This is a genomic window from Pseudomonas sp. L13, from assembly GCF_009935965.1.
GTDB classification, from domain to species: Bacteria; Pseudomonadota; Gammaproteobacteria; order Pseudomonadales; family Pseudomonadaceae; genus Aquipseudomonas; species Aquipseudomonas lactis.
In genome coordinates, this window is the sequence record NZ_QODJ01000056.1 from 1 (window position 1) to 40927 (window position 40927).

Genomic DNA, 40927 nt, shown 5'->3' on the forward strand with positions numbered 1-40927 from the left:
ACTTTTGGGGCTCTTTTCCAAAAGTGACCCGCTGTAAAAGCGGAACCCTAAGTGGCCGTTACCGCAGGAATGGATATACACCCCATCCAACTGTGTTGACTGCCAGGCCGCCTTCGCGAGCAAGCCCGCTCCCACACTTGGATAGCGGTGCGTTAGTTAGAACAGCGTCGGCTGTCAGGCCGTCACGGGAGCAAGCTCCCTCGCCACAGGTTCAGCGTCGCACCAAAATTGTGTAGATACCTATGGCTATCGCAGGCAAGCCAGCTCCCACATTCGGTCTTCGTTGCGTTGAGCATCGCGTTCGCTTAATAGACTTGCATTAGGCCCGACAGCCCTGCGGTAGATGCCGCCCAGGCATTTCACGGCTACAATGCGCGCCTCAACCGTGACAAGCCTGACTAAAAAAACTATGTCCTTGCCCAAGCATCACCTGGAATTGCTCAGCCCTGCCCGCGATGTCGCCATTGCGCGCGAGGCTATCCTGCACGGCGCCGACGCCGTTTATATCGGCGGGCCGAGCTTCGGCGCCCGCCATAATGCGTGTAACGAGGTGAGCGATATCGCTCAGCTGGTGGAGTTCGCCCGCCGTTACCACGCCCGCGTCTTCACCACCATCAACACCATTCTGCATGACAACGAGCTGGAGCCCGCGCGCAAGCTGATCCATCAGCTCTACGATGCCGGTGTCGATGCGTTGATCGTGCAAGACCTGGGCGTGATGGAGCTGGATATTCCGCCGATCGAGCTGCACGCCAGCACCCAGACCGACATCCGCACCCTGGGCCGGGCCAGGTTTCTCGACCAGGCCGGTTTCTCGCAGTTGGTACTGGCCCGCGAGTTGAACCTGCAAGAGATCCGCGCCATTGCCGACGAGACCGATGCCGCCATTGAGTTCTTTATCCACGGCGCCCTGTGCGTGGCATTCTCCGGGCAGTGCAATATCTCCCACGCCCAAAATGGCCGCAGCGCCAACCGTGGCGACTGCTCCCAGGCCTGCCGCCTGCCGTACACCTTGAAAGATGACCAAGGCCGCGTGGTTGCTTTTGAAAAGCACCTGTTGTCGATGAAAGACAACAACCAGAGCGCCAACCTGCGCGCCTTGGTCGAAGCGGGCGTGCGTTCGTTCAAGATCGAAGGCCGCTACAAGGACATGGGCTATGTGAAGAACATCACCGCCTACTACCGCCAGCGCCTCGACGAGATCCTCGAAGACCGCCCGGACCTGGCCCGCGCGTCCAGCGGCCGTACCGCGCACTTCTTCCTGCCCGACCCGGAAAAAACCTTCCACCGTGGCAGCACCGATTACTTTGTCAGCGACCGCAAGATCGACATCGGCGCCTTTGACACCCCGACCTTCACCGGCCTGCCCGTGGGCACCGTGGAAAAAGCCGGCAAGCGCGACTTGCAGGTGATCACCCATGAGCCACTGTCCAACGGCGACGGCCTGAATGTGCTGATCAAGCGTGAAGTGGTGGGCTTTCGCGCCAACATCGCTGAGCCCAAGGGTGAGTTCGAGGAAGACGGTGAGAAGCGCTACCGCTACCGCGTCGAGCCCAACGAAATGCCGGCCGGCCTGCATCAACTGCGCCCGCATCACCCGCTCAATCGCAACCTGGACCACAACTGGCAACAGGCCCTGCTCAAGACCTCGGCCGAGCGCCGCATCGGCTTGTCATGGGTCGCGCGCCTGCGTGAAGAGCAGCTGCAAATCACCGCGACCAGCGAAGAAGGCATCAGCGCCGGCGTCACCCTGCCCGGCCCGTTTGGCGTGGCCAACAAGCCGGAACAGGCGTTGGACACCCTGCGCGACCTGCTCGGCCAGCTGGGCACCACCGAATACCATGCCACCCGCATCGAGCTGGATGCGCCGCAGGCGTTCTTCATCCCCAACTCGCAGCTCAAGGCCTTGCGCCGTGAAGTGATCGAAGCGCTGACTGCCGCACGCGTCGCCGCGCACCCACGGGGCGGGCGCAAGGCTGAAACTTCGCCGCCGCCGGTTTACCCTGAGGCGCACCTGTCGTTCCTGGCCAACGTCTACAACCAGAAGGCCCGGGACTTCTACCACCGTCACGGTGTGAAGCTGATCGACGCGGCCTTCGAAGCCCACGAAGAAACCGGCGAAGTGCCGGTGATGATCACCAAGCACTGCCTGCGTTTCTCGTTCAACCTCTGCCCTAAACAAGCCAAGGGTGTGACCGGGGTGAAGACCAAGGTGGCGCCGATGCAGTTGATCCACGGCGACGAAGTGCTGACCCTGAAGTTCGACTGCAAACCCTGCGAGATGCACGTGGTGGGCAAGATCAAGGGGCATATCCTCGGCCTGCCGCAGCCTGGCAGCGCGGTGGAGCATTTCAACCCGGAAAACCTTATCTACCAAGGCACGCACTGACCGCCTTTGTAGGAGCGAGCTTGCTCGCGAAAAACCAGAGAACGCCGCGTTTTAACCCGATGCGCTGCGTCATCGTTAGCCTTCTTCGCGAGCAAGCTCGCTCCTACGCAGGTTGCGGGGCCACCACCAGCCCCGCTGCAACCCCGCCGCTGCCAGCAGAATCGCCGCCACACCCAGCCATTGCAGCCACCCCAGGCGATGCCCAAACGCAATCCAATCCACAAAGATCGCCGCAATCGGGTAGATGAACGACAGTGCGCCGGTAATGGCGGTCGGCAGTTTCTGGATCGCGCCATACAGCAGTACATACATCAAACCCGTGTGCACCATCCCCAAGGTGACCAAGGCAGCCCACGTCGTGGTGGAGGCCGGCAGGCCATTCCAAGGCACCAGCGGCGCCAGAAGTACCGCACCAGTGGCCACCTGGATCAACGCCATCAAATGCGGCGGTATTTCCTTGAGGCGCTTGATGATCAGCGCAGCGATCGCATACAAAAATGCCGCCCCCAGGGCCAGCGCGATGCCTACCAGATAATCACCGCCACCCGTTTGCTCGCCATGGGCGGTGACAATCGCCAACATGCCCAGGAACGCCACGCTCAACCACGCGAGTTTCTGCACGGTGATCTTTTCACCGAGAAACACCGCCGCCAGCATCACCAACATAAACGGCTGCACGTTGTACACCGCGGTGCTGATAGCGATGGATGCCCGGGAATAGGATTCAAACAGCAGCAGCCAGTTGCCGACAATGGCCACGCCGCTGAGCACGGCCAGCCCCAGTTTCGCCCGGCTGAGCAGGTCTACACGCAGGTAACCCAGCCAGGCGCACACCAGTACCAGTGTCAGCGCGCCGATCACACAGCGCCAGAACACCACCTCGATCACCGACACGCCAGACACCAGCACAAACCAGCCAATGCTGCCCGAGATCAGCATGGCGGCGACCATTTCCCACGACCCGCGACGGAGGGATGAATCCATGATTGAGGCTCCTCAAGTGAGGCTCCAGTATGGCAATCTGTCCGCGACGGCTACAGCGTCTAAAAAAGGCAAAACCCCGAAATTACCTTTTCTTATTAGGCACAGACCATGATCGACACCATCGACCAGCAATTGATCGCCGCCTTGATGGACGACTCGCGGCTGTCCCTCAAAGCCCTGGCAGGCATCACCGGGCTGTCCTCGCCCAGCGTCAGCGAACGCCTGCGGCGCCTGGAAGAACGCGGCGTGCTGACCCACTACACCGTCGACATCGACCCCAAGCATTTCGGCTACCTGCTGCAAGCCATCGTGCGCATCCGCCCTCTGCCCGGAAAATTGCAGGAAGTGGAGCGCCAGATCCAGGCGATCCCCGAGTTCACCGAGTGCGACAAGGTCACCGGCGAGGACTGCTTCATCGCCCGCCTGCATGTGCGCACCATGGATCAGTTGGACAGCCTGCTGGACCGGATCAATGGGTATGCCGAAACCAATACTGCGATTGTGAAGAAAACCCCGGTGAAACGGCGCTTGCCACCGCTGGGGGATCGCTAAGGTGCCATGCCAAGGGCGTGTCATGGCCAAACATAGTCCTATGTGGGAGCGGGCTTGCTCGCGAATACAGGGTGTCAGTCATCGACTATGTTGAAAGGTATACCGCATTCGCGAGCAAGCCCGCTCTCACAGATTGCCACTTCAAGCCGTTGATTGTTTGAACCCGCACTTGGCCACGGCCCTCCAACCTGAATGAACCACGGCCGAGTGCACGCACAATGACTTTCATTCTATGGTTGGCCGTATTGGGCGCCGTGCTGCTCACGCTCGCCCTCACCTCCTCCTACCTGCGCTGGATGCCAGTCACCACCTCGGCGGTGTGCCTGTTGCTGGGTATCGCCATCGGCCCCCTGGGTGTGGACCTCCTGCATCTGGACATCAAGGGTTCGGCGCGCTGGATGGAGCATCTGACCGAAGTGGCGGTGCTGTTTTCGCTGTTTGTCAGCGGTTTGAAACTGCGTCTGCCGCTCAAGCATCGCACCTGGCGCATCGCCTTCGGCCTGGCCGGCCCGGTCATGCTGCAGACCATCCTCGGTACCGGGCTGTTGCTGCATTACCTGCTGGATCTGTCGTGGGGCGTGTCATTGCTGGTGGGCGCGATTTTGGCGCCGACCGACCCGGTGCTGGCGGGCCTGGTTCAGGTCAACAATGCCCAGGACTACGACGCGCTGCGCTTCGGCCTGTCCGGCGAAGCGGGGCTGAACGATGGCAGCGCCTTTCCGTTTGTAATCTTCGGCCTGCTGTTCATGCAACACGGCGGCTTCGATGGCGACTGGGTCGGCGGTTGGGTGCTGAAAAACCTGGTGTGGGCGGTGCCGGTCGGGCTATTGATCGGCTACTGGATGGGACGAGGTATCGGCCGCGTGACGTTGCGCCTGAGGCTTATCAATGCCGACAGCACCCTGTCGCCCAATGATTACCTGACGCTGGCATTGATCGCCCTCGCCTATGTGAGCGCCGAAGCCGTGGGCGGTTATGGCTTCCTGTCGGTATTCGCGGCGGGCCTGGGGTTGCGTCAGGCCGAGGTGAAGTCCACCGGTAATGCCCAGACACCCGCCGAGCACCTGGCGCAACCGGTGGTGGGCCACCTTGAAATCGAACCTGAGCAAGCCTTGCATGGCGACGTCAGCCACCTGAAAGACACCCAGATCGCGGCAGGCGTGATGATGGGCGATATGCTGGCCTTCGGCAGCCTGGTGGAGAGGGCCATGGAAGTGTTCCTGGTGACGGTGTTGGGCATCGTGCTGATCAGCCACTGGGAGTGGGCCGCGTTGGCGGTAGCGCCGCTGCTGTTCTGTGTCATTCGCCCCGCCAGCGTATTCGCCATGCCGTGGGGCCGCCTGCTGGACCGGCGGCAACGCAGCCTGGTCAGTTGGTTCGGCATTCGTGGTATCGGCAGCATTTACTACCTGTTCTATGCGCTCAACCATGGGCTGGTGGGCACCAGCAGCGAGGTGGCGGTCAACCTGACGCTGTCGGTCATCGCGTTGAGCATCCTGGTGCATGGCCTGAGTACCCAGCCGATGCTGGCGTGGTATGAGCGTCAGGCTGCGCAAAAAAATTGAATCCTGCACCGCGCCGGGGTTTCAAACAGTCAGGCCCCACAGTACGAGTCAGCCAATGAAAAAGATCGCCCAACGATTGCTTGAGGAACGCCAACGCCTGGGATATTCGCAGCAATACCTGGCGCAGGCAGGCGGCGTGACCACACGCGAGCAACGTCAATATGAACTGGGCGAAGACCTGCCCCATGCCGACTACCTGGCAGCCTTGGCCGAGCATGGAGTGGATGTGGTGTATGTGATCACCGGCAAGCGCAGCACCGTGGTCAATATCAGCCGCGACCAGGCGCAGACGCTGATCGATAACCGCGTCGTGGGCCAGGAGCTGTCGCTGGACGGCGGGGCCGAGGAAGACGTCTACTTCAAGCTCAGTAACCCCTCGGGCCCGCCGCCGGATCAGTCCTGATTTTCAGTATTGCCGACGTCCGCCGCTTCATCCAGGTCGTTCAGCGGCACTTCGGCATCGTCCATCAGCGAACCCGGGTCCTCGTTGCCGGGATCGTTGAGTTCTTCGTCCAGTTCTTTTGACATGAGCTTCTCCTCTAACCGCCTTGGGTATCGATGTCGGCATCGGTTTCAGGCTTGTGCTCGCGCTCAGGCTTGAAGTCTGGACTGTAGTCGTTTTCCTTGGCCTTTGGGTCCTTCGCAGGCGTTGGATCCTTGGGCGCATCGGCGGCGGTGCCAGGGGCAGGCTCGCCGCCGTCGATCGCGGGGTCGTTGCGATTGTTAGTCTGTGGATCGTTAGGTTGGGTCATGAGGCACCTCTTTGCAGGCCGGTGAAAAATCTGTACCGCATAGAGGTAAGGCGTCATGGCCACGGCTGAAGTTCCGTTCGCTTGCTCAGCGCAGCGGGTTGTCCACTTGGATATAGAACGCATAGATGCCCAACACCAGCCAGAACACCATGAACAGCCATGGCGCACGCATGGAAAACAACAGCGACTTGCGATAGCCCTTGTGGCTCGACTCCACCTCGGAAAACAGCGGCGATTCATCGTAGGCCATGCCCATCACCGGCTCGCTGCGCAGCAATTCGCTTTGCTTGTAGTGCCAGTGGTCGATGATTTCATACGCCGCACGGATACCTGGCCAGGCATTCAGCGAACTGAGAATACCCAGCGCAACCAGGAAGATCGGCACCACCAGCGTGAACAGCTTGCCCCATTCCGGGTTGAGGTTGCCCATGCCGGAGACAAAGGCAATCACCAAGAAGGATTGCGCAGTCAGGTAGGCGTCGGTGCGGTTGGCCAGGATGCTGGTTTCGTACTGGATCTCGCGCCGGTAAAAGTCGAGGCGGTCCTTGGGCGAGCCGAAAATCTTTGCGTTGTGTTCGCTGTGGTCGTTCAGGGCCGCTTCCGGAGTGTGGGGTGAGATGATTCTGGACACGACGGTGCTCCACAAGGTGACGAAACTCCTTAGAAGAATCGGGGCCTTGTGAAGTTCAAGTAGGTTAGTGCACCAATTCAGGGCGACCGCCGCCCTCTGTAGGAGCGAGCTTGCTCGCGAAAAACGTCAACGCTAACGCGGGCTGCCTGATTAAACGCGCTGCCGGTGAGTTTTTCGCGAGCAAGCTCGCTCCTACAGGGGATTAAAGGCATTCCGGCACAGGCATTGCTTTATCCATTCACCACCCCGAAAACAGGAGCATGCGTTACCCCCCGACCCAGAGCCGCCCCCATAAGAAAGTAAGGACCAGGTCTGTTGGCACCTTCAGCCACGGGCTCATAAAAACATGCGTTTTTTAAGCGGCAGTGCCACCCCAAGCCACACTGGGCACTGACAAGGTACTGGAATGGCTCGATCTTTCTTTGATGAAATGAATGACGCAAACGGCGTATGCCGTGCGCACTATCAGGACTTCTCTCGCTGGCTGGCCAATACGCCGCCGGAACTGCTGGCCCAGCGTCGCCGTGAAGCGGACCTGCTGTTCCACCGCGCCGGGATCACCTTCACCCTGTATGGCGACGAGCAAGACACCGAACGCCTGATTCCCTTCGACATCATTCCCCGCAGCATCCCCGCCACTGAATGGAGCCTGATCGAGCGCGGCTGCATCCAGCGGGTCAATGCATTGAACATGTTCCTCGCCGACATCTACCACGACCAGCGCATCATCAAGGCCGGGATCATTCCCGCCGACCAGGTCCTGGGCAATGAGGGCTATCAGAAAGCCATGGTCGGTCTTGACCTGCACCGTGGCATCTACTCGCACATCTCCGGCGTCGACCTGGTGCGCGACGGCGACGGTACCTACTACGTGCTGGAAGACAACCTGCGCACTCCCAGCGGCGTGAGCTACATGCTCGAAGACCGCAAGATGATGATGCGCCTGTTCCCGGAAGTGTTCGCCAAGCAGCGCATTGCGCCGGTGGATCATTACCCTAACCTGCTGCTCAAGACCTTGAAGAGTTCCAGCCGCCTGGACAACCCCAACGCGGTCGTCCTGACCCCCGGACGCTTCAACAGCGCCTTCTTCGAACACGCGTTCCTTGCCCGGGAAATGGGCGTGGAACTGGTGGAAGGCGCCGATCTGTTCGTGCAGGACCTCAAGGTGTTCATGCGCACCACCGACGGCCCTAAGGCCGTGGACGTGATCTACCGGCGCATCGACGACGCTTTCCTCGACCCCCAGGCGTTCAACCCCGAGTCGATGCTCGGCGTGCCCGGGCTGGTGGCGGCTTACTGCGCCGGCAATGTGGTGCTGGCCAACGCCATCGGCACCGGGGTGGCTGACGACAAGTCGATCTACCCCTATGTTCCGGCGATGATCCGCTTCTACCTGGACGAGGAACCGATCCTGCAGAACGTGCCGACCTTCCAATGCCGCAAGCCCGATGAACTGTCCCATGTGCTGGCCAACCTTGAGCAATTGGTGGTCAAGGAAACCCAGGGCTCCGGCGGCTACGGCATGCTGGTGGGCCCGGCGTCGACGGCCGCCGAGATCGAGGACTTCCGCCTGCGCATCAAGGCCCGCCCCCATGCGTATATCGCCCAACCGACCCTGAGCCTGTCCACCTGCCCGACCTTTGTCGAAAACGGCATCGCGCCCCGGCACATCGACCTGCGGCCCTTCGTGCTCTCGGGCAAGGAAACCCGCCTGGTGCCCGGTGGCTTGACCCGCGTTGCGCTGAAGGAAGGCTCGCTGGTCGTCAACTCGTCGCAAGGCGGCGGAACCAAGGACACCTGGGTGGTGGAGGGCTGAGTATGCTGAGTAGAACGGCTGCAGATCTGTATTGGATGTCGCGCTACCTGGAACGCGCCGAGAACCTGGCACGCATGCTGGAAGTCAGCTATTCGCTGTCCTTGATGCCCCAGGCCGGGCGCAGTGATGGCCTGGATGAACTGGCGATGTCGTTGCTCAGCAGCGGCACCCTGGACAGCTACCTGGAACGGCACCAAACCCTGGATGCCGAGCGCATGCTGCACTTCTTCGCCCTCGACGAAGAAAACCCGGCCAGCATCTACAACTGCCTGCGCGCCGCCCGAGGCAATGCCCATGCGGTACGCGGGCGCATTACCGCCGACATGTGGGAAAACCTCAATGCCACCTGGCTGGAAATGCGCAGCATCGCCGCCGGTGGCCTGGCGCGACACGGCATCAGCCACTTCTGTGATTGGGTCAAGCAGCGCTCGCACCTGTTTCGTGGCGCAACCTCGGGCACCATCATGCGCAATGACGCCTACCGCTTCATTCGCCTGGGCACCTTTGTCGAACGTGCGGACAACACCTTGCGCCTGTTGGACGCGCGCTATGAGATGTTTGGCGAAGAGTCCGAAGAAGTCAGCGACCTGTCGGCACGCGGTTATTACCAGTGGAGCGCCCTGCTGCGTGCGTTGTCGTCGTTCGAGGCGTATACCGAGCTGTATCCGAATGCCTTGAATGCACGCTCGGTATCCGAGTTGCTGCTGTTGCGCAGCGATGTGCCACGTTCGCTGCATGCCTGCATCGAGGAGTTGAGCCACATCCTGGCCGACCTGCCCGGCAGTTATGGGCGCACAGCGCAACGCCTGGCGGCGGAGTTCGAGGCGCGGCTGCGGTACACCGGAATTGATGAGATTCTGGAAGATGGGCTGCACACTCGGCTGACAGAATTCATCGACACCGTGCGTGAGTTGGCGCGGGAGATACAAAGCTCCTACCTGGAAGTGGTGTAGGAGCGAGCTTGCTCGCGAAAAACGTCAACGATAACGCGGGCTTCCTGAATAAACGCGGTGCCGGTGAGTTCTTCGCGAGCAAGCTCGCTCCTACAGGGGGTTGATCGCCCACCAGCGCGGGAGCAACTGGCGTACCCGCGACTCGCCAAAGCGGTCGTCGATCAGCATTACCACCCCACGATCCTGCTGGCTGCGGATCACCCTCCCCGCTGCCTGCACCACTTTCTGAATACCGGGATACAGGTAGGTGTAGTCATACCCCGCGCCGAAGACCGCGCCCATACGTGCCTTGATCTGTTCATTCACCGGGTTGAGCTGCGGCAAACCCAGGGTGGCGATAAAGGCACCGATCAGGCGCGCTCCGGGCAGGTCGATACCTTCGCCAAACGCACCGCCCAGCACCGCAAAGCCAATGCCCTGGCTGTGGTGGGTGAACTGGTCCAAAAAGGCTTGGCGCTCGGCCTCGGCCATGCCCCGCGCCTGCAACCACAACTCAATCTGCGGGTGCCGTTCGGCCATTAACTGGGCCACCTGTTGCAGGTAATCGAAGCTTGAGAAAAACGCCAGGTAGTTACCCGGTTGCGCGGCGAATTGCCGAGCGAGCAGTTCCACAATGGGTTCCAGCGACGCCTGGCGATGCACAAACCGCGTAGAGATGCGGTCAACGATGCTGACCTGTAATTGCTCGGCCTTGAACGGTGACGCCACATCAACCCAGGCCGTATCCGCCGGCAGGCCCAGCAAATCCGCGTAATAATGGCGCGGGCTCAGGGTCGCAGAAAACAGCACGCAGCTGCGTGCGGCAGTCAGCCTGGGCCGGACGAACTCGGCCGGCACCACGTTGCGCAGGCACAGCGTCGAGCTGCTGCGCTTGCCGCTGAACGAGCGCTTGGTGATATCGAAGATAAAGTGCTCATTGAACAGCTCGGCCACTTTGGCCCATTGCAGCGCGTCGAAGTAGAAGGCTTGCAAGTCACCGTTGAGGGCTTCGGGGTGGTCGTTGAAGTAGTCGCCCATGGCGCTGGTGCACAGGCTCAGGGCCTGGAGCAGTTTCTCCGGTTTGGCCGCGTATGCCTGATACGGCGCGAGTTGGTCCTTGTGCAACGCATTCCACTCGCGGTTCAAGCGTTGCAAGGGTTTCTTCAGTGTCTCAGGCGCGCTATCGCGCAAGGTCTTGAGGCTGTACTGGTCCAGGCTGGCGCTGTACATCGAGCGTGCCCGTTCGACCAGGTTGTGCGCCTCGTCCACCAGCACCGCGACGCGCCATTGGTTGAGCTGGGCGAGGCCGAACAGCATGGCGCCAAAGTCGAAATAATAGTTGTAGTCGGCGACGATCAGGTCGCTCCAGCGCGCCATTTCCTGGCTCAGGTAGTACGGGCACACCTCATGGACCAGCGCCACATTGCGCAGGCTGCTCTGGTCGAGCAGGCGAACCTTGGACGCGGCCTCGCGGGCGGCAGGCAGGCGGTCGTAAAAACCCTTGGCCAATGGGCAGGAATCACCGTGGCAGGCTTTGTCCAGGTGTTCGCACGCCTTGTCCCGTGCCACCAGCTCAAGCACGCGCAGTGACAGCGCGGGGCTGCTGTCGTACAGCACCTGGGCGGCATCCAGCGCCAGCTTGCGCCCGGGCGTCTTGGCGGTGAGGAAGAACAACTTGTCCAGTTGCTGCGGCGCCAGGGCCTTGAGCAGCGGGAAAATGGTGCCGATGGTCTTGCCAATGCCAGTGGGCGCCTGGGCCATCAGGCACCGGCCCGTACTCACCGCTTTGTAGACCGACTCGGCCAGGTCGCGTTGCCCGGTACGGAAGTCGGCATGGGGGAATGCCAGGCTCTGCGCAGCGGCGTTGCGTGCGTCGCGATGCTGCATCTCCTGCCGGGCCCAGTCCAGGAACAGCGCGCATTGCTGATTGAAGAACTGCTCAAGGTCGGGTGCATCGAACCGCTGGTTCAGCACGGTTTCGCCTTCGCCGACGATGTCGAAGTACACCAGCGCAAGGTCAATGTGATCGAGCCCGAGTTTCTGGCACATCAGCCAGCCATACACCTTGACCTGGGCCCAGTGCAGTTGCCGATGGTTGGCGGGCTGGGCGCTGAGGTCGCCACGGTAGGTCTTGACTTCTTCCAGGCGGTTGGCGTCCGGGTCGTAGCCGTCCGCCCTGCCCCGCACCTTGAGCTCCTGGAAGTCGCCCTCAAGGGCAACCTCATGCTGATAATGCGCACTGCGCCGGGACGCCACCGTACGATGGCCGACGATGCCTTCCTGGGCGCTGGGCGACGGCGTAAAGCGCAGGTCGAGGTCGCCGACCTTAGCGGTGAACTCACACAGCGCCCGCACGGCCACGCTGTAACTCAAGCGGGTTGCTCTGCCCAGCGCACGTAGCAAACAGTGACCGGCATCTGGTATTCGCCGCAGAATGCCAGCCAACGCAACTGGTTGTCTTGCAGGCGGTCGCCGGGGCCCTTGACCTCGATCATGCGATAGGTATTTTGCGCCGGCCAGAACTGGATGAGGTCCGGCATCCCGGCCCGATTGGCACGGATATCCTGCAACAGGCGCGTGAACCAATGGCGCAAGTGCTCGGCGGGCAGGCAGGCCAGGGCTTGCTCCAGCAACTCTTCGCTGAGCAGGTTCCAGAACACGAACGGCGACTGAATGCCCCATTTGTCCACGTAGCGTTGGCGGATGCTGGCCTTGTAGCGACCGTCTTCCAGTTGCGCAAAACACGCGGCAAACAAGGCTTCACGGCGCTGATAAAAGTCCTCGCTGTGCAAGTCCGCCGGCCCGCGCTGGAACGGGTGGAAGAACGCCCCTGGCAGCGGTGCGAAAATAGCCTCCCAGCACAGCAAGCCAAACAGCGAATTGATCAGGCCATTCTCGACGTAATGCACCGGCGCATCCGGTTCACTCAGGTGCGCCAGCACACAGGATTCCACCGACAGCAGCGGTTCCTGCACCAGCGCCAGGTCCAGGCGCGCCACCGATTGGGGCTTGGCCCTGGGCAGCGCCGGCCCGCCAAGTTTGCGACGCAGGCGCGGCACGACGCGCAGCAGGTGTTGTTGTTCCGCTGCGCTGTGTGGGGCCTGTTGCGCCTCGCTCGCCAGGGCCATGGCTTGGGCGTAATCCTCCTGACGCTCCAGTACGCGAATCAGCCGCGCCCGCGCTCCGGGATGGGAGCAATTGCGGTAGATCTGTTCGGCCAGTGCCAGCTCGGCGCAACGTTCGCAATACTGGCCGATCTGGAACAGCAGCTTGGCGCGGCGCTTTTCCAGCCAGGGGTTATCGGTACACAGCGTGGCGACCTGCGCCAGCACCGTATCCAATGCCTCACCGGCTTCAAAGGCTTGCTGGCACTGGTGCAGGAACAGAAACCCGTGCACATCGTCACGGCTGCGTAAGCCGCGAGACTCGGCGCAGAACTCGACTTTTTCATAGGTGTAGATGCCGAGGTCTGCCAACACGAACTCCGACCAGTCCTGGTGCAGGTTGCCGAAGAACATCAGGCGCAGGCGATCACACAACTCCATCACGGTCAGGCTATAGAGCACATCGTCCACGTCGGGGCACCACTGGGCAAAGCTGCGCGGTTCGGTAAATTGCGCGGCCAAGGGTTCAAGCCAATCGGCCTTGTTGCCCTTGGGTTGATCGATCCAGGGTTTGAAGGCGCCGAGCAGTTCACTTTTTTGCAGCAGCGCAAACAGGGTCGCAAACGGCAGCGGGCTTCGATCCTCCACCCATCCCAACTCACGCAAAGGCCCCGCCGCCGCATGAGGGCAACCGATTTCCAGGTAATGGAGCTTGGCGGCGCGAAAATGCACGCCCTTGCGCATCACCATCCGCACCAACAACGCCTGGGACGCCTGGGGCAACCTGTCAAAGTGCTGAATGAAATGCTGTTCGTGCGCATCGAGCAAATCGGCATAGCGTTGCCCCAACCACACCAGCACTTGGCGGAAGTTATGCAGGTAATACAAGGGGTCTTCGAGGGGGTTGGCCATGGCGCAAAGCAATCAAATACTGGTTATGCATACAGAGTGCCGGGGCAAAACGGTTGTTGCAATCAGTAATAGATAAATGGCGCCTGCAACTTTTTGCAAAAAAACAATCTGATGAGGGGGTTGATCAAGTAATATTTATGGCCACGCAGCCAGACGCTGCGGGACTTTTCAGGGTTAAAGGTAAGGGTTATGAACATGAAGAATTTGGGTCTGCCACTGGTTGCACTCACTTTTCTGGTATTGGCCGGTTGCTCCACGCAAACCGTAGTGACCTTGCAGAACGGCACGCAATATTTGACCAAGGACACGCCCAACGCCAAGACGGCCGATGGCTTCTACGAGTTCACCGATATTGCCGGCAAGCGTATTCGTATCAAGGCCGATGATGTGGCCACGGTGCGTAAGGAAAAGTGATCCTCTAGCAACACCCCATCAAATGTGGGAGCTGGCTTGCCTGCTCCCACATCGAATATATCAGCTGATCACTATCCCCTCCCCCGACAGACTGCTCACACCCACCAGCGTCACCGAATCCGTACCAAAGCTAATGACGGTATCCCCGCCCACCACCTTGGCGTGATCGCGGTAATCGGTGCTGCCCGCCACGTCGTTGAACACCAGCTTGTCCGTCGCCTGATAGCCAATCACCCGGTCATTGCCAAACTGCCCGCTGAACAAAAACGTGTTATGCCCGCTGCTGTCGCGGATGGTGTCATTGCCCTTGCCGCCTTCGATAAAGTCCGCGCCCCTGCCGCCTTTAATCAGGTCGTCGCCGTCGCTGCCGATGATGAAGGTATTGCCCTTGTGCGCCTCGGCATTGCGGTTGAGATCTTGCACCCAAGTGGTGGCCCGTGCCGGGTCGGACAGGTTGGCGACGATCACCGTGGAGTCGCGGGTCATCTGGTCGTAGAAGCCCGAATCGAGGATGCGGGTCATGCCGTCGCCGTAACCGGTGGGCAAGTGCGAGACCCAGGTGGGCAGGTTAACGATGGAAAACGGCAGCACGTTCCACAGGGATGAGGCGTAGTGGTCGTTGAAGCTGACGATGTTGTCGGTGCTCGATTCGTGGGGTTTGTCGTGCACGCCCAGAGACGACAGGTTGAATGACGAGCCATCCAGGGCACGGAACACCGGGTCGTTTTCGTAGCCAACGTTAAGCACCTTGTCGCCGGCGCTCTGGGTGGGCGACGCGTAGGCCACGTAGTTGGAGTCCTTATAGAACCCCGACCAGGTGCTGTCACTCAAGTCGGCCATGCTGTTGACCGCGAGGCCGCCCAGGCTGTGGCCGCTGACCACGACGTCGTTGCCGCCAAGGCCCTGGGCAGTGGCGTAGTCCGCCACGTTCTTGAGCAAGCCACCGAAGGCCTCGCCCGCGTAGTTCTTGGCATAATCCTTGGGCCCGAAGGCGGCGAGCAGGTCGCTGATCACATCGCCGATGGAGTCGGTGATCACACTTTCCCGAGGCCCCGACGTACCGCGAAAACTGATGCCGACTTCCAGCAGCTTGCCCGCGTCATCGTACTTGCCCAACACCTCGGCCTGCGCCGTGCCGTAGCCGAATTTTTCGCCAAAGAAGGTGCCGCGTTCATCGACCTTGCCGTTATAGCCTAAGGTACTGGCGCTGATAGGCGTCCAGCCGGCTGCTTGCACCGCCTCAAGGGCGGCTTTTTCCGAGTCGGGGTTCCAGGGGATGCCAGGGATGACCCCTTGGGCGTTGCTGCCGCCAATCAGCGCGCTGACCAAGGTGGCGGGTAACCCCAGGCCGAGGCCGTTGTTCTGGTAGCCGACGGCAAAGCCGTTATCCAGGTTGTGGTAGGAATACAGCGTGATCGCCATGGCATCGGCGAACAACGCCTTGGAGTCCTCGGTACCGAGGTTTTTATAGTCAAAGATACCCATTGGTAGTGCCTCTCTGTTGTTGGATTTGTAGAGAAAGCCAAAACACCTGTTATCTGTTACCACCTGTAGGAGCGAGCTTGCTCGCGAAGGTCGTCAACGATGACGCGTTCTACCTGAAGGAACGCGGCGCACTTGAGTTTTTCGCGAGCAAGCTCGCTCCTACAGTGGTTTTTCAAAGCTTTAGAACGCCCAGTCCAGGCTCAAGCCGACGCCGTGCACCTTCTCTTTGCTGGCCAGCAGGCCGTTGTAGTCGAAGTTCACCCGCGCATCCTTGCTCAATGCCAGGCTGACCCGGGCCCCGACCAACGCCGCATCGCGCACCATCGGCGCACTTTCCACCGTGAACGAAGGGCCGCCCGAGGCAAACGCCAGGTGTTGCTCCGAATCGGTGCTGCTTAGGTTGTGCTGCCAGCCCAGGGTGCCGGAGACTTCCAGTTGCTGGTGGTCGTTGATATTGAAGGTCTTCAAGGCGCGCATACCCAGGGTGCTGAGCACCAGGTCACGGCTGTCGTCGCCACTTTTCAGCGCGGCGGCGTCGCCCTTCTCTTTGAAGCTGTCAGTTGCCAGGTGCACGTAGGCCAGGTTGGCGAACGGCTCCAGGGCCAGCGGCTGCAGGTTGATGCGGTACGCAGCTTCGGTGAACACCTGGGTGCTATGGGCATCGACCTTGGCCTTTTGCTTGCCGCTGACGTCGCCGTATTGCAGGTCACGTTTGACATCGGCGCGGTGCCAGCTGTAGGTCGCGCCGCCACTCAGGCGCCAGGCGCCGATTTCATGCCCGGCATAGGCGCCGAAATGGTAGCTGTCGACCGAAGCGCGGCTGTGGGTACCGCTGCCCATGTTCAGCGACGTGTCGCTGTAGCCGGCCACCAGGCCAATGCGTGTGGCCTCATCAAGGGCACCGTCCACCCCGGCGAGCATGCCGCCGATGGAGGTGGTATAGCCCGCCGTGTCGTTGCGGCTGTCGGTCTTGCCCCATGCCCCCAGTGCCTTGACCCACACGTTGCCACGGCTGTCGATGGCTTGGCTGGCAGCGCCCATTTCACCGTTGCGCAGGCGTTCGCCCACGGCTTCGCGCACGTAGCGGCTGTCATTGACCAGTGCGGTTTCCAGCGCCGGGTAAACCTCCCCGCTCAGTTGCTGGAACGCGCCTTGGGCCGAAGCGGCGGTGGGCGCCAGCAGCAAGCTTTCATACACGCCATTGCCTGCGCCCAATTGCTCGGCGGCGGCGGCCACGGCGCGCTGGTTCGGCGTGGCGGCCACACTGGCGAAGCTGTTGGTGCGTGCCACATCCAGCTGCACACCGTTGGCGGCGTAGTTCAAGGTGCCGCCGACAAACAGGTAGTTGGGCATCACTGCCGCGAAGCTGCCGGTGACGCCGCCTGCCGCTTGCAGGATGTTGTACTGACGGCCGATCAGGCTTTGGGCCTGGGTGGCGCTCAACAAGGTCGGGCTGTTTTCCAGGGCCAGCGTCACAGTGCCGCCGTTGAGGGTGGCCGTGCCGCCCGCGACAATGCGATCGCTGCTGGTGGGCGACAGTTCTACCGCGTAGGTCGAGCCCGGTTCAAAGTTGACGTTGCCCGCCACGTTCAAGGTGCCGATGGAATTGCCCGGCGCCACGGTGCCGCCGCTGTTCGCGCTCAGCGAACCGATACGCCCCGAACCACCGACCACGCCGCTCTGGCTCACGGTAACGTCGGAGGTGACCGAACCGTTGATCGCCAGCAAACCCTGATTGACCCGCGTCGGCCCGCTGTAGGTGTTAGCGCCGGTGAGCACCAAGGTACCGATGCCCTGCTTGGTCAGGCCGCCATGGCCCGAGATGTCGTTGCTCCACACATCCCGACCGCAGTGCAGGTCGTCGCACACACGCTGGGTGGGTTTGCCGGCATCCACCACCGCGCCGACACCCGGCAAGTCCGCGACGAACTGGCCGCTGCCGTAGGCGCCGTCGATGCGCAATTCGGCCGGGATATCTTCGGCGGTGATAAACATCCCTGGGCCATTGACCGCCTTGCCCAGGTTGATCATGCCCCAGCCGTACAGCGAGTCGATGCCCGGCGCGCCGAGGTCGGTGGCGGTGGTCTTGAGCACGGTGGATATCTGGTCACCGCTCATGTATTGGAAGCGTTCCATCAGCACCGCTGCGGCGCCTGCCACGTGAGGTGCGGCCATGGAGGTGCCATTTTTGTTGGCCCAGTCGGTGGTGAGGTTGCTCAGGTCGGTCCCGTTGATGATCGAACTGTAGATCTTGGTGCCGGGTGCCGACACGCAAAAGCTCGCCGCATAGCCACAACGCGAGGAGAACGTACTGATCACGTAAGGATCGGGGCTGGCAGTATTCGGGTTCTGCTGGAGGGCCGCGACGGACAGCCAGTTAGGCGCGATCTCTGGCACAAAATACGCAAGGCCGGAAATCGCATCCGGGTTGTTGAGGTTGTAGTCATTGCCTGCGGCAAAGATGGTCAGCACGCCGCTGCGGGCCGCGTCGATGGCGCCTTGGTACGCGCCTCCTGCGAGGGTGCCGAGGATCGGCCGGATGGTATTGAACTGCGCCTGGGCTTCGTTGACGGTGAAGTTGGGGAACGCCGGATCACGGCCGCCCTTGGCGTACTGATCACCGATGCCGATGCCCCAGCTGTTGTTGATGATACGCGCGCCACTGGCGACCAGCCCATCCCAACCGGCCTTGTACACGGCGCCGTCGTTGCCGAGGATAATCCCGTCTTCCGGGCCCGGATCACCATTTTCGGCAGTGAGGATTTGTGCGTTGAACGCTACGCCATGCATCGGCCCGCCATCGCGGTTACCGGCCGCAATACCACCGACGTGGGTGCCGTGGTTACCCAGCTTGCCGTTGGAGTCCTTGGACGGTGTGCCGTCGTAGCGGAACGCGTCGCCGGCCTTCACCGGGATGTACGGGTCGGTGTATTGACGAATGCCCTCGGTGACAATCGTCACCACCTTGTCGGGGCTGGCGAACTCCGGATGCTGGGCGTACACCGGCTGGTCGAAGATCCCCAGCTTGACGCCCTTGCCGGTATAGCCAGCCGCATAGGCGGTGTCGGCGTGTACGGCGCCCAGGCCCCAGTCGGCCTTGAACTCATTGCTGCGCCAACTGGCGGCGTCGCCCAGTTTGCCGGTTTCCACATAGGGTGCAGCCTGGGCGGTCCCCAGGCTTGCCAGGCAACACAGCAGCGCGCCGTATGGCACGCAGCTCAGCGCCTTGAGCGGATAGCCCGGGCCTGTGTGGATGGCGGTAGTTAACCCTGACTTGCGTTTTTTCACGGTGACCTTCCTTAGTTTTCTTATTGCACGTGTGTAAATCACTTTCTCCAGAACACCGCCGCTTCAATGTGGGAGCTGGCTTGCCTGCGATAGCGTCCTGCCAGTCACGCCTCTGCTGGCTGACCCACCGCTATCGCAGGCAAGCCAGCTCCCACATTTTCTGTTCGCGGTGTGCTTAGAACTGCCAGTTCAGGCTCAAGCCCACGCCCTGGGTTTTCGCGCGCCCACCCAGTTGGCCGTTGTAATCCAGGTTGACCCGCGTCGATGCATTCAGCGCCAGGCTGGCCTGCACGCCCACCAGGGCGGCATCGCGCAGCAACGGTGCACTGCGCACCGCAAATGAAGGCCCGCCTGCGACAAACGCCAGGTGCTCTTCGGACTCCACCGCCGTCAGGCTGTGTTGCCAGCCCAACGAACCGGACAGGTCCAGTTGCTGGTGGTCATTGAGGGCCAGGGTTTTCAGCGCACGTACGCCAAGGGTGCTGAGCACCGCATCACGCCGGTCGCTGCCGCGTTCCAGGGCCGCGGCATCGCCTTTTTCGTGGAAGGACTCGCTGTTCAGATGCACGTAAGCCAGGTTGGCGAACGGCTCCAGCGCCACCGCTTGCAGGCGGATGCGGTACGCGGCTTCGGTAAAGACTTGCGCCGTGGTCGCGTCCAGCTTGGTTTTTTGCTTGCCGCTGACATCACCCCATTGCAGGTCGCGCTTCACATCGCCGCGATGCCAGCTGTAGGCGCCGCCGACGCTCAGGCGCCAGTCGCCCAGCTCGCGCCCGGCGTACGCACCGAAGTGGTAGCTGTCGATGGACGTCGATGAATGGGTACCGCTGCCCATGTTCAAGGAGCTGTCGCTGTAACCGGCGACCACACCCACGCGGGTCTGCTCATCCAGCGCGCCATCCACGCCCGCCAACAGGCCACCGATGGAGGTGGTGGACCCCGACGTTTCAGTGCGGCTATCGGTCTTACCCCAGGCGCCCAGGGCTTTAAACCACAGGTTGCTTTCACCGGCCACTGGCACATGGCGCAGGCGCTCGCCCACGGCGTTACGCAGTTGCAGGCTGTCGTTGATCAGCATCGCGCCCACAGCCGGGTAGATTTCCCCGGACAGTTGCTGCAAGCCCTGCTGGGCCACGGCAACCGATTGCGACTGCAGCAGGCTTTCATACACCGGGTTGCCGGCGCCCAATTGCTCGGCGGCCGCCGCGACGTTGCGCTGGTTGCGGGTGGCGCCGACGCTGGCGAAGCTGGCGTCGTTGCGCCCGACATTCAGTTGCACGGCATTGGCGGCATAGTCGAGGGTGCCCCCGAGGAACAGGTAGTTGGGCAGCACTTGCCCGAACTGGCCCTGGATACCGCCCGCCGCCTCGAGAATCGAGTACTGCCGGCCGATCAGGCTTTGGGCCTCGCTCTGGCTGAGCAAGGTCGGGCTGTTTTCCAGCGCCAGCGTGACCGTGCCGCCGCCCAGAACCGCCTGGCCGCCGGCAACAATGCGGTCACTGCTGGTGGGCGTCAGCTCCACGGCATAGGTAGAGCCGGCGCCGAGGTTTACGTCCCCTGCCACTTGCAAGGTGCCCACGGAATTGCCCGGGGCCACACGGCCGCCGTTGTTTACAGACAACGCGGCAATACGCCCGGAACCGCCGAGGGTGCCGCTGTCATTCACCGTCACTGCCGAAGCCAGCGAGCCATTGACGGCCAGCAGACCGCCGTTGACGAGGGTCGCGCCGCGATAGGTGCTGTCGCCGCTGAGCACCAGGCTACCGGCACCGGCCTTGACCAGGCTGCCCTCGTACACGCGGTTGGCGGCGGCCTGGTCGCGGGCGTTGCCGATGGCGTAGTCGGTCTGGTCCTGCTGGCTGGCAGTCGCGCCGACGCCGTTTTGCCAGCCCTTGTCGATCAGGGTTTGCTGCCAGGCAGTGTGTTCGGCGCGGTCCTCGGCCTGGCGCTGAAGCAGCGCCTGGTCGGAGATGCCATTGCTCCACACATCGCCCTGCCCGGCGGCCAGGTTCACCTCCATAGGCCCGAGCAATTGCCCAGGGCCATGCATCGCCCGGCCCAGGTCAGGCACACCCCAGCCGACAATCGCATTGGGCGCCTGGGTGATCGAGCCGTCGAGCTGGGTGGCGGTGGTCAGCAGCACCTGCAAGGCTTGCTCGTTGGTCATGTAGGGATAACGTTCCATCACCAGCGCCAACGCGCCGGTGGCATGGGGCGCTGCCATCGAGGTGCCGGACTTGACCCCATAACCCCCGTCAGGAATGGTGCTGTTGATCAGCGCGCCGGGGGTAGAAATACACCAGTACTTGGCGACGCCGCATTTGTTGTATTTCTGGTTATTGGCCTTATCCAACCCGGACACGGCAAGCCAGTGGCCTTCCAGTTCCGGCTGGAAATACGGCAAGGCCGAGCGCACGCTCGCGTTGGCATAGCCGCTGTTGCCGGCGCTGAACACATTGATCACGCCAGCCTTGGCCACGTCCGCTGCCGCGTCCAGCCAGGTGCCACGGTTGTAATGCTGGGCGTACGCCGCGTGCATGTTATCCAGAGTCTGGTAACTGACGTCCTTGGGCTGGCTGCCCCAGCTGTTGTTGATGGCGCGCACGCCGGAGTCCACCAAAGCGGTGTACACGGTCTTGAAGTATTTGGGGTCAGGGGTGGGGCCGAACAGGAAGCTGTCGTTGGCGTTGGTGTTGCCCACAAAAACTTGCGCGTTGTAGGCCACGCCATGCATGCCCACGCCGTCGCGGGCGGCGCCCATGGTGCCGGTGACGTGGGTGCCGTGGGAATCATTGTTCGGGTTGAGCGCGCCCGTGGTGCTGAAGACGCTGCCATCGACATAGGTGCCCGTGGCGGTGACCGGGTGGAAACGGTCTTTGGAGGCTTCGGGGTGATTGGCATCGAACCCTGAGTCCAGCGCGCCGATTTTCACGCCTTGGCCGCTGATCCCGGCGGCGTAGGCTTCATCGGCTTTCATGCGGCCCAGGCCCCAGTCGCTCTGGTACTCGGCCGAGCGCCAACTGGCGGGGTTACCCGGCTGGCCGGTCTCGGTGTATTGCGCCTGTGCCGCAACGGACAGCAGCAGCAAAGAACCTGCGGTGAAGGGTTTGAAACGCGGTGAATCGGTGATCATGTGCACACTCCCTATTATTGTTATTCCCCTGTAGGAGCGAGCTTGCTCGCGAAGCACTCACAGACGCCGCGTGCATCCAGGTTGCCCGCGTTATCGTTGACGTTTTTCGCGAGCAAGCTCGCTCCTACAGTTTTCCATCCGGGCCGAAGGCTTCGTCCACTTTGGCCAAGTCGGTGTCACGCAAGTTGCCCGCGTAGTAGTGCAATTTGGTCCAGGCCATCAAGTAGTCATAACGCGCCTGGGCCAGGTCGCGGCGGGTGCTGTACAGCTGCTGTTCGGCATTCAGAGCGTCGAGGTTGACGCGTTCGCCGCCGAGAATGCTTTGCTTGGTCGACACCACCAGCGCCTCGGCGGATGCCAGCGCTTTCTGATAGGCGCGCAACTTGCTCACGCCTGACAAGCACGCGCTGAACTGGCGACGCAGTTCGATCAGGGTTTCGCGGGTCTTGCCCTCCAGCTCGTACTCGGCCTGCTCCATCGCACGGCTGGCCTGGCGGGTGGAAGCCGAGATACCGCCACCGGCATACAGCGGCATGCTCACTTCGACGCCGATGGTGTTGGTGTCGTAGCGTTGGTTATAGGTGTTGCCGCTGTCGGACTCCTGTTTGCGCGAGGTGGCATACGCGGTGATTCGCGGCAAATGCCCGGCGCGGTTGCGTTCCACTTCATAGCGCGCCACTTCCAGGGACTGGCGCTGCGAAGCCAGCACCGGGTTGTTGGTCAGCGCCAACTCATGCCAGGTGTCGTAGTTGGCCGGGGTCAGGGTGAACGCGGCAAAGCTCTGGTTCAGCGGTGCCAGGTCGTTGATGTTGACGCTTTGCACGCCGATCAACGCGCCCAGTTCCCGGAGCGAGGCGTCCTGCTCATCCAGGGCCTGGATCTCTTCGGCGGTGGCCAACTCGTAGCGCGACTCGGCTTCAAGGATATCGGTGCGGGTGCCCTCGCCTTGCTGGAACAGATGCCGGTTCTGCTGGAACTGTTGTTCGAACGCCTTCTTCTTGGCCCTGGCGATGTCGATCTGGTCTTGGGCAAAGAGCGCCTGGGTGTAATAGCTCAACACCCGCACCAGCAACGCCTGGCTCTTGTCGCGAAAGCTTTCATCGGCAAACAGCGCCTGGGCTACGCCCTTGCGGTAGTTGGCATAGGCTTCGTAGTCGAACAGCGGCTGTTGCAGGCTGAAGGTGGAGCCATAGCTGTTGTAGTTGCGGTCGTCGCGGTAACTGCCGCCGCGCCCGTCGGGCAGGTGCGCCTCGGAATTGTTGCGGCCCTTGTTGTAGTTGTAGGACAGCCGCGGCAGCAAGCCGGCACGGCCAATGGTGCGGTTTTCCAGGCCGGCGTCGCGCTCCTTGATGGCGCCGAGGAACACCGGGTCGTTGCGCAGCGCCTGCTCGTACACATCGAAGGGCCCCATCGCGGCCTGGGCACTGCCACACACCAGCAACAGCGAAATGAACACTGGCTTCATGCTCATTCCTCTGTCAACGCAGAGCCGGCGCGGTCCAGCAGCGGCTTGAACAGATAGTTGAGCAGTGAACGCTCGCCGGTGCGCACGAACATCTCGGCGGGCATGCCGGGCTTGATCACCAGGCCGTTGAGTTTTTCCATGGCCGCCTCGCTGACGCTGGTGCGCAGCACGTAATACGGCGCACCGGTTTTTTCGTCGAGCATCTGGTCGGCGGAGATCAGGCTGACTTCACCCGGCACCCGTGGCGTGCGGCTTTGGTTGAAGGCGGTGAAGAGGATGTCGACCGGCAAGTGTGTGCCGATCTTGTCCACCAGGTGCACGGGCAAATGCCCTTCCACTTCCAGACGTGTGCCCTGGGGCACGATCTCCAGCAGGGTTTCACCGGCGCGCACCACGGCGCCTTCGGTATGCACGCCGAGGTTGACCGCGATGCCATCGGCGGGCGCGTTGATCTCGCTGTGTTGCAGGTTGAAGCCGGCGGAGGTCAGTTGCTGTTCAAGGGTCAGGCTACGCAGTTGCGCGTCGGCCAGCTGGCTGCGCACTTCCTTCTGATACTCCTCGCTGTGCTGCTGCAACTTGAGGCGCGATTCGACAATGCCCTGCTCTATCCGGCCGCTTTCCCCGGCGTTTTGCGCCAGGTCCTGCTGCACCTGGGACAACTGGCGCTGATAGTCCATCAGCCGATTGCGCGGGATATAGCCGTTGTCGGCCAAGGGTTGCAGGTTGCTCAGTTGCGCACGCAGGGATTGGGCTTGGGCGGTCAAGTCGCTGCGCGCACGGCGCATGCCGCTCAACTGCGAGGTAGCCCCCTCGATGCTGGCGCGGATCCCGGCTTGTTCACGGGCAAACGCGTCGCGACGGCTGCTGAACAATTGGCGCTGGCCTTCCAGCACCAGCATCAGGGCCGGATCGGGGTTGGCGCTCAGTTCAGCGGGAAAGGTGATGCTGGAGAGGTTGTCACGCTCGCTCTGCCAGCGCGCCACGCTGGCCCAGGCCATGCGGTACTGGGCTTGCAGCGATTGCACATCGGCCTGGTTCTGGGTCTGGTCGAGACGAAACAGCGGCTGACCTTGCTTGACCAACTCGCCCTCTTTCACCAGGATGCGGCTGACCACGCCGGGGCTGAAGGTTTGTACCGCCTTGCGCTTGCCAGACACCACCACGGTGCCTTGGACCGGAATGCCTTGGTCCAACGGTGCGAGGCTGGCCCAGAGGAAAAACCCGCCGGCACCGACGATGGTCATCACCCAGCCCATTTTTACGAAAAAGCCGGCATCGCGTTCTTTGATTTGAGGTTCAACAGTAAGGCTGCTCATGCGCCTGGATTCCTTCCGGCCTGGTAGTGACGGCTGAAGCTGACACCGGTTTTTTCTTTCGGCGCTTCCTGCTGCCCGGACAACGCCCGCAGCACCTCCTGACTGGGCCCGAACGCTTGCAGTTGGCCTTCGCCGAGCACTAGCAACTTATCGGCCTGGGCCAATGCAGAGGAACGATGGGTGACCAGCACCACGCTGCTGCCCTGGGCTTTCATCTGCATGATGGCGCTGGCCAATGCGGCTTCGCCGACGGTGTCGAGGTTGGAGTTGGGTTCGTCCAGCACGATCAGGCGCGGCCCGCCGTACAGGGCGCGGGCCAGGGCCACGCGTTGTTTCTGGCCGCCGGACAAGCCTCCGCCGTTGTCGCCCAGCACGGTGTCGTAGCCTTGGGGCAGGCGCAGGATCAGTTCATGTACGCCGGCCTGTTGCGCGGCCTTGACCACCAGTTCCGGGTCGGCCTCGCGAAAGCGCGCGATGTTGTCGGCGATGCTGCCACTGAACAGCTCGATGTCCTGGGGCAAATAGCCGATATGCGGGCCGAGGTCGTCGCGGTTCCAGCGGTGAATATCCGCGCCGTCCAGGCGTACGGTACCGGCCAGGGTTGGCCACACGCCCACCAGCACGCGAGCCAGGGTGGACTTGCCGGAGCCCGACGCGCCGAGCACGCCTAGCACTTCACCGGCAGCCAGGTTAAAGCTGACCTGATGCAGGGTCGCCACGCGCCGCCCCGGCGGGCCGGCGCTGACCTGCTCGAAACTGACTTGGCCGTTGGGCGCAGGCAAGGCCATGTGCTCGACCTCTGGCGGGAATTCGCGCAGCAGTTCGTCGAGGCGCTGATAGGCCAGCTTGGCCGAACTCCATTGCTTCCACACTGCAATCAGTTGGTCGATGGGGCTGAGTACGCGGCCCATCAAGATGGAGCCTGCGATCATCATGCCGGCGGTCATGTCGCCCTTGATCACCAGGTAGGCGCCCAGGCCCAGCACCAAGGATTGCAGGCACAGGCGCAAGGATTTGCTTAAGGAGGTGATGATCGAACCGGTGTCGCTGGCCTGGTTCTGCAAGCCCAGGAACTGCGAATGCACGCCAAACCAGCGTTGGCGCAGCGCACCGAGCATGCCCATGGCCTGGATGGTTTCGGCGTTGTGCAAATGGCTGGTGGCCAGTTGGGTGGACTGCTGCGAATAACCGCTGGCCTCGCCCAATGGCTTTTTGGTCAGGTATTCGTTAAGGCACGCCAGGCCAATCAACAGCACCGCGCCGGCCGTGGCCAGCACGCCGAGCCACACATTGAACAGGAAAATCACGAACAGGTAGATCGGGAACCAGGGCGCATCGAAAAACGCGAACAGCGCTGGCCCCGTGATGAATTGGCGCAGAGCGGTCAGGTCGCCCAAGGATTGCCCGGCGTGCCCTTGGCCGCGCTGCAGGTTGCGTTCGAACGCGGCTTTGTACACGCGCAAGTTGAAACGTCGCTCCAACTGGCTGCCAATGCGGATCACGATAAAGCTGCGCACCACTTCCAGCAGGCCGATAAACGCAAAGAAGCCCACGACCATCAGCGTCAACATCACCAGGGTGGTTTCATTCTGGGAGGACAACACACGGTCATACACTTGCAGCATGTAAATCGAGGGCACCAGCATTAATAGGTTAATCAATGCCGTGAAACAGCCAACGCTGATCAAAATACTCTTGTATTCACCCAGCGCCCTGAATAAGGGCGCCACCCCATGGGACTTCGCCATATTAATTGTTTTTCCTTGCAGCGAATTACGCAAAAGGGTCACCCCTACCGAGTAGGGTACGGCCGCCTAACAAATCGAGTTATATGCTTATAACTTTTAATTAAAGTTTTCGTTGCAGCCTTACAACTTCGCCCGCTTTAGTGCGGGCTTGATAGTCGCCCTCTTTCTGGCGATTCAAATGGGTGATCCCTGAGCCTTCAGCGTTAAACAGCCAAATACCATCCGGGGTGGGCGACCACGTCAGCGGCTTGTCGCCCAGCCATTGCTCGGCACAGGCGATATCGCCCTCCAGGGCGTTGGCTTGCTCCACTAACTTGAGCGCGCACACCTGATCCTGCTGCTTCAGCTCCCACTGCCCGGCAAGCTGCGCGGCGGTGGGTAATACAAGACTGCTAGCCATTGCGTGGGCTCCTGCCGACACGAACAACACCTGCACAACACAGGCGATCAAATGGGAAAAACGTGGCATATCCAACTCCGGCCTGGAGCGCGGCGCCGAAGCACCGCGCGCTTTACATCAGGCTACGATGTCACTGGCAGCCGCCTGGCCAACGGTGGTGACGAGGAAATCCGCCACGCCGTGCCCGGAGAAGTCCACCGCCAAGGTGCCCAGGTTGGTACCTGAGGCATAGGTCAGTACAGCATCGCCGGCATGCCCGGTAAATGCGTTGACGAAGGTCACGCCCGCACCCTTGGTGATACCGGACAGGTCGATCTTGTCCGAACCGGAGGTGAAGTCAAAGATCTTGTCCGCAGCGCCTGGCTTGGAGTCGGAACTGGCACCGTACACGAAAGTGTCGCTGCCAGCGCCGCCCCACAGCTGGTCCGCACCGCCGCCGCCGTAGATGAGGTCGTTGCCGGCCCCGCCCTTGATGGTGTTGGCGACTTGGTTACCAATGATCAGGTCGTTGCCCGAACCGCCGAACGCGTTCTCGAGGGTGACGCCCTTGGCGATGGACACGTTGCCCACCAGGCCGCCCACATCAGAGAATGATGTCTCGTTGAGGTTGATCTTCTGGTTCTGGGTGAAACCGGAGAAGTCCAGGGTGTCGTTGCCGCCACCGTCCCATACCGAGAACACCAGCTTGTCGGCGTTGGACGTGGCGCTGAGGAAATCACGCCCGGTGTTGGAGTTGAACCCGTAGGTGGTGTCTGTGGCGCGGGTGCTGAGGTTGGCACCGTAGAGCTTCTGGATCGCGGCGATGTCGTCGATCAGCGGGCCGGAAGCGTAAGCCTCGACGCCGCCTTTGCTGAAGTTCTGGTTGGTGTTGCTCTCGCTCCAGTAACTCATGAGGCTATAGCCACGCGTGTCCTGTCCATAGGTGGCGTCGTTATAGGTCGGGTTGCCGTTCCCGGCGTTGTAGTCGCCAGGGTGCGCCAGGCCCAGGGTGTGGCCGATTTCGTGGGTCAGGGTCTGCCGGCCATAGTTGTTCAGGTCCGGGGTCTTGTTCGGCGTGTAGCTGTTGTTGGTCAGGTACCACGAAGTGCCGTCGTAGCCTGCACCGGTACCGGGCAAGTAAGCGAAGGCCGCGGCGCCGTCCTGGCCGCTGCTGTAGTTGCCGAAGGTCATGTGGCCGTCACCGCCGGAAGCCTTTTCGGTAAAGGTCACGTTGGCGACATCCGCCCAGGATTGCATGGCCAGTGCGGCCTGTGCTTTCTGCTGGGTGTTGAACTGGCTGAACCCGGAGATGCCATGCTTGTTCATGGTGCTCTGGGTAGCCGAGGTGAGGAAGGTGTAGGTCAGATCGATCTTGCCGTTGCCATCAAAGTCCCGGTACGCAGCACCATCCCGCAGCAGCTGGGTCGCTGCCTGGTCTACGGTGTAGGACGGTTTGCCATTGACCGTGAGGTTGCCGCCACGGTCATACAAATGGCTGAAGCTATCGATTTGCGAGTAAGCAGTGCTGGCTTGCGCGGCAGATACAATAGCTTTGTCTTTTACTTTTGACATAAACGTACTTCCTTGTTTGCAAGTGCATCAGTCTTTGTTCGATAGGAACCTCGCGGGCGAGGATAGTCCTATCACTCACCTCTTTTGAAGGCGTAAGAAAACTGACACAACTTGAAATCTTTCGTCTACCTCTATTTCCATCGCACAATTGTGACGCAGGTTCAAGTTGCAGAAGTCCCACGCAGTGTTTATTGGGGGCCGTTGCGTTTGTGTGGCCGAATCGGCACAGCGCACTATTTAAATATTAAATACAAGTAAAGCCGCTCTAAGCGAACGGCTCACTTAATTAATGGATCCAATATATTGTCACGGTGTCATTAGCAACATTAAAGAGCCACTATTCGCACTATTAAAGTGCGCTGTCCCCCATTACCGGGACATACTCCAGCCACACTGTTGCAAGGCTGCCAAGAGGGTTTCGCCAGCCAGCCCCGGCACCGTGACGCCGTCCTGGGTGGTCATGTCCTCACCTGCCAGAATGGCGTTGATGATCGCCTCCTCCACCGCCTCTGCCGCCGCGCTGAACAGCGGCGAAATATGGTCGTTGTTGACCATCTGCAAGCCGGTGCTGAGCGGCAGGCCCTTGCGCCCATAGTCGGCCGGTGGCAAATCCTGGTTACCGGTGGCAAACGCCAGGAACAGGTCACCGCTGGAATCCTCGGTGCCTCCACCGGTGCGCGCGATGCCGATGGACGCGCGCTGCGCCAGGCGTTGGCATTGGTGGGGCAGCAAAGGGGCGTCCGTGGCGATGATCACCACGATGGAGCCCATGCCGGGGGTGCCACGCTCGGCAAAGGGCGAAGCAATGTCCATCAAATGACGGCCCACCGGGTAGCCATCGACCCGCAGCTCCTGACGCTTGCCATGGTTGGCCTGCACCAGTACGCCGACGGTCCAGCCGCCCTGCTCCGCTGGCAACCGCCGTGACGCGGTGCCGATGCCGCCCTTGAACTCATGACAAATCATGCCGGTGCCACCGCCAACCGCGCCTTCCTGCACCGGGCCGCTTTCAGCCTGGTCCAAGGCCTGGCGCACATGCTCAGGGCGAACATGCTGGCCCCAGATGTCGTTGAGCAGGCCGTCATAAGTTTCCATGACCACCGGCATGCACCAGTACACCGCCGGGTCCGCCAGACGCTCGCGTTCCAGGGCGATCAGGCTGTCGCGCACCACCCCGATACTGTGGGTGTTGGTAATGGCCATCGGCGTGGTCAACAGCCCCGCCTCGCTGATCCATTCAAGCCCCGTGGCGTCGCCATTGCCGTTGAGCACGTGGTAGCCAGCAAAACACGGTTGATGCCGCGCTTCCCCGGCACGCGGCTGGATCAGCGTAACGCCGGTGCGCACGTGCTTGCCGTCGACCTGCGCCTTGAGCGTGGCATGGCCGACGCGAACCCCGGGAACATCGGTGATGGCATTCAATTCGCCGGGCATGCCCAGCCCCAACGTGATGCCCAATTGACGTGCACGCATACCCACTCCTTACAATTTCTGAAACGCCGGACTCAACCGGCCACTGATGCAATACAAAATCACCGACAGGGCCAGCAAGCCGATGATGATCATGATGTCGCGTACGGACGCCTCCAGGATCAAGGTGACCAGCAGGTAACCGGCACCGAGCACCGCCAGCAATGCCGGCAGCGGCCACAACGGCATGCGATAGGGATGCTCGCGATCCCGCAACAGCACCCGGCTCATCAGCGCGCTCAGCGCCACCACCAGGTATACCAGCATGATCAGCAACACGCTGAACGAGGTCAGGTCCGCCAGGTTGGAGCTGAAACTCAACAGCGCCGAAGGGATCGCCAGAAACAGCGTCGCCAGCCACGGCGAGTCCCAGCGCGGGTGGATACGCGTGAACAGCTTGTTGATACTCGGCGTCCACAGCGCATCGCGACCGCTGCTGAACACCACCCGGCCAATCTGGATCACGATGGCGACGATGGCGTTGAACACCGACAGGAAGATCCCGGCGCTTACCAACCGCGACAGGGTTTCGTTGCCATGGCTGGTCAACAGGTAGCCGATCGGGTCGGGGCTGCTGATCATCTCACTCAGGGACGGCGCGCCGATCAACAGCGCGGTGATTGGCACCAATTCGATCACCACCACCAACCCCAGGGACCAGAGCACCGCCTTATGCACGCCCTTGCCGCCGCACTTCATGTCTTCGGCCAACAGCACCGCCGGGCCATAGCCATTGAACGAGAACAGGCCGATGCCGACGGCGCCGATCACCAAGGCCCAGGGTGCCAGGTGCAACACGCCGTTTTCGACGATTTGCGGCTGCAATAACACACTGGCCGGCTGCACCGGATTACCGAAGCCGATCACCACAATCACCAGCAACGCCGCCACTTCCAACAGCAGGCAAGTGCCGGTAATCCAGGCGTTGAGCTTGATATTGAGGATGCCCAGGGCGTAGCTGCATACCACGATCACCAGGGCGACCGTTTGCGCGTCGAACTTGGTGCCCAAGGCGTTATTCAGATAGGTCGCCGCACCGGTGGCCAATACCGGCGGGATAAACAACAACATCACCAGCACCGTCAGGAAGGTGGCGTAACCGGCCATGCCGCCAAATACGCGCTTGGCATACACATACTCGCCGCCGGCGCTGTTATGGGCGCGGCCGAGTTCGGCGTAGCAGAAGGCGAACATCAACGCGAGCAGCGCCGCCATCACAAACGCCAGGAACACGCCACTGCCCGCCTGCTGGATGGCAAACGGGGCGATCACAAAGACGGAACTGGCCGGCGTTACCGCTGAAACGGTAATGGCCACTACATCAAAGACGCTCAGGGTGGGCTTGAGCACGCCATCGGGCGCGGGAGTAGCACTCATATCGTTATCCTCTGTCGTTGTTTTTGGTGTGAGGCAGAAACGAAAAATGATTTTTCCTCGGGATATGCTTCCCGTTGGACAGTGACGACGTTATCGGCTGGCGGGGCTGTCGGCCAATTCCCCTATTGGCGTACTCCCCTTGACGGTGCCCGTCAGAAGCCTAACCCTTGGCCGATTATTTGAGGGTGGGGATGGTGAGATGAGCCTGTTCCGGGAAATGGGTATGCATGCTGGGTTGGGCCGCACCCTGTCACAGATCGGCACCGAGCGGTTCTGGAAGCAACTGGTGCTGTTGTTGCACCAATGCCTGCCTTTCGATAATGCCCTGGCGATTTTCTACCCGCTGGATGGCCCCCCCCAGGCACTGGAAGAGTACGACGCCCAACCCAGCAGCAAACCGGCGTCGATGCTGGTGTACCTCAACGGCCTGTACCTGCTCGACCCGTTCTACCAAGCCTGCCGCGAGCACTATGCCAGCGGCGTATACCGCCTGGAAGAAGTGGCGCCGGACCATTTTCGCCAAAGTGAGTACTTCCTCAATTACTTCCACGACAACGTATTGGAAGACGAGGTGCAGTTGATCCTGCAATTGCCCGGCGCGGGCACGCTGTCGCTGTCACTGGGTATGCAGCGACGCTTCAGCTTTGAAGAAACGGGGCTGTTGACCACGCTGTCGGCCTGGGTGTTGCCGCTCATGCAGCAGCATTGGCAGCAAAGCACCCAGCGGGCACCGGCCATGGACAGCCAGATTCGCGATGCCCTGAGTCACTTCGGCAGCGGTGTGCTGTCGGACCGCGAGCTGGAAATCGCCCGCCTGGTGTTGCGTGGGTTCTCCTCCAAGGCCATGGCCGAACGCTTGAAGATCTCGCCGGACACCGTAAAAGTGCACCGCAGGCATTTGTACGCCAAGCTGGACATCTCATCACAGCCCGAGTTGTTTTCCCTATTCATTCAGTCGTTGGGCCATGACCTGGAGAATCCATAGGCTTAATCCGAATGAAAGAAATTAATATGCTGCGGCAATAAATTTACGCCATCAACGCGTACAGAAAAGTTCGGCCCTTCAGGGCTTACCTTGATATTCAAGGTGCTCACGCCAAACTCATGGGTCAGTTGTACATCCCCCACTTCCACGGGCGGGCCAGATTGAATATTAATGGCTGAGATATTGTTGTCTTTTAATACTCCGGATACATCGATTTCATCCTCCTTGGGGTTGAAATTCAAGATCGTATCGGGGTCATCGCTAAGGGAGTCGGTGCTTTTTTCATATTTGAATGTATTCTCACCTTGGCGCCCCACCAACTGGTCGGCACCGCCGCCGCCGATGAGCACCGAGGGCTCGCCCCGCTTGGCTTCCAGGCGCTCACGCTGGTCTGTGCCGCGCAACGTCGGCGGGCTGTTTTCCGGATGGGTCCACGTGCCGCCAGTGGGAAGGCTTTGTATTGAGGACATATAGTCACCTGTCAGATAGTGGGTGTATGTGAAAGTGTTACGCGCTGCGGATCGAAATCTCTCACGCAGGCAATAACACTTTCCACTCCAAATAATTGACATCAAATGTCGTAACTATGATGTGATTATCTATTTCACTCAGTACCGATGACTGATCGCCCTTTACGGCAGCGCTGTTTTCCTCTTGCTCAACGTCCCGTGCGAATGGTGTTCCAAACCCGAGTACGCACCCGGTCGATATTCAACGGCATGGCTTCAAGTGCAAATAACTTGCCCATCATTTGCGCGCTTGGATACACCTTGGTATCGGCCTTGATTGCCGGGTCTACCAGGCTGTCGGCCGCCGCGTTGCCGTTAGCGTAGTGCACGTAGTTGGTGATACTCGCCATCACGTCGGGGCGCAGCAGGTAGTTCATGAAGGCATAGCCGGCTTTTTCGTTCGGTGCGTCGACGGGCATGGCGACCATGTCGAACCAGATCGCCGCGCCTTCCTTGGGAATGTTGTAGCCGATGTTCACGCCGTTCTTGGCTTCCTTGGCGCGGCTTTCGGCTTGCAGGATGTCGCCGGAAAAACCGACGGCGACACAGATATCACCATTGGCCAGGTCAGCGGTGTATTTCGAAGAGTGGAAATACGCCACGTAAGGTCGCACTTTCATCAGCAGGGCTTCGGCCTTTTTGTAGTCCTCGGCTTTTTTGCTGTGGTGCGGCAAGCCCAGGTAATTCAGCGCGGCAGGCAGCAGTTCGGGGCCATTATCAAGTATGGCGACCCCGCATTTTTGCAGCTTGGCCATGTTTTCCGGTTTGAAGATCAAGTCCCAGGAATCCACCGGGGCGTTGTCGCCGAGTACCGCCTTGACCTTGTCGATGTTGTAGCCAATGCCAGTGCTGCCCCACAGGTACGGGAAGCCGTGGGCGTTGCCAGGGTCGTTATTTTCCAAGGCCTTGAGCAGCACCGGGTTGAGGTTTTTCCAGTTGGGCAACTGGCTCTTGTCGAGCTTTTTAAGGGCGCCGCCCTGGATCTGCCGCGCCATGAAATGGTTGGAGGGGAACACCACGTCGTAGCCTGATTTACCGGTCATCAGCTTGCCGTCGAGGGTTTCGTTGCTGTCGTACACGTCGTAGGTGAAACCGATGCCGGTGTCTTGCTGGAAATTTTTGGTGGTGTCCGGTGCGATGTAGTCCGACCAGTTATAGATCTTCACGGTCTCGGCGGCCTGGCTGATAGAGGCCACCAACATCAAGGGCAACAGGGCAATGGCTTTCATGGTTCGATTTCCTGGCGGTTTTAGGGCTGTTTTTATGGCAGGCGATCAAGGATCAAAGCGTTACAGAATCAGGACGTAGGTCTTGCGCACGGTTTCCTGGATATCCCAGATACCGGTGCTATTGGCTGGCAGCATCAGTGCGTCACCGGCTTGTATGTGCAAGGTTTCCCCGTTGTCGGGCGTGAAGGTGCAGCGCCCCTGGATGAAATGGCAGAACTCCTGGGACGTGATCTGCCGACGCCAGCGCCCCGGCGTGCAGGCCCAGATGCCGGTCTCCACCCCGTCGTTGCGCTCCACGCTCAGGGTCGAGGCCAAGGCGATGGGCTCGCCCAGGGGCGCCGCCACCGGTGATGAATCCGGCAGAGGGGTGTTCAGCGTGTCTTTGAATTGGGTGATGCTCATGAGGCTTCCCCTGTGGGTGGAATGAGTTAGTGCATGAAACCTTCCATGAAACCGGCAATGCTGGTTGCCAGCTTGCGGCGCCAGGGCGGGGTATTGGGGTTGGCCAAGACTTGGTCTTCGTGGACAAAACTACGAATGATCGCGTTGTAGCCCAGCCAGCGGCACGGTTCCGGCTCCCAGGCCTTGAGAGCTTTGAGGCCGCCTTCGCGAATGACCCAAGGTTGTTGAGTCAGCAAGGTGTCGCGCTCCAGGATCAAATCGGCCAGAGTGCGGCCGCCGAGGTTTGTGGCCCCCACGCCCTCCCCGCCATAGCCGCCGGACAGTGCGACGCCGGTGTTGTGGTCACAGAGCATGTGCGGTCGAAAACGGCGCGACATGCCGAGGTTGCCGCCCCAGGAATGGGTAATCCTGGCCTTTTTCAGCTGTGGGAAGAGTTCGCCAAACAGGTAACGACGTAACTCCACTTCGCTGTCCGTCAGGTCGAAGTTGTGCCGCAACTTGCCGGCAAATTGATAACCGCCACGGGCGCCGAACACCAGGCGATTGTCCGCCGTGCGCTGGCCGTAGGTGACTTGTCGGCTGCTCTCGCCAAAAGCCTGGCCCTGGCTGAGCCCGATGTCCTCCCAGGTGCTGGCTGGCAGCGGTTCGGTGGCGACGATCAAACTCTGCACCGGCAACTGGTAGCGGCCCAACGGCGGCAAGGTATTGGCGTAACCCTCGACAGCAGGCACCACCCAAGCGGCGCGCACGCTGGCCTTGGCGGTGCGCAGGCTGCCGGACTGCCAATGGGTCACGGGGCTGTTCTCGTAGATGGCTACACCCAGGCTCTCAACCGCCCGCGCCAGGCCACGCACCAGCTTTGCCGGGTTGATCGTCGCGACGTGGGGGGCATAGATGCCGCCATAAGGCTTGGCAATGCGGACCTGTTCGGCCAATTGCTGCGGGCTGAGCCAGCGGTAGTCGTCTTCGGTGAGGCCTTGGGCGTACAGCTTGTCCAGATAGCGCCGCAGGCTGCCTTCCTGTTCTGGGTAGCGTGCGGCGCAATACAAGGCGCCGCCTTTGCGGTAGTCGCAGTCAATGCCTTCGCGAGCCAGCACCTGGGCCACTTCATCGGGAATGCCATGCAAAAGGTCAAACGAAGCGCGCCGCTGCTGGGGGGCAAGCCCTGCCAGCAGACGGTCTTCTCCCAAGAGGTTGCCCATCAACCAGCCACCATTGCGCCCGGATGCGCCGAAACCGGCCGTTTGCGCCTCGATGATTGCAATTTTCAGCTCGGGGGCCTGGCGCTTCAGGTAATAGGCGGTCCACAGGCCGGTGTAGCCGGCGCCGATGATCGCCACATTGACGTCCAGGTCGTGCTCCAGCGACGGTCGCGCTACCAGCGGGTCGTCCAACTGGTCCATCCATAAACTGATACTGCGCCATGCCGGCATGCCAGGTTCCCCTACCGCGGTTCGATAGGGTCGATCCTAAAGCGCAGCGTCAGGGGCTGTCTTGCGCGCGTGCACGCAGGGAAATTTGTTTGAGGTACGCCTTGGGCGATTGCCCGGTGTGCTGGCGAAAAGCGCTGTAGAACGCCGAAAGTGAATTGAAACCGGCGGCAAAGGCCAGATCATCCACCTTGATGGGTGGTGTTGCGCACTCCAGCGCGGCCAGCAAATGCTGGAGTCGCGCCTGGTTGACGTAGCGATAGAAGCTCTGCCCCAGCACCTGGTTCAGCAGGTAGGACATCTGGTTGCGACTGTAGCCACAGGCCTTGGCGACCCGCTGCAGGTCCAGGTCCGGGTCCAGGTACGGTTGCTGACGCTCGAAATATTGTTGCAGGTCATTGGCCATATAACCCAACTGCTGGGGCGACAAGCCCAGGCGGCTGACCGTAGGACGCAGCGCCTGGGTCGGTTGCTCATGTACCAGGGAGGCATATTCATTCACCCGCCAGATCAACCCGTCGCGCACCGTAATGGCCTCACTGGTACGAAACGACACCAGGCCTTGGCCGCCACGCAAGGTAATGCGGTACTGGATAAACGCCGTATCGCCATCGGCGCGGATGCGATCAGTGTGTTCAATCGCCTCGTCTGCCTCGCGGGGCATGCTGGCCTGCAAGTACTCGCGCAACTCGGCATAGCCCACCACACGGTTCTGGAAAAAATCGTGGTACTGGATGTCGGGGTGATAGTAGGCCATCACTCCATCCAGATCGCGATGGCGCCAGCACAAGTGATGGCGCAGCACCAGCGCGCCGGTAGCGTGGGAATTCTGATACTCATCGTCTGAAGCGATGTCGGGCATATCGGGCTCTACCGCGGGAAAAATACTTGAGACTGCCGAAGTTTGCCCGCCTCTTCAAGGGTCAAATCGAGCGCCTGACTAATGGCCTTTTGCCTATTCCTCTGTAGGACATGATCTATATCAAAATTAGGCGAAACAACCGCCGAACGGGCGCAAAAAAGTCACCTTGCAGTTGCGAACGAATGCTATTTTTAAGCCCTATCTGTCATGACCAGTGAAGGTCCTGGCCCCTGCCGCGAGCTAAAGGAAGCGCTCAATGAACAAGGTGGGCAACATGAACAAAGTAACATTCCCCAACGCCTGCCAGCTGATGCGCTGGCATTTTCACCCGATGGGCTTCGAGGGCAGCATGGACGCCCCCGGCAGCATGATCGCCCGCCTGTTCGACCGGGCCAGCGGCGAGACATTGATCGCCATCGCGGGGATCCCGTGCGCCACGGTGATGAACGCGGCTGATGTGGAGCGCATCATCGAGGCCGTGGAGGATGAATTGGAGAGTTTTGTGCCGCCGGTTTCGTTGCGGGCTTGAATAGTATTATCTAATCCGGAAGGGGCCAGCCCTAGCGCCTGTAGGAGCGAGCTTGCTCGCGAAAAGCGTCAACGATAGCGCGTGTTTCCTTGATGAACGCGGCGCCTATGGTTTTTCGCGAGCAAGCTCGCTCCTACAGGTATTGGGACAAGCCACCCGCCACGTTTAGCTGTATGCCAGTTGAAGGTCAGCGCTGATCATCAAAAAACGCCTTCCTGCCATCCACCCGCTCTGACGCCCTCGGCACATTCATACCCTGGCCTTCCGGCTTCTCCACATACCAATAACAATGGCTGACCGCCCGGGTAATCCCCACGTAGGCCAGGCGCAACACTTCGTCTCTCTGCGCATTGTCATAAGGCTCACTGTCGCCATCCTTGCCCAAACCCGCCATGCGATACACCTGGTTCTTGTACGGCGAGCTGGTGACATGCTGACAATCACCCAGCAAAAACACCGCATCCGCCTGAAGCCCCTTGGCACTGTGATAAGTCAGCTGTTTGAGCCTGCGCGCCTGAGACGCCAAGCTAGAATCCACATTAACTACAGACTTAATATGCTCTTGAATCAATAGCTTATCGCTACCTTTTCGATAAAGCATCAGGATCGAATCGCCCCGCTGATAGTGCTCCAGCAGCCGCTGCCCCAGTGCCGCGTCGTCACGTTCCAACACCGTGACGGGCACCAATGCCTTGGGCTCGCCACTGGCCCTGGCCTTCTTGCCCGGGATGGCCGGTGCACTGCGTACGATATGTTCGGCGGCGTCGATGATGTGCTGGTGGCTGCGGTAGTTCTCCCCCAGCATCACGCGGGTAGTGCTGGGCGAAACAAACTCCTTGTTGAACTCCATGAAGTACTTGGGCGAACTGCCGCGCCAGCCGTAGATCGATTGCCAGTCATCCCCCACGCACAACAACGAAGACCGTTGCGCGCCGCGCCCGACGTGCATGGCTGGCCCACGGCTGCGGATTTCCCGCAGGCTGGCACGGATCCACGACACGATCTGCGGCGACACGTCCTGGAATTCATCGATCATCAGGTGCGACATCGGCCGCAACAGCGGATCGCTGAGCAGCTTGAGGTTCTCCGGGGTGTTTTCGCCAAATAGGGAGAACATCCGGTTGTAGGTCATGATCGGCGGCGACTGTTCCAGCAGGTGATCTTCCAGGGCCTTCCAGAAAATGCTCAGAGCCTCGAAGAACAGCAGGTCCGGGTCGTCTTTGGCGAAGCTCATCTGGCCAACCGCCGTAGGCACATCCAAGCCAAGGTTCTCGATAAACCCGGCTGCCATGACAAAACTGTCCAACAGGGGCGCCGAAGCGAGCTCGCCTTTAACCTTGTAATCAAAGCCTGGCCCGGCCGTAGCATCGCCGCCCAGGCTGCTCAAAAGGCGCTTGGAAGATTCGTAATTATCCAGCCATATCAGCGGCTTATTGCAGAAAGCTTGAAATAACGTGCGCTTCACCGCCCATTCTGCACGCACCGAGAGTTTCGAATTCGGCCGACTGATCTGTGGGTTTTCGCGCCCATCGAACCCCAGTACCACCCAGGCATCCAGCTCCGGGATATAGCCGTGGCAATGAAATTGCGCGCCGTTGATTTCAAAGGTCTGACGGCTGGGTTCGATGCCTTTGATCGGCCAGGCACCGGCGCGAAACCACAGATCTTCAATCACATCACAGAGTTCTTCATCGCGCTTGGCGGCCAATTCAGTCACGGCCATGCGCTTTTGCACGTCCGGATGATCGCGCTCCAGCGCCTTGAGCTGAAGGCCATGGCGGGCCAGGGGTGCAATCAACTCGCGAAAACGCTGATGGCGGCCATACAAGTGGTGATAACAGGCGTTCATCTGCTGGCGCTGGGCGTCGCTGATACGCAGGTCAAAGGCATTGCTATCGGCGTCTTCAAAACCACCGTTGAGGTTCTCAAAGGCTTGCAGCCGTTCAAAGCCCGGCAGGCTGCGCACCATCGGCAGGATGCGCGAATGGAAGGTGCGCACCACCGCCTGAGCTTCTTTAATGCCAAGGGGTTGGCCCCACAGGCTGAGAATCTCCATGAGTTTGTTGATGAAGTCCTTGCGCGACTCGCGGGTGAACGTCACCACCGTCATGGAACTTAGCTCAAAGCCCAGGTAATGGCTGAGCAGCAGGATGCGCAGCACCAAGGACGTCGACTTGCCCGCGCCTGCGCCCGCAATCACTGAAGTCGAGGGCGTGTCGCTGAAGATCATCTTCCATTGCGCCGCACTTGGCTGCGCGTGGGCTGGCAGCAGGCGCGCGACATCGGCCTTCATGCGTTTCTTCACCTCTGCGGTGAGCGGCAATCGCCAATCGTCGAACAGGCTGTCATCTACGCCTGGCGCACGGTGCTCATCGGGGCGAAAGTCACGAATCAACAGGACCTGGCGGCCCTCTTCAATGCCATCGGCCTTGCCCTCGCGGTAACCGTATTCAACGCCCGCCTCATGCCCACTGCGAAAGCCGTCCGCCTGGCCATGTAACCAGGAAAACCGATGCTGCGCGCGCAAACGGGTAAGGCCATGGCCGAACAGGCGAGCGGCAAGCCGCTTCAACAGCGGCATTTCAGCCATGGGGCGCAGTTCGGGGGGTAGATCAGGCTGTTGTTGCGACACGCGGACTCCTGCGGTGAGCTTGTTTGGACCAGGCCACCATGGTCGCCGCAAACGCCGCCCATTTCCAGCCAAATGCTTTGTTGTCATGCAGTTAGGCGATGAAGTGAAAGTGAACACCGGAATAAAACATCGAACAAATAGATAATAATCCGGCAGTTTTTACGCTTTTTATCGATCATGCCCTGCTGGATGATGGGCCCATCAACAGGAGACGATCATGCTTGAACTTCGACCTTTCACCAGCCTGGGCGGCGCCCACCATGGCTGGCTTGACGCTCATCACCACTTTTCCTTTGCCGAATACTACGACCCCCAGCGCATGCACTGGGGCAACCTGCGGGTGTGGAACGACGACATCATCGCCCCCGGCAGCGGCTTTCCCCAGCACCCGCACCGCGACATGGAAATCATCACCTATGTGCGCGAAGGCGCCATCAGCCATGCCGACAACCTGGGTAACAAAGGCCGCACCGAAGCCGGCGATGTGCAGGTGATGAGCGCGGGCACCGGCATTGCCCACAGCGAGTACAACCTGGAGGCCACGCCGACCAAAATCTTCCAGATCTGGATCATCCCCAATGAGGCGGGCTTGCCGCCGTCCTGGGGCGCCAAACCGTTTCCGCAAGGCAACCGCGAGGGCTTTGTAACGCTGGCCAGCGGCAAGGCTGGCGACACTGAAAGCTTGCGGATTCGTGCCGATGCACGCTTGGTGGCCGCGAACCTGAAGGCTGGGGAAAGCGCGGAATACCGGCTGGACAGCGGCCGCCGGGCGTACCTGGTACCCGCCACGGGTGTGATTGACGTCAATGGTGTGCGGGCACAGGCACGAGACGGTGTGGCGGTTGAGGATGAACAGGTACTGCGGGTGACGGCGATCGAGGACAGCGAAATCGTGCTGGTGGATCTGGCCTGATCATGTAGGAGCGAGCTTGCTCGCGAAGAACTCACCGGCGCCGCGTTTATTCAGGAAGCACGCGTTATCGTTGACGTTTTTCGCGAGCAAGCTCGCTCCTATGTATGGACTCGCCCCCACTGTCAACCCGCTTTTCAAACAATGGTACCCGG

General features: G+C 60.9%; 32 protein-coding genes. 10 read left to right on the plus strand and 22 right to left on the minus strand.

Annotated elements, in window-relative coordinates; translation table 11 throughout:
* Window positions 1-409: 409 nt before the first annotated feature.
* Window positions 410-2389, plus strand: coding sequence for a U32 family peptidase (locus tag DK871_RS22815; protein WP_161906721.1), 1980 nt, complete (start codon window positions 410-412; stop codon window positions 2387-2389).
* 75 nt (window positions 2390-2464) lie between these two features.
* Here DK871_RS22815 and DK871_RS22820 read toward each other — a convergent pair whose 3' ends face one another.
* Entirely contained in the window at window positions 2465-3373 is a 909-nt protein-coding gene (locus tag DK871_RS22820; protein WP_161906722.1) for a DMT family transporter, read from the minus strand.
* Between the two features lie 108 nt (window positions 3374-3481).
* On the opposite strand from DK871_RS22820, the gene DK871_RS22825 reads away from it, so the two are divergent.
* The 3 genes from DK871_RS22825 to DK871_RS22835 all read left to right on the plus strand — a co-directional run bounded on the left by DK871_RS22825 (window position 3482) and on the right by DK871_RS22835 (window position 5893).
* Window positions 3482-3925, plus strand: a complete 444-nt coding sequence (locus tag DK871_RS22825) for an Lrp/AsnC family transcriptional regulator (RefSeq protein ID WP_032897385.1) — start codon at window positions 3482-3484, stop codon at window positions 3923-3925.
* 218 nt (window positions 3926-4143) lie between these two features.
* The gene (locus DK871_RS22830; protein WP_161906723.1) at window positions 4144-5490 is read left to right on the plus strand and encodes a sodium:proton antiporter; all 1347 of its coding nucleotides are present in this window, start codon (window positions 4144-4146) and stop codon (window positions 5488-5490) included.
* A gap of 55 nt (window positions 5491-5545) precedes the next feature.
* Entirely contained in the window at window positions 5546-5893 is a 348-nt protein-coding gene (locus DK871_RS22835; RefSeq protein ID WP_161906724.1) for a helix-turn-helix domain-containing protein, read from the plus strand.
* Here the strand turns inward: DK871_RS22835 and DK871_RS29325 are convergent.
* The 3 genes from DK871_RS29325 to DK871_RS22845 form a co-directional block, all read right to left on the minus strand.
* Window positions 5884-6018, minus strand: a complete 135-nt coding sequence (locus DK871_RS29325; protein ID WP_003191171.1) for a hypothetical protein — start codon at window positions 6016-6018, stop codon at window positions 5884-5886. The genes DK871_RS22835 and DK871_RS29325 overlap by 10 nt on opposite strands.
* An 11-nt stretch (window positions 6019-6029) precedes the next feature.
* Entirely contained in the window at window positions 6030-6242 is a 213-nt protein-coding gene (locus DK871_RS22840) for a hypothetical protein (RefSeq protein WP_161906725.1), read from the minus strand.
* 85 nt (window positions 6243-6327) lie between these two features.
* Window positions 6328-6873, minus strand: coding sequence for a hypothetical protein (locus DK871_RS22845; protein ID WP_161906726.1), 546 nt, complete (start codon window positions 6871-6873; stop codon window positions 6328-6330).
* A 406-nt stretch (window positions 6874-7279) separates the two neighbouring features.
* Here DK871_RS22845 and DK871_RS22850 point away from each other — a divergent pair, with 406 nt between their 5' ends.
* On the plus strand, window positions 7280-8689 hold the full coding sequence (locus tag DK871_RS22850; RefSeq protein WP_161906727.1) for a circularly permuted type 2 ATP-grasp protein: 1410 nt from the start codon (window positions 7280-7282) through the stop codon (window positions 8687-8689).
* A gap of 2 nt (window positions 8690-8691) precedes the next feature.
* The gene (locus tag DK871_RS22855; RefSeq protein ID WP_161906728.1) at window positions 8692-9642 is read left to right on the plus strand and encodes an alpha-E domain-containing protein; all 951 of its coding nucleotides are present in this window, start codon (window positions 8692-8694) and stop codon (window positions 9640-9642) included.
* Between the two features lie 90 nt (window positions 9643-9732).
* On the opposite strand, the gene DK871_RS22860 is transcribed toward DK871_RS22855, so the two are convergent.
* Together DK871_RS22860 and DK871_RS22865 are read right to left on the minus strand one after the other, a co-directional pair.
* Window positions 9733-11994, minus strand: a complete 2262-nt coding sequence (locus tag DK871_RS22860) for an ATP-dependent DNA helicase (protein WP_161906729.1) — start codon at window positions 11992-11994, stop codon at window positions 9733-9735.
* A complete protein-coding gene (locus DK871_RS22865) occupies window positions 11991-13637 on the minus strand; it encodes a VRR-NUC domain-containing protein (protein WP_161906730.1) in 1647 nt (548 codons plus the stop codon). Before DK871_RS22865 ends, DK871_RS22860 begins: the two co-directional genes overlap by 4 nt.
* A gap of 189 nt (window positions 13638-13826) precedes the next feature.
* On the opposite strand from DK871_RS22865, the gene DK871_RS22870 reads away from it, so the two are divergent.
* Window positions 13827-14051 (plus strand): YgdI/YgdR family lipoprotein, encoded by a 225-nt coding sequence (locus DK871_RS22870; protein ID WP_003191162.1) that lies wholly within the window; start codon window positions 13827-13829, stop codon window positions 14049-14051.
* Between the two features lie 60 nt (window positions 14052-14111).
* Here the strand turns inward: DK871_RS22870 and DK871_RS22875 are convergent, their stop codons facing one another.
* From DK871_RS22875 to DK871_RS22920, 10 genes are all read right to left on the minus strand, one after another.
* Entirely contained in the window at window positions 14112-15536 is a 1425-nt protein-coding gene (locus tag DK871_RS22875) for a lipase (RefSeq protein WP_161906731.1), read from the minus strand.
* Between the two features lie 180 nt (window positions 15537-15716).
* Complete coding sequence (locus tag DK871_RS22880; RefSeq protein WP_161906732.1) at window positions 15717-18824, minus strand: autotransporter domain-containing protein; 3108 nt, start codon at window positions 18822-18824, stop codon at window positions 15717-15719.
* Window positions 18825-18999: 175 nt separating this feature from the next.
* A complete protein-coding gene (locus tag DK871_RS22885) occupies window positions 19000-21957 on the minus strand; it encodes an autotransporter serine protease (protein ID WP_161906733.1) in 2958 nt (985 codons plus the stop codon).
* 124 nt (window positions 21958-22081) lie between these two features.
* Window positions 22082-23422 (minus strand): TolC family outer membrane protein, encoded by a 1341-nt coding sequence (locus DK871_RS22890; RefSeq protein WP_003191155.1) that lies wholly within the window; start codon window positions 23420-23422, stop codon window positions 22082-22084.
* 2 nt (window positions 23423-23424) lie between these two features.
* On the minus strand, window positions 23425-24738 hold the full coding sequence (locus tag DK871_RS22895; RefSeq protein WP_161906734.1) for an HlyD family type I secretion periplasmic adaptor subunit: 1314 nt from the start codon (window positions 24736-24738) through the stop codon (window positions 23425-23427).
* Window positions 24735-26486: a type I secretion system permease/ATPase gene (locus DK871_RS22900; RefSeq protein WP_161906735.1), complete on the minus strand. Its 1752-nt coding sequence runs from the start codon at window positions 26484-26486 to the stop codon at window positions 24735-24737. The genes DK871_RS22895 and DK871_RS22900 overlap by 4 nt, the downstream gene beginning before the upstream one ends.
* Before the next feature lie 100 nt (window positions 26487-26586).
* Window positions 26587-26955, minus strand: a complete 369-nt coding sequence (locus tag DK871_RS22905; RefSeq protein WP_161906745.1) for an AprI/Inh family metalloprotease inhibitor — start codon at window positions 26953-26955, stop codon at window positions 26587-26589.
* Window positions 26956-27003: 48 nt separating this feature from the next.
* A complete protein-coding gene (locus DK871_RS22910) occupies window positions 27004-28437 on the minus strand; it encodes a serralysin family metalloprotease (RefSeq protein ID WP_161906736.1) in 1434 nt (477 codons plus the stop codon).
* 369 nt (window positions 28438-28806) lie between these two features.
* Window positions 28807-29910, minus strand: a complete 1104-nt coding sequence (locus tag DK871_RS22915; protein ID WP_161906737.1) for a P1 family peptidase — start codon at window positions 29908-29910, stop codon at window positions 28807-28809.
* 9 nt (window positions 29911-29919) lie between these two features.
* Window positions 29920-31284, minus strand: a complete 1365-nt coding sequence (locus DK871_RS22920) for an APC family permease (protein WP_003191147.1) — start codon at window positions 31282-31284, stop codon at window positions 29920-29922.
* Between the two features lie 199 nt (window positions 31285-31483).
* Here DK871_RS22920 and DK871_RS22925 point away from each other — a divergent pair, with 199 nt between their 5' ends.
* A complete protein-coding gene (locus DK871_RS22925; RefSeq protein ID WP_056785531.1) occupies window positions 31484-32269 on the plus strand; it encodes a helix-turn-helix transcriptional regulator in 786 nt (261 codons plus the stop codon).
* Window positions 32270-32271: 2 nt separating this feature from the next.
* Here the strand turns inward: DK871_RS22925 and DK871_RS22930 are convergent, their stop codons facing one another.
* From DK871_RS22930 to DK871_RS22950, 5 genes are all read right to left on the minus strand, one after another.
* Complete coding sequence (locus DK871_RS22930) at window positions 32272-32739, minus strand: M10 family metallopeptidase C-terminal domain-containing protein (RefSeq protein ID WP_161906738.1); 468 nt, start codon at window positions 32737-32739, stop codon at window positions 32272-32274.
* 188 nt (window positions 32740-32927) lie between these two features.
* On the minus strand, window positions 32928-34007 hold the full coding sequence (locus DK871_RS22935; RefSeq protein ID WP_161906739.1) for a polyamine ABC transporter substrate-binding protein: 1080 nt from the start codon (window positions 34005-34007) through the stop codon (window positions 32928-32930).
* Between the two features lie 60 nt (window positions 34008-34067).
* Window positions 34068-34409 carry a cupin domain-containing protein gene (locus DK871_RS22940; protein WP_161906740.1) on the minus strand — a complete coding sequence of 114 codons (342 nt, stop codon included), beginning with the start codon at window positions 34407-34409 and terminating at the stop codon, window positions 34068-34070.
* A 26-nt stretch (window positions 34410-34435) separates the two neighbouring features.
* On the minus strand, window positions 34436-35842 hold the full coding sequence (locus DK871_RS22945) for an FAD-binding oxidoreductase (RefSeq protein WP_161906741.1): 1407 nt from the start codon (window positions 35840-35842) through the stop codon (window positions 34436-34438).
* A gap of 49 nt (window positions 35843-35891) precedes the next feature.
* Window positions 35892-36701 carry an AraC family transcriptional regulator gene (locus tag DK871_RS22950; protein WP_161906742.1) on the minus strand — a complete coding sequence of 270 codons (810 nt, stop codon included), beginning with the start codon at window positions 36699-36701 and terminating at the stop codon, window positions 35892-35894.
* 256 nt (window positions 36702-36957) lie between these two features.
* Between DK871_RS22950 and DK871_RS22955 the strand changes: the two genes are divergently transcribed.
* Window positions 36958-37230: a DUF1652 domain-containing protein gene (locus DK871_RS22955; protein WP_014718395.1), complete on the plus strand. Its 273-nt coding sequence runs from the start codon at window positions 36958-36960 to the stop codon at window positions 37228-37230.
* A gap of 187 nt (window positions 37231-37417) precedes the next feature.
* On the opposite strand, the gene DK871_RS22960 is transcribed toward DK871_RS22955, so the two are convergent.
* On the minus strand, window positions 37418-39862 hold the full coding sequence (locus DK871_RS22960; RefSeq protein WP_161906743.1) for a UvrD-helicase domain-containing protein: 2445 nt from the start codon (window positions 39860-39862) through the stop codon (window positions 37418-37420).
* A 217-nt stretch (window positions 39863-40079) separates the two neighbouring features.
* On the opposite strand from DK871_RS22960, the gene DK871_RS22965 reads away from it, so the two are divergent.
* A complete protein-coding gene (locus DK871_RS22965; RefSeq protein ID WP_161906744.1) occupies window positions 40080-40775 on the plus strand; it encodes a pirin family protein in 696 nt (231 codons plus the stop codon).
* Window positions 40776-40927 lie beyond the last annotated feature (152 nt).

What these genes read in the sequence shown, in the direction of transcription:
- DK871_RS22815 (WP_161906721.1), top strand. Translation starts at nt 410, where the DNA reads ATGTCCTTGCCCAAGCATCACCTGGAATTGCTCAGCCCTGCCCGCGAT.
- DK871_RS22820 (WP_161906722.1), bottom strand. Translation starts at nt 3,373, where the DNA reads ATGGATTCATCCCTCCGTCGCGGGTCGTGGGAAATGGTCGCCGCCATG.
- DK871_RS22825 (WP_032897385.1), top strand. Translation starts at nt 3,482, where the DNA reads ATGATCGACACCATCGACCAGCAATTGATCGCCGCCTTGATGGACGAC.
- DK871_RS22830 (WP_161906723.1), top strand. Translation starts at nt 4,144, where the DNA reads ATGACTTTCATTCTATGGTTGGCCGTATTGGGCGCCGTGCTGCTCACG.
- DK871_RS22835 (WP_161906724.1), top strand. Translation starts at nt 5,546, where the DNA reads ATGAAAAAGATCGCCCAACGATTGCTTGAGGAACGCCAACGCCTGGGA.
- DK871_RS29325 (WP_003191171.1), bottom strand. Translation starts at nt 6,018, where the DNA reads ATGTCAAAAGAACTGGACGAAGAACTCAACGATCCCGGCAACGAGGAC.
- DK871_RS22840 (WP_161906725.1), bottom strand. Translation starts at nt 6,242, where the DNA reads ATGACCCAACCTAACGATCCACAGACTAACAATCGCAACGACCCCGCG.
- DK871_RS22850 (WP_161906727.1), top strand. Translation starts at nt 7,280, where the DNA reads ATGGCTCGATCTTTCTTTGATGAAATGAATGACGCAAACGGCGTATGC.
- DK871_RS22855 (WP_161906728.1), top strand. Translation starts at nt 8,692, where the DNA reads ATGCTGAGTAGAACGGCTGCAGATCTGTATTGGATGTCGCGCTACCTG.
- DK871_RS22865 (WP_161906730.1), bottom strand. Translation starts at nt 13,637, where the DNA reads ATGGCCAACCCCCTCGAAGACCCCTTGTATTACCTGCATAACTTCCGC.
- DK871_RS22870 (WP_003191162.1), top strand. Translation starts at nt 13,827, where the DNA reads ATGAACATGAAGAATTTGGGTCTGCCACTGGTTGCACTCACTTTTCTG.
- DK871_RS22875 (WP_161906731.1), bottom strand. Translation starts at nt 15,536, where the DNA reads ATGGGTATCTTTGACTATAAAAACCTCGGTACCGAGGACTCCAAGGCG.
- DK871_RS22885 (WP_161906733.1), bottom strand. Translation starts at nt 21,957, where the DNA reads ATGATCACCGATTCACCGCGTTTCAAACCCTTCACCGCAGGTTCTTTG.
- DK871_RS22890 (WP_003191155.1), bottom strand. Translation starts at nt 23,422, where the DNA reads ATGAAGCCAGTGTTCATTTCGCTGTTGCTGGTGTGTGGCAGTGCCCAG.
- DK871_RS22895 (WP_161906734.1), bottom strand. Translation starts at nt 24,738, where the DNA reads ATGAGCAGCCTTACTGTTGAACCTCAAATCAAAGAACGCGATGCCGGC.
- DK871_RS22900 (WP_161906735.1), bottom strand. Translation starts at nt 26,486, where the DNA reads ATGGCGAAGTCCCATGGGGTGGCGCCCTTATTCAGGGCGCTGGGTGAA.
- DK871_RS22905 (WP_161906745.1), bottom strand. Translation starts at nt 26,955, where the DNA reads ATGCCACGTTTTTCCCATTTGATCGCCTGTGTTGTGCAGGTGTTGTTC.
- DK871_RS22910 (WP_161906736.1), bottom strand. Translation starts at nt 28,437, where the DNA reads ATGTCAAAAGTAAAAGACAAAGCTATTGTATCTGCCGCGCAAGCCAGC.
- DK871_RS22915 (WP_161906737.1), bottom strand. Translation starts at nt 29,910, where the DNA reads ATGCGTGCACGTCAATTGGGCATCACGTTGGGGCTGGGCATGCCCGGC.
- DK871_RS22920 (WP_003191147.1), bottom strand. Translation starts at nt 31,284, where the DNA reads ATGAGTGCTACTCCCGCGCCCGATGGCGTGCTCAAGCCCACCCTGAGC.
- DK871_RS22925 (WP_056785531.1), top strand. Translation starts at nt 31,484, where the DNA reads ATGAGCCTGTTCCGGGAAATGGGTATGCATGCTGGGTTGGGCCGCACC.
- DK871_RS22930 (WP_161906738.1), bottom strand. Translation starts at nt 32,739, where the DNA reads ATGTCCTCAATACAAAGCCTTCCCACTGGCGGCACGTGGACCCATCCG.
- DK871_RS22935 (WP_161906739.1), bottom strand. Translation starts at nt 34,007, where the DNA reads ATGAAAGCCATTGCCCTGTTGCCCTTGATGTTGGTGGCCTCTATCAGC.
- DK871_RS22940 (WP_161906740.1), bottom strand. Translation starts at nt 34,409, where the DNA reads ATGAGCATCACCCAATTCAAAGACACGCTGAACACCCCTCTGCCGGAT.
- DK871_RS22945 (WP_161906741.1), bottom strand. Translation starts at nt 35,842, where the DNA reads ATGCCGGCATGGCGCAGTATCAGTTTATGGATGGACCAGTTGGACGAC.
- DK871_RS22950 (WP_161906742.1), bottom strand. Translation starts at nt 36,701, where the DNA reads ATGCCCGACATCGCTTCAGACGATGAGTATCAGAATTCCCACGCTACC.
- DK871_RS22955 (WP_014718395.1), top strand. Translation starts at nt 36,958, where the DNA reads ATGAACAAGGTGGGCAACATGAACAAAGTAACATTCCCCAACGCCTGC.
- DK871_RS22965 (WP_161906744.1), top strand. Translation starts at nt 40,080, where the DNA reads ATGCTTGAACTTCGACCTTTCACCAGCCTGGGCGGCGCCCACCATGGC.